The organism is Variovorax guangxiensis, assembly GCF_003952165.1.
Lineage (GTDB): Bacteria > Pseudomonadota > Gammaproteobacteria > Burkholderiales > Burkholderiaceae_C > Variovorax > Variovorax guangxiensis.
This window is the reverse complement of record NZ_RXFT01000002.1, coordinates 164072-221742: the sequence shown is the minus strand read 5'-3', so window position 1 is coordinate 221742 and position 57671 is coordinate 164072. Positions and strand designations below refer to the sequence as shown.

32 protein-coding genes and 1 pseudogene (2 of these 33 running past the window's edge) are annotated in these 57671 nt (G+C 71.0%); 18 read left to right on the top strand and 15 right to left on the bottom strand.

All coding sequences use genetic code 11. The features are described from left to right. A protein-coding gene (locus EJP67_RS06630; RefSeq protein WP_126020837.1) for a M20/M25/M40 family metallo-hydrolase crosses the window boundary here: on the bottom strand, positions 1–185 show its 5' end (the start). 1063 nt of this gene lie to the left of the window's left edge; only the first 185 of its 1248 coding nucleotides appear in the window; it begins with the start codon at positions 183–185; its stop codon lies beyond the left edge, outside the window. A gap of 5 nt (positions 186–190) precedes the next feature. Beyond that, positions 191–3139, bottom strand: coding sequence for an FAD-dependent oxidoreductase (locus tag EJP67_RS06625; protein ID WP_126020835.1), 2949 nt, complete (start codon positions 3137–3139; stop codon positions 191–193). Positions 3140–3247: 108 nt separating this feature from the next. Here EJP67_RS06625 and EJP67_RS06620 point away from each other — a divergent pair, with 108 nt between their 5' ends. The 5 genes from EJP67_RS06620 (at position 3248) to EJP67_RS06600 (ending at position 8050) form a co-directional block, all read left to right on the top strand. Then, the gene (locus tag EJP67_RS06620) at positions 3248–4144 is read left to right on the top strand and encodes a dihydrodipicolinate synthase family protein (protein ID WP_126020833.1); all 897 of its coding nucleotides are present in this window, start codon (positions 3248–3250) and stop codon (positions 4142–4144) included. Between the two features lie 69 nt (positions 4145–4213). Continuing rightward, on the top strand, positions 4214–5047 hold the full coding sequence (locus tag EJP67_RS06615) for an ABC transporter substrate-binding protein (protein ID WP_126020831.1): 834 nt from the start codon (positions 4214–4216) through the stop codon (positions 5045–5047). Between the two features lie 51 nt (positions 5048–5098). Next, positions 5099–5821, top strand: a complete 723-nt coding sequence (locus EJP67_RS06610; RefSeq protein ID WP_126020829.1) for an amino acid ABC transporter permease — start codon at positions 5099–5101, stop codon at positions 5819–5821. Positions 5822–5836: 15 nt separating this feature from the next. Then, a complete protein-coding gene (gene hydA, locus EJP67_RS06605; RefSeq protein ID WP_126020827.1) occupies positions 5837–7291 on the top strand; it encodes a dihydropyrimidinase in 1455 nt (484 codons plus the stop codon). A 72-nt stretch (positions 7292–7363) separates the two neighbouring features. Further along, positions 7364–8050: a GntR family transcriptional regulator gene (locus EJP67_RS06600; RefSeq protein WP_126020825.1), complete on the top strand. Its 687-nt coding sequence runs from the start codon at positions 7364–7366 to the stop codon at positions 8048–8050. 33 nt (positions 8051–8083) lie between these two features. Here the strand turns inward: EJP67_RS06600 and EJP67_RS06595 are convergent, their stop codons facing one another. Continuing rightward, a complete protein-coding gene (locus EJP67_RS06595) occupies positions 8084–8629 on the bottom strand; it encodes a hypothetical protein (protein WP_126020822.1) in 546 nt (181 codons plus the stop codon). Positions 8630–9363: 734 nt separating this feature from the next. Here EJP67_RS06595 and EJP67_RS06590 point away from each other — a divergent pair. The 8 genes and pseudogenes from EJP67_RS06590 (at position 9364) to EJP67_RS06555 (ending at position 43445) form a co-directional block, all read left to right on the top strand. After that, a complete protein-coding gene (locus EJP67_RS06590; RefSeq protein WP_126020820.1) occupies positions 9364–10794 on the top strand; it encodes an MFS transporter in 1431 nt (476 codons plus the stop codon). A gap of 11 nt (positions 10795–10805) precedes the next feature. After that, positions 10806–27005 (top strand): non-ribosomal peptide synthetase, encoded by a 16200-nt coding sequence (locus tag EJP67_RS06585; protein WP_206169462.1) that lies wholly within the window; start codon positions 10806–10808, stop codon positions 27003–27005. Then, on the top strand, positions 27002–30520 hold the full coding sequence (locus EJP67_RS06580; protein WP_126020816.1) for a non-ribosomal peptide synthetase: 3519 nt from the start codon (positions 27002–27004) through the stop codon (positions 30518–30520). The genes EJP67_RS06585 and EJP67_RS06580 overlap by 4 nt, the downstream gene beginning before the upstream one ends. A 254-nt stretch (positions 30521–30774) precedes the next feature. Continuing rightward, positions 30775–38859 (top strand): annotated as a pseudogene (locus tag EJP67_RS06575) (non-ribosomal peptide synthetase); the annotation flags it as partial. 38 nt (positions 38860–38897) lie between these two features. Next, positions 38898–39884, top strand: a complete 987-nt coding sequence (locus tag EJP67_RS06570; protein WP_126020812.1) for a TauD/TfdA family dioxygenase — start codon at positions 38898–38900, stop codon at positions 39882–39884. 33 nt (positions 39885–39917) lie between these two features. Continuing rightward, positions 39918–40832 carry a TauD/TfdA family dioxygenase gene (locus tag EJP67_RS06565; protein ID WP_126020810.1) on the top strand — a complete coding sequence of 305 codons (915 nt, stop codon included), beginning with the start codon at positions 39918–39920 and terminating at the stop codon, positions 40830–40832. Next, the gene (locus EJP67_RS06560; RefSeq protein WP_126020808.1) at positions 40829–42004 is read left to right on the top strand and encodes a hypothetical protein; all 1176 of its coding nucleotides are present in this window, start codon (positions 40829–40831) and stop codon (positions 42002–42004) included. The genes EJP67_RS06565 and EJP67_RS06560 overlap by 4 nt, the downstream gene beginning before the upstream one ends. A gap of 13 nt (positions 42005–42017) precedes the next feature. Next, on the top strand, positions 42018–43445 hold the full coding sequence (locus tag EJP67_RS06555; RefSeq protein WP_126020806.1) for an alpha/beta hydrolase family protein: 1428 nt from the start codon (positions 42018–42020) through the stop codon (positions 43443–43445). 3 nt (positions 43446–43448) lie between these two features. On the opposite strand, the gene EJP67_RS06550 is transcribed toward EJP67_RS06555, so the two are convergent. Next, the gene (locus EJP67_RS06550) at positions 43449–43748 is read right to left on the bottom strand and encodes a hypothetical protein (RefSeq protein ID WP_126020804.1); all 300 of its coding nucleotides are present in this window, start codon (positions 43746–43748) and stop codon (positions 43449–43451) included. 315 nt (positions 43749–44063) lie between these two features. On the opposite strand from EJP67_RS06550, the gene EJP67_RS06545 reads away from it, so the two are divergent. The 3 genes from EJP67_RS06545 (at position 44064) to EJP67_RS06535 (ending at position 46583) form a co-directional block, all read left to right on the top strand. Next, on the top strand, positions 44064–44585 hold the full coding sequence (locus EJP67_RS06545; protein WP_126020802.1) for a hypothetical protein: 522 nt from the start codon (positions 44064–44066) through the stop codon (positions 44583–44585). Between the two features lie 120 nt (positions 44586–44705). Next, complete coding sequence (locus EJP67_RS06540) at positions 44706–45200, top strand: hypothetical protein (RefSeq protein ID WP_126020800.1); 495 nt, start codon at positions 44706–44708, stop codon at positions 45198–45200. A 132-nt stretch (positions 45201–45332) separates the two neighbouring features. After that, positions 45333–46583: a metallophosphoesterase gene (locus EJP67_RS06535; protein WP_126020798.1), complete on the top strand. Its 1251-nt coding sequence runs from the start codon at positions 45333–45335 to the stop codon at positions 46581–46583. Between the two features lie 16 nt (positions 46584–46599). Here EJP67_RS06535 and EJP67_RS06530 read toward each other — a convergent pair whose 3' ends face one another. Continuing rightward, the gene (locus tag EJP67_RS06530) at positions 46600–47103 is read right to left on the bottom strand and encodes a polyhydroxyalkanoate granule-associated phasin (protein ID WP_126020796.1); all 504 of its coding nucleotides are present in this window, start codon (positions 47101–47103) and stop codon (positions 46600–46602) included. Positions 47104–47314: 211 nt separating this feature from the next. On the opposite strand from EJP67_RS06530, the gene EJP67_RS06525 reads away from it, so the two are divergent. Then, positions 47315–47893: an acyloxyacyl hydrolase gene (locus EJP67_RS06525; protein ID WP_126020794.1), complete on the top strand. Its 579-nt coding sequence runs from the start codon at positions 47315–47317 to the stop codon at positions 47891–47893. On the opposite strand, the gene EJP67_RS06520 is transcribed toward EJP67_RS06525, so the two are convergent. The 3 genes from EJP67_RS06520 to EJP67_RS06510 are packed head-to-tail and all read right to left on the bottom strand — an operon-like array spanning position 47894 to position 51019. Further along, the gene (locus tag EJP67_RS06520) at positions 47894–48862 is read right to left on the bottom strand and encodes a lysylphosphatidylglycerol synthase domain-containing protein (RefSeq protein ID WP_126020792.1); all 969 of its coding nucleotides are present in this window, start codon (positions 48860–48862) and stop codon (positions 47894–47896) included. Positions 48863–48902: 40 nt separating this feature from the next. Next, positions 48903–50192, bottom strand: coding sequence for a cardiolipin synthase ClsB (gene clsB, locus EJP67_RS06515; RefSeq protein ID WP_126021263.1), 1290 nt, complete (start codon positions 50190–50192; stop codon positions 48903–48905). 11 nt (positions 50193–50203) lie between these two features. Then, a complete protein-coding gene (locus EJP67_RS06510; protein ID WP_126021262.1) occupies positions 50204–51019 on the bottom strand; it encodes an endonuclease/exonuclease/phosphatase family protein in 816 nt (271 codons plus the stop codon). A 229-nt stretch (positions 51020–51248) separates the two neighbouring features. On the opposite strand from EJP67_RS06510, the gene EJP67_RS06505 reads away from it, so the two are divergent. Next, positions 51249–51680 carry a serine/threonine protein kinase gene (locus EJP67_RS06505; protein ID WP_126020790.1) on the top strand — a complete coding sequence of 144 codons (432 nt, stop codon included), beginning with the start codon at positions 51249–51251 and terminating at the stop codon, positions 51678–51680. A gap of 87 nt (positions 51681–51767) precedes the next feature. Here the strand turns inward: EJP67_RS06505 and EJP67_RS06500 are convergent, their stop codons facing one another. The 7 genes from EJP67_RS06500 to xrtQ all read right to left on the bottom strand — a co-directional run. Continuing rightward, the gene (locus EJP67_RS06500) at positions 51768–52337 is read right to left on the bottom strand and encodes a Spy/CpxP family protein refolding chaperone (RefSeq protein WP_126020788.1); all 570 of its coding nucleotides are present in this window, start codon (positions 52335–52337) and stop codon (positions 51768–51770) included. A gap of 166 nt (positions 52338–52503) precedes the next feature. Further along, on the bottom strand, positions 52504–53577 hold the full coding sequence (locus EJP67_RS06495) for a flavodoxin family protein (protein ID WP_126020786.1): 1074 nt from the start codon (positions 53575–53577) through the stop codon (positions 52504–52506). A gap of 81 nt (positions 53578–53658) precedes the next feature. Then, positions 53659–54555: a pirin family protein gene (locus EJP67_RS06490; protein WP_126020784.1), complete on the bottom strand. Its 897-nt coding sequence runs from the start codon at positions 54553–54555 to the stop codon at positions 53659–53661. A gap of 75 nt (positions 54556–54630) precedes the next feature. After that, positions 54631–55404: a GNAT family N-acetyltransferase gene (locus EJP67_RS06485; protein WP_126020782.1), complete on the bottom strand. Its 774-nt coding sequence runs from the start codon at positions 55402–55404 to the stop codon at positions 54631–54633. Next, the gene (locus EJP67_RS06480) at positions 55401–56669 is read right to left on the bottom strand and encodes a biosynthetic peptidoglycan transglycosylase (protein ID WP_126020780.1); all 1269 of its coding nucleotides are present in this window, start codon (positions 56667–56669) and stop codon (positions 55401–55403) included. Before EJP67_RS06480 ends, EJP67_RS06485 begins: the two co-directional genes overlap by 4 nt. Positions 56670–56680: 11 nt before the next feature. Further along, a complete protein-coding gene (locus tag EJP67_RS06475; RefSeq protein WP_126020778.1) occupies positions 56681–57253 on the bottom strand; it encodes a hypothetical protein in 573 nt (190 codons plus the stop codon). Then, positions 57234–57671, bottom strand: the end of a protein-coding gene (gene xrtQ / locus EJP67_RS06470) for an exosortase Q (RefSeq protein ID WP_126020776.1). 492 nt of this gene lie beyond the right edge of the window; 438 of the gene's 930 nt are visible here — the last part of the coding sequence; its start codon lies beyond the right edge, outside the window — the gene reads right to left on this strand; its stop codon occupies positions 57234–57236. The genes EJP67_RS06475 and xrtQ overlap by 20 nt, the downstream gene beginning before the upstream one ends.

Below are 57671 nucleotides of genomic sequence, written 5' to 3'. Positions count from 1 at the left end.
TGGCGCTCCACAGTGAAGCCCATGGCCTCGAGCAGCCGGGCGGTGAGCTCGGCGTGCGGGGCGCAGTCGCCGGGCGGGTTGTCGGAGGGGCAGCGCACGAGCTCGGCGAGGGTGCGGACCTGCTCGTCGAAGTGCGCGTCGATGTAGTCGCGCAGCGTGTCGCGCGCAGAAGCTTTTTCGGTCATGGCGGTCAGAGGAAGCGGTCGATGAGGAAGGGGCTGATGTCGATGTCGGTGCGGCCGCGCACGATGAGGTCGGTGACCAGCCGCGCGGTGACGGGGGCGAGCGTGTAGCCGTTGGAAGTGACGGCGTTGTAGAAGCCGGGGCGGCCGGGCACTTCGCCGAGGATGGGTGCGCCGTCGATGTTCACGTTCATGCCGGCCCAGCAGCGCACCATGTGCAGCCCGCGCACGGCTGGCAGCACGTGGCCGGCCACCCAGAGATTGCCTTCGATGCTCTCGCGCTCGGCGCGGTTCAGGCGCATGCCTTCGTTGAAGGCGGCCGTCCAGCCGCCACCGACGATGAGGCCGCCGCTGGCGGCCTGCTTCAGGCTCAGGTGCCGGTCGGCATGCGCAACGAGGTGGTTGACCAGCGGCGGCGCGGGCTCGGTCACGATCATCTGCAGCGGCGCGCCCTTGACGGGGATGTCGATGCTCAGCATGCGGCCGACGGCGCTCGACCAGGCACCGCTCGCGTTCACGACGCGCCCGGCGTGGATGCTGCCGCGCGAGGTGCGCACCATGAAGCCGGCGCCTTCGCCCGGCAGCGCCTCGATGGACTGCACGTCGCAGCCGCGCAGCATGCGCGCGCCCTGCTGCTGCGCGCGCCGGGCGACGGCGTAGGTTGCGCGCAGCGGGTTGATCTTGCCTTCCATGGGGCAGAGCTCCGCGCCCAGCAGCTGCCCGGAGAGCGCGGGCGAGAGTCGCCGCAGCTCGGCGCCGTCGATCACCTGCGCGTCGATGCCGTGGCTGCGCTCCAGCGCGGCCTTGGCTTCGAGAAAACGCATGCCGGCTTCGCTGTCGGCCACCATGAGGCCGCCGGTGATCTTGATCTCGAGGTCCTCCCCGCAGTCGGCCTCGATCTCCTGCCACAGGCGCACCGACATCGGCCCGAGCGGCAGCGTGGCCGCGGCCGGGCCACCGCCTTCCTGCGCCTTGGCACCGAAGTCGAACGAAAGAAGCTGCACGTGGAGGCTGCCGGCGTTGGCGCCGGAGGCCTGGAGGTTGATGTCGTCGCGGTCGACCACCGTCACGTCCTGGCCGGCCTTCGAGAGGTAGTAGCCCAGGCAGGAGCCGAGCACGCCGGCGCCGATCACCAGCACGTCGGTGCGCAGCGTGCCATCGAAGGGCGCCTGTTCCACCGGCCTCGCGAGGTTGGGCGTGATGGCGGGCTTGTGGCCGCCCCATTCGGGTTTCTCGAAGGCGAGCGCGCCGGCCGGCACCGGCTTGGCTGGCGGGCGGGGCGCGAAGTACTGTTCGACCTGCGGCGGCCGGCCCGTCATCTCGGTCAGCAGGCGGCCGGCGGTGACGCCGCAATAGCGCGCCTGACAGCGTCCCATGCCGAGGCGGGTGTTGCGCTTGAGCGCTGCCAGCGTGTCGCTGCCGGCGCGGATCTGCTCGCGTACCGAGCCGAAGGTGATCTCCTCGCAACGGCACAGCAGGGTTTCGTCGGGCACCGCTGCAAGGTCGACGGGCGGCGGCGCGTAGATCGACCACAGCGCCTGCTGGAAGCATTCGGCGCGGTGCAGCTTTGCAGCGGCCCCGTCGGGCTCGGGCGCCTTCAGGCCGAGGTTGCGTGCGACTGCAGCGCCCGCCAGCGTGCCGCGCGCGAGCGCGACACGGGAGCCGCCGAGGTCGGCGCCGTCGCCCACCACGTACACGCCGGGCAGGCTGGTGGCGCCGTCTTCCTGGGTGACGGTTGCCAGGTAGCCGAGATGGCGGGGCGCGAGGCGGTGCTCGCAGCCCAGCATGCGCGCGAGTTCGGTGGAGGGAATGAAGCCGTAGCCGAGGCAGAGCGTGTCTGCTTCGAGGCGGCGTTCCGTCGCGGGCATGGCCTGGCCCTGGGCGTCGATCTGCGCGACCTGCACAGCGTGCAAGCCGGCGGAGCCTTCGGCGGAGACGACGGCGTGCTCCCACAGCACGGGCACCTTGTGGGCGCGCAGTTTTCGCAGATAGCGCCAGCCGTCGAGCAGCAGGTCGGGGGCCGTGCGCGCCGCGGTCAGCAGATGGCGCCATTGCTTCGGCGACGGGCGCGGGGCTGATTCCAATACCGCGACGACCTCGGCACCGCCGGCGAGCAGCTCGGCGGCGAGCTGCAGGTTCAGCGGGCCGTTGCCGGCGATCACCACGCGGCGGCCGGGGGCCACGCGGTAGGCGCGCGCGAGCGTCTGGCCGGCGCCGGTGGTCATCACGCCGGGGAGGGTCCAGCCGGGGAAGGGCACCGGGCGCTCGTAGGCGCCGGGGGCGATGACGAGTTGGCGGCAAACGATGACGCAGGCTCGACCGTCGATGAGCGCGGCGACTTCGCGCGGGGAGAAGGCAGCCCAGACCTGCGCGCCCTGCGCGATGGCGACGCCTGCAGCGCGGACTTCCTTTTCCAGCGCAAGGCCCTGGGCGAACTGGCGGTCGGCCGGGGAGGGCGCCGCATGCGAAGGCGCGAGCGGCTTGTAGAACTGGCCGCCGGACTGAGGGCGCTCGTCGAGCACCAGCACGTCGGCACCGGCGCGGCGCGCGGCGAGCGCGGCGGAAAGGCCAGCCGGACCCGCGCCGACGACGAGCACGTCGACCTGCCGGCGCTCGGGTCCGGCGCCGGGCTGGGGGGTGAGCGGCTGCAGCGGATCGTCGGGCGTGCCGGCGGGCTGGGTCGAACGCACCTGCTGGCCATCGGCCACTTTGGTCAGGCAGGCGCGCTGGCTGGCCTGGCCGTCGACGGTGACGAGGCAGTCGAAGCACGCGCCCATGCCGCAATAGAGACCCCGGCGCTCGCCGCCGCGGGTGTGGCGCATCGCCTTGATGCCGCCGGCCGCCAGCGCCGCGGCGATGGTCTCGCCTCCCAGGCCCTCGACGGGCTGGCCGTCGTACCAGAAGCGCACGGGGCGCCCGGCCGGGGTGATGGAAGGGTGGGTCAGTCTGGCGCTCATGGTCAGTGCGATGGAAGAACGTCAACTTACGGTTGACGTGCCAAATTGTATACGTATACTCAACGTATACATATACCGAATCGCCCGAATTTTCCCCAAGGACTGCCCATGACAGCGTTCCGCGGCACCTATACGGTGCTCATCACCCCCATGACCGCCGACGGCAAGCACGTGGACGTGCCTGCGCTGAAGAAGCTGGTCGATTGGCAAATCGAGGAAGGCATCCACGGGCTGATTCCCCTGGGGAGCACCGGTGAGTTCCTCTCGCTGACGCCCGACGAGCGCCAGCTGGTGATCGAAACCTGCGTGAGCACTGCTGCAAAACGCGTGCCGGTATTGATCGGCACCGGCGCGGAGTGGACCGACGAGTGCGTGCGGCTGAGCCGCGAGGCCGAGAGCATGGGCGCCGACGGCGTCATGATCATTCCGCCCTTCTACAGCACGCCCACCGACGACGAGCTGTTCGAGCACTACCGCAAGGTGGGCGAGGCGATCGGCATTCCCATCATGGTCTACAACAACCCGGCCACCGCCAACGTCGACCTCAAGCCCGAGCTGGTGGCGCGCCTCTCGCGCATCGACAACTGCAAGTACATCAAGGAGTCGACGCTGGAGGTCACCCGCGTGCGCGACATCATCGAGCTGTGCGGCGACCGCATGACCGTGTTCGCGGGCATCCTCGGCTACGAGTCGTTCTGGCTCGGCGCACAGGGCTGGGTGGCCGTGTGCTCCAACCTCATTCCGAAGATGTCGGCGCGCCTTTTCGAGCTGGTGGCCGACGAGCGCGACATGCCCGCGGCCCTCGATCTCTACAAGAAGATGCTGCCGATCGTGCGCTGGGTCGGCGGCCATCGCTATGTGGCGGCCTCCAAGGACGGCCTGTCGATGATGGGCCTGCCCGTCGGTAAGCCCCGCGCGCCGCGCCTGCCGCTGCCCGATGCCGATGCGGCCGACCTGCGCCGCGAACTCGCGCGCCTCGAACTGCTGGACTCGATCCGCGCCTGACACGGCCAGCCCCGTTCCGCTTTCCCTTTCCCACCTCGTCGCCTCGATCCCTTCCTCAAGGACCACACCATGAAACTGCTCCCCGCTCTCGCGTCGGCAACGGCACTCTTCATCTCCTTCGCTGGCGCCGCGAACGCGCAGCAGGCCTGCAAGTCGCCGGTGCCCGACTCGGCCCTCGTCAAGAAGGGCACGCTGACCATGTCGGTCAACCCGACGCTGCCGCCGATGCAGTTCGTCGACCAGTCCGGCGCGCTCAAGGGCATGCGCGTGGAGCTGGGCGAGCAGATCGCCAAGCGCCTGTGCCTCACGCCCGAGTACGTGCGCATCGAGTTCTCGGCCATGATCCCCGGCCTGCAGGCCGGCCGCTGGGACGTGATCAACACCGGCATCTTCTTTACCGACGAGCGCGCCAAGCTGATGCAGATGCTGGTCTACGAAGACCAGGCCATCAGCATCAGCGCCGCCAAGGGCAACCCGCTGAAGATCGCCAAGCCGGAAGACCTCTCGGGCAAGAGCATCGGCGTGGAGATCGGCGGCTTCGAGGAGCGCAAGGCGCGCGAGCTCGACAAGCAGCTCACCGACAAGGGCATGAAGGGCATGACCATCCGCACCTTCGAGAACTTCGCGATGGCCTTCCAGGCGCTGCGCGCGGGGCAGGTGGAGGTGGCGCTGTCCATCGACTCAACCGGGGCCGAATACCAGAAGCGCGGCGACTTCGAGCGCGTGCTCAACGGCCTGTTCCCCACGCCGGTGGCGCTGGCCGCGCGCAACAAGGAGCTGGCCGCCGCGATGGCCAAGGTCATGAACGACATGAAGGCCGACGGCAGCTTCCAGAAGCTGTTCGACCAGTACGGCGTCAAGGCCGCCGACGGCGCCGTGACGGTCAAGGGCCCGGCGAGCTGAGGGCGCGCCGCCGTCCGCATCGCATAGAGCAAGCAAGCGAAGGAAACTTCCATGGGACAAGGCTGGAGCTGGTCGGGCTTCTTCGACTACCTGTTCAATCCGTACATCCTCAGCGGCGCGGTGACCACGCTGTGGCTCACGCTCGCGGCGATCGCGGGCGGGCTGGTGGTGGGCTGCGCGCTGGCCCTGGCCCGCCTGTCCAGCCACCGCTGGCTGTCGGCGCCGGCGCACTTCTACATCTGGGTGTTCCGCGGCACGCCGCTGCTGGTGCAGCTCATCATCATCTTCACCGGGCTGCCGCAGCTCGGGCTGAAGCTCTCGGTGATCGAGTCGGCGCTGCTGGGGCTGATCCTCAACGAGGCGGCCTATCTGGCGGAGATCGTGCGCGGCGGCATCCAGTCGATTCCCGCCGGGCAGACCAACGCCGCGCGCGCCGTCGGCTTCAGCAGCGCGCAGACCATGCGCTACATCGTGCTGCCGCAGGCCATGCGCCTGATCGTGCCCACGCTGGGCAACAGCATCAACGGCCTGCTCAAGACCACGTCGATCACCTCGGTGATCTCGATGGAGGAGCTGCTGCGCCGCACGCAGGTGCTGATCCAGGAGAAGTTCATGGTGCTGGAGCTCTTCATCGTTGCCGCCATCTACTACCTGCTCATGACCACCGCCTGGGACTTCATCCAGCGCCGCATCGAGCGCCACTACGGCCGCGCCTACGGCAGTGCCGCCGATGCGCCGGTCGTGCCCGCGGAGCCCGCGCTCGAGCAGCGCTAGAAGGAACCCGAGCCCATGAACACCTACGACCTGATCCTGCGCAACGCGGACATCGCCACCGCCGGCGACCGCTACACCGCCGACATCGGCGTGCGCGACGGGCGCATCTGCGCCATCGCGCAGGGGCTCGACGCCAGCGCCGCGCGCGAGATCGACGCGCGCGGCCGGCTGGTCACGCCCGGCGGCGTCGACGGCCACTGCCACTTCGACCAGCCCACCAGCGACGGCTCGCGCTTCGCGGACGATTTCCTGTCCGGCACACGCTCGGCCGCATGCGGCGGCACCACCACCGTGCTGCCCTTCGCCGCGCAGCAGAAGGGCCGCAGCGTGCAGGAGGCGGTGGACGACTACCACCGCCGCGCCGAGGGCAAGGCGGTGATCGACTACGCCTTCCACCTCATCGTGGCCGACGCCACGCGCGACGTGACGCAGCGCGAGCTGCCCGCCTTGATCGAGAAGGGCTACACCTCCTTCAAGATCTACATGACCTACGACGACCTGAAGCTGGACGACCGCCAGATCATCGAGGTGCTGGCCACCGCGCGCCGCCACGGCGCGATGACGATGATCCACGCCGAGAACAGCGACTGCATCGCCTGGCTCACCGAGCAGCTGCTCGACGCCGGCCTCACCGCGCCGCGCTACCACTCCAGTTCGCGGCCGATGGCAGTAGAGCGCGAAGCGACGCACCGCGCCATCGCGCTGGCGGAACTGGTCGACACGCCGATCCTGATCGTCCACGTCTCGGGCCGCGAGGCGGTCGAGCAGATCCACTGGGCGCGCGGGCGCGGGCTGCCCATCCATGCCGAGACCTGCCCGCAGTACCTGTTCCTGAGCGCCGAGGACCTGGGCATCGACCCCGACGACCCTATGCACGGCGCGCGCTGCATCTGCAGCCCGCCGCCGCGCGACAAGGCGAACCAGCAGTTCATCTGGAACGGCCTGTCGAGCGGGCTCTTCACCATCTTCTCGTCCGATCACGCGCCCTTCAACATGAACGGCAGCGACGGCAAGCGCGTGGCCGGCGACGACGCCTCCTTCGACCGCATCCCCAACGGCATTCCCGGCGTGGAAACCCGCCTGCCGCTGCTCATGAGCGAAGGCGTGCTCAAGGGGCGCATCGACATCCACCGCTTCGTCGAGCTCACCGCCACCAACCCGGCGCGCCTGTACGGCCTGTACCCGCGCAAGGGCACCATCGCCGTGGGCAGCGACGCCGACTTCGTGGTGTGGGACATGTTCCCCGAGGGGCAGGAGAAGCTGCTTGCCAACGACATGCTCCACCACGACGCCGACTACACGCCCTACGAGGGCATGCGCCTGCGCGCCTGGCCCGGCCTCACCGTCTCGCGCGGGCGCGTGGTGTGGCAGGACGGCGTGTTCCAGGCCGAGCCCGGCTCCGGCCAGTTCCTGCCGTGCCTGCGTCCTCGTGCGCCCAACGACGGCAATCCGCTGGACAAGTGGCTCTGAAAGAATGGCTCTGAGCGCGCCTGGCCGCCCCTGCTAAGCTCACCCGCCCTCGTGGCTTTCGCCCATCCCCGCATGCCCAGCCTTCCCAGCCCCACGCAGCCCGCCACCATCACGATCGCTCCGCTGGAGGTGCGCTCCGCCAGCCTGGCCGAACAGGCCTACGACCGGCTGCGCACCCTGATCCTCGATCGGCAGATCTCGGCCGGCAGCCCGCTGCAGGAAGCGCGGCTGGCGGAAGACCTGCGCATCTCGCGCACGCCCATGCGCGAAGCGCTGGTGAGGCTGGCGGGCGAGGGGCTGCTGGTGCGGCGCGACGCGCGCTCCTACGCCGTGCGTGCGCTCGGCACCAAGGAGTACTTCGACTGCATGCGCGCGCGCGAGGTCATCGAGTGCGAGGCCATCGCGCTGGCGGTGGGCAAGATCACCGACGCCGAGATCGACGCCCTGGAGGCCGACATCGCCACGCTGGGCGGCGGCGAGCACAGCGAAACCGAGCACTGGCACTTCGACGACCGCTTCCACCTGCTGATCGCCAAGGCCAGCGGCAATGTCGTGTTCCCCCGGCTGGTGGAGGAGCTTCGCGTCAACGCACGGCTCTTCCGCCTGCACAGCCCGCTGCACAGGCATTCGGAGAACCACGACGAGCACGGCGAGATCATCAGCGCCCTGCGCGCGCGCGACGCCGAACGCGCGCGCGTGGCCATGCGCGACCACCTGCGCAGCCTGCAGGAAGACGTCAAGCGCGCGCTGATCGAGTAGCCGGATAGCGGCGGGCGCGCGCAGCTTCGTCGATCAATCGCCCTCGAGCTGCGTCTCCAGCTTCTTCGCGACGCCGCTGTAGTGCCGCGCCGAGGCCGCGTTCTTCTGTCCGGCATAGTGCGCGCTGACAGCGCGTGCCGCGCGCAGCGCCGTCTCGAAGCCGTCGTGCCGCTCCTGCCATTCGGTGTCGCGCGTGCCGATGTCGCCCCGCACGAACCTGCCCACCTGGAAACCGCCATCGAGGTCGACGGTGCCGATCACCGGAACGCCTTCGCGCAGTTCGCCGTAGAACGCGTGGCCCGCGGTGGTGCCGACGCGCGTGCGGAGCATGCCGAGGCCGGCGGCCTTGCCGCTGGAGCAGGCGCCAATCCAGTAGGTCGGCGCCGTGCCCAGCGAGGAGGGCGCCACGAAGCGGCATCCCGTAGCGGGGTCCTGCGACCACTTCATGCCGCCGCCGCTTTCCTGCCCGACCGTCAGCATCGGGGCCGATGAGAGAACCAGCGCCACGAGCATGGCGGCACCCGGTGCGGTACCTGGAGAACTCTTCTTCTTGCGCGAAATGCGGCATTCCAGTTGCATGACATCGTTCCTGTAGAAGCCCGTTGGCCGACCCGCCTGCGGTATGTGGCGGCCCCGAACAGCCGGGGATTCTCCTATGGCTGCGGGCGTCCGGCGCCTCTCTCGGCCCCGCACGGTGCCGTCCCCGGAATTCGGGCCGATCCATTTAAAAACTGCCAACGAATTCATTAATAAAAAGGCCTCGGGCATTGCCGGAGGCCTTTTTCTTTTTCCCCTACCCGCAGTGCGGCAATCCCTTTGCCGTGGTTGCCTGCCTGATTTTTTCGAGCGCCCGGTTCAAAAACTCCCAACGCTTTCTTTTTTCTACAAATGAATTTCTAAACAGAATTACTACGCCGGCCCGGCCGATTTCCGGGCCCGACGCGCCAACCTGTCCTCCACCTGAACACCTCAGGGGAGACAAGGTGTTGCACTTCGGATTTGACTCTCTGTGCCCTTTAGGGTCTGCGCCACAGCCTTTCCGGGTCGTCCGATGCCATTCGCATTGCCCCGTTCGCCTGCAAACGGAACAGATCTTCGTAATTCCAAATACGCTTCAATTCCGAAGTTCTCGTGCTTCCACGTCAACAAATTTAACTGATGCGTCATTTGTGCGAGCACCCCAATTACAGTGCTGCAGCGCGGAATAATCGTGCAACGCCCGCGGCCCGGCCGCGCAAATATTCATCCCGCCACCCGAAGTACCTGCGCTTTTTTATTAATTGACAGAGCGCGGACCCTGGAGAGCGCACGTTATGCAGGAAGTGACCGTGGAAGCCGCTGCGACTCCAACCCGTGACAACCCGGCCAGGCCGCCGCCCCTGCAACAACAGGAGCAGCAACAGGCCCGGGGCACCCGCTCCACTTTCGCCCTGCTGTGGCTCAGCGAGACCGCCTTCGACCTCGGCACCACGCTGGTCAGCTTCGCGGTGGGCGTCTGGATCTTCTCGCGCACCGGCTCCGCGCAGGACTACTCCTTCTCGGTGCTCGCCGCCGCGCTCGCGGCGATGCTGGCCACGCCCTTCGCCGGCGTGCTGGCCGACCGGCACGACCGGCGCCGGGTGGTGCTGTGCTGCGACCTCGCCGCCGTCGCCGGCACCTTAGCGATCGTGCTGGCGCTGACCTCGGGCCGGCTCGGCATCGGCGCGCTCTACGCCTATGCCGCGATCGCGGCCGCCGTCGGCGCGCTGCGGCGGCCGTCGATCCGGGTGGCCGTCAGCCGTTTCGTGCCCAAGGACCGCTTCGCCCAGGTCGGCGGGCTGACCGGCATCTCCCGCGCGCTGGTGCAGGTCGGCGCGCCCGCCACGGCCGGCTTCCTGATGGCGCACGCGGGCGGCCTGCAGGGCGTGATGGCGACGCAGCTGTGCCTGCTGCTGGCCGCCGCCGCGCTGGTGTTCGCCGCGCTGACCCGCGCCGGCGCGGACGTACGCGGTGGCGCGGACGTCCGCAGTGGCGATGTGCCCGCGCAAGGCGGCGCGCTTTGGCGCGGCGCTGGCGCCAGCCTTTCCGGCGCGCTCGCCTACCTGCGCGAGCAGCCGCTGATGCGCGCGCTGCTCGGCTACGGCGCGCTGGTGCAGTGCCTCATGGTGCTGGCCACGGCCATGGTGACGCCGATGGTGCTGTCCACGCACTCCAGCGGCGTGCTGGGCCTGGTGATGTCCGTCGGCATCGTCGGCGGCCTGCTCGGCTCGATCCTGGTCGCCACCGCGCGGCTGCGGCACGGGCTGATGCGATGGGTGCTGGCCTGCGACGCGCTGCAGTGCGCGGCGGTGCTGGCCGCCGGCTGCGCGACCACGCCGGCGCTGTGGTGCGCCGCGGCCTTCGTCTGCCTGTTCTGCGGCAGCACCTCGGTCGCGTGCTCGCATGCGCTGTGGATGCGCAAGGCGCCCGTCGGCCGGCAGGGCAGCGTCTTCGCGCTGATCGCCGCGTCCAACATGCTCGTGATGTGCGCCGTGCTGCTGGCCGGAGGCTGGCTCGCCGACGCGGTGCTCGAGCCCGCGCTGCGCCCCGGCGGCGCGCTCGACGGCACGCCGGTGGGCAGCCTCTTCGGCACGGGGCCGGGCCGCGGCATCGGCTTCCTGTTCTTCGCGAGCGGCGCGGCCGGCCTCGCGCTGACCGTTTTCGCGCTCTTCCACCCGCGCCTGCGCCGGCTGGAAACACTGGTCCCGGACGGCAGCCAATCGTGAGCGGCCCGCACGTGCAACCCCTGAGTTCGCCCCAGCAGGCCGTCTGGCTCGAGCAGTCGCTGGCGCCCGATATGCCCTGCCACAACATCGGCGTGACGGCCAGCCTCGACGGGCCCACCGACGTCGACCGGCTGGAAGCGGCGATCCGCGCCGTCGTCTCGCGCCACCAGGCGCTGCGCACCGTGCTCGAGCGCGGCGGCAACAACGGCGACAACAACGGCGAAGCCATGCAGCGCTTCGCCGCGCCCGACGACGATGCCGCCGGCGCGCCGCTGCAGCGCTTCGATTTCACCGGCGAAGCCGACCCTGAGGCGAGCGCATGGGCACACCTGCGCGCCGCCTTCCTCGCCCCCTTCGCGCTCTACGGCCAGCGGCTGTGGCGCATGCAGTGGCTGCAGGTCGCGCCCCGGCGCGGCTACTGGCTGGTGTGCTTCCACCATCTCGTCGCGGACGGGTGGGCGGTCTCGCTGATCGGCAATGCCGTCGCCGATGCCTACAACCGGCTCGGGCGCGGCGAGGCAGCGCTCGGGGAAGAAGAAAAAGACGAAGGCGGCGACTATGCCGGCTTCATCCGCCTCGATGCCGAGTACCAGGCCTCCCCGCGCTACGCCCGCGACCGCGCCTTCTGGCTGCAGCGCCACGCACGCCTGGCCGCGCCGCTGTTCGAAGACGCCCCTGCGCGGCGCAGCCAGGCGGCCCGCCGCAAGGTGGAGCAGGCCGTCTGGCACCTGGACCGCGCCGACCACGACCGCCTGACCGAAGTGGCTGCCGCGCAGGGCGCGTCGAGCACGCACTTCCTCGCCGCGCTGCTGGCGGTGTACTTCGCGCGCCTTCATCAGGAACGCGAAGCTGGCGACGAAGTCGTGATCGGCATGCCGGTGCACAACCGCACCAGCGCCGCGCACAGGCGCATGCCCGGCATGTTCTCGGGCGCGATCCCGGTCGGCATCGCGGTCGATCCGCGGCAGAGCTTCGCGCAGACCCTGCGCGGCGTCGCGGCCGAACTGAAGCAGTGCTACCGCCACCAGCGCTATCCCCTGGCCGAGCTGCACCGCGAGCTGCTGGCCGGCACGGGCGAGCGCCGCGGCCTGTTCGACATCTCCCTGTCGATCGAAAGCTTCCAGGGCGACCTGCGGCTCGAAGGCATCCGCAGCACGGTGTTCCCGCTGCACAACGGCCACGAGCGCCAGCCGCTCGCGGTCTACGTGCGCGACTACGAGCCCGGGCGGCCGGTGCACGTCGAGTTCAACCACGACCCGGCGCTGTTCTCCGCGCCGCAGATGGCCATGCACCTGCGGCGACTGCAGGCGCTGATGCGCGCCGCAACCGATGCGCCGCATACACCCGTGCGCGACCTGCCGCTGATGGACGAAGCCGAGCGCGACCTGGTCGTGCACGGCTTCAACCGGCCGCTGCTCGACACCGGCGCCCCTTCGCTGATCCACGCGCTGTTCGAGCAGCAGGCCGCGCGCGACCCGGACGCCATCGCCGTGCAGTTCGAAGACCAGCGGCTGAGCTACGGCGAACTCGACCGGCGCGCCAACCAGCTGGCCCACCACCTGCGCGGGCGGGGCGTGGGCCCCGACGCGCTCGTCGCGATCTGCCTGGAGCGCGGGCCCGGCATGGTGATCGCGATCCTCGCCACGCTCAAGGCCGGTGGCGCCTACGTCCCGCTGGACCCGGTGCAGCCCGACGAACGCCTGGCCCACATGCTGCGCGACAGCACGCCGGTGGCGCTGATCGGCGACCGCGCCTCGCTCGATCGCCTGCCCGCGCTGCCCTCGTGCCAACGGCTGCGCCTCGACCAGCCATGGGAAGAAGCACCGTGGTGCGACGCACCCATCGGCAATCCGCAAATCGAGGGCCTCGCGCCCTCGCACCTGGCCTATGTGATCTACACCTCCGGCTCCACCGGCCTGCCCAAGGGCGTGATGGTCGAGCACGCGCAGGTCGGCCGCCTCTTCGCCGCGACGCGCGGCTGGTTCGGCTTCGGCCGCGACGACGTGTGGACGCTCTTCCACTCCTTCGCCTTCGACTTCTCGGTGTGGGAGCTGTGGGGCGCGCTGCTCCACGGCGGCCGGCTGGTGATCGTGCCGCACGCGGTCAGCCGCTCGCCGGCGGAGTTCCACCGCCTGGTGTGCGAGCAGGGCGTGACCGTGCTCAACCAGACGCCGAGCGCATTCCGCCAGTTCGCCGCCGCATGCCGGTCTGCCCCGAAGGAGCTGCCGGCGCATGCGCTTCGCCACGTGATCCTCGGCGGCGAGGCTCTGGAAACGGCCACGCTCGCACCCTGGTACGCGCAGGCGCACAACCGGCGCGCGCAGCTGGTCAACATGTACGGCATCACCGAGACCACCGTGCACGTCAGCTGCCGGGTACTCGGCCCCGACGATGCCCATCGCGCCGGCGCGAGCCCGATCGGCACGCGCATTCCCGACCTGAGCCTGTACGTGCTCGATGCGCAGGGCCGGCCGCTGCCGGTGGGCTGCGCGGGCGAGATCTGCGTCGGCGGCGCCGGCGTGGCCCGCGGCTACCTGCGCCGGCCCGAGCTGGACGCGCAGCGCTTCGTGCCCGATCCGTTCGGCGGCGTGCCGGGCGCGCGCATGTACCGCAGCGGCGACATGGGCCGCCTGCTCGCCGACGGCAGCCTGGAGTACCTCGGACGCAACGACCAGCAGCTCAAGATCCGCGGCTTCCGCATCGAGCCCGGCGAAATCGAGGCCCGGCTGTTGCGGCTCGACGGCGTGGCCGACGCGGTGGCGATCGCGCGGGAGGACCAGCCGGGCGATACGCGCCTCGTCGCGTACCTCGTGTTCGCCGACGCAGATGCCGAGGCCAGGGCGGCCTTCGATCCCGCCGCCGCGCGCATCGCCTTGGGCAGGCACCTGCCCGACTACATGATCCCGGCCGCGTACGTGCCGCTGGACGTCCTGCCGCTGACCCCCAACGGCAAGCTCGACCGCAAGGCGCTGCCCCCGCCGGAGCCTCGCGCATGGCACGGGCAGCGCGAGCATGAGCCGCCGCAGGGTGCCACCGAGCAGGCAATGGCGAGGCTGTGGTCCGAAGTGCTCGGCATCGAGCGGGTGGGGCGCGGCGACAACTTCTTCGAGCTCGGCGGGCATTCCATCCTCGCGGTGCGGCTGGTCGAGCGCATGCAGCGCGAAGGGATGGAGGCCGATATCCGCCAGCTCTTCACCGAGCCGACACTGGGCGCGCTCGCAGCCCGCGTGGCGGCGCAGGACAAGGCCGCGACACCTGCACCTGTGCCGCCGAACGCGATCCCCGCGCAATGCGGGCGCATCACGCCGCGGATGCTTCCGCTCGCGAGCCTGACGCAGGCGCAGATCGACCTGATCGCCGCCGCCGTGCCGGGCGGCATGCGCAACATCCAGGACATCTACCCGCTCGCGCCGCTGCAGGAAGGCATCCTCTTCCACCACCTGCTGCAGGGCAAAAGCAGGGGCGAAAGCAGGGGCGGGGGCGACGCCTATGTGCTGCCGGCACTGCTGCGCTTCGACGATCGCGCGCGGCTCGACCGGTTCGTGGCCGCGCTACGGCAGGTCGTCGCCCGCCACGACATCCTGCGCACCGCCGTGCAGTGGGAAGGGCTGGACACGCCCGTGCAGGTCGTCTGGCGCAGCGCCGGCCTTGCGCTGCGGGAGCACCGCTTCGACCCGGCCGATGGCGACGTACAGGCGCAGCTGCAGGCCCGTGCCGATGCGCGCACGGTGCGCCTGGACCTGCGCCGCGCGCCGATGCTGCAGGCCCACGCGGCCTTCGACCCCGTTTCGCAATGCTGGCTGCTGCAGCTGCTGCATCACCACCTGACGCTGGACCACACCACCACCGAGCTGATCCTGCACGAGGTGGTGGCGCTGCTGCAGGGGCGCGGAGACAGCCTGCCCGCGCCCGTACCGTTCCGGGATTTCGTGGCCCGCTCGCGCCAGGGCACGAGCGAGGCGGAGCACGAAGCCTTCTTCGGCGCGATGCTCGGCGACGTGGACGAGCCGACGGCGCCATTCGGCCTTCTCGACGTGCAGGGCGATGGCTCGCAGGTCGAGCAGGCGAGGGCGACGCTGCCCCCGGCCTTGTCGCTGCGGCTGCGCGCGCTCGCCATGCGCCACGGCGTGAGCACGGCCAGCCTGTTCCATCTGGCCTGGGCGCGTGTGCTGGCTTCATGCAGCGGACGTGACGACGTGGTCTTCGGCACGGTGCTGTTCGGCCGCATGCAGGGCGGCCCGGGCATCGAGCGTGCCATGGGCATGTTCATCAACACGCTGCCGGTGCGCATCGCGCTGGGCGGGCGCGGAACGCTGCAGGGGCTGCGCGAGACCCACGCGGCGTTGAGCGAGCTGCTGCGCCACGAGCATGCATCGCTCACGCTGGCGCAACGCTGCAGCGGCCTTGGGCCGGGCGTGCCGGTCTTCCCGGCGCTGCTCAACTACCGGCACAGCCGAAGCGAGAGTTTCTCCGCGGAGGGCGGGATCGCGATCGCCGATGGCATGCACTACCTCGGCGGACGCGACCTCACCAACTATCCGTTCAGCCTGTACGTCGACGACCTGGGAGAAGGTTTCGTGCTCAGCGCCGAGATTCACGACTCGGTGCCCGCGCGGCGCGTGTGCGGGTTCGTGGTGCGGGCATTGCAGGCTGTTGCCGAGGCGCTGGAAGAGGAGCCTGGCCGCGCGCTGATGGCGCTCGAAGTCTTGCCGGCGGAAGAGCTTCAGCGCGTGCTGCACGGCTTCAACGATACGCATGGTGCGTACGGCACGGCGGCGCTGGCGCACGAGGCCTTCGAGCAGCAGGCGGCGCAGCACCCGGAACGCATCGCGCTCGAACTCGATGGCGCCCAGCTGAGCTATCGCGAGCTCAACGAGCAGGCCAACCGGCTTGCACGGCATCTTCATGGACTCGGAGTCGGGCCGGACACCCGTGTCGCGATCCGTGCCGGGCGCAGTTTCGCGATGGTGATCGCGATCCTGGCCACGCTCAAGGCCGGCGGTGCCTGCGTGCCGCTGGATCCGGCATATCCACGCGAGCGCCTGGGCCACATGCTGCGCGACAGCGGGGCAGCGGTCGTCCTGGGGCAGATGGAAGGGCTCACGCCCGACGTGGCAACGGTCCCGCTCGATGAAGCAGGCGCGGCCTGGGCCGAAGCCTGCGCCGACGACCTGCAAGTCGAAGGGCTCGCCGCATCGCACCTGGCTTACGTGATCTACACCTCCGGCTCCACCGGCGAGCCCAAGGGCGTGGCGATGCCGCATCGCGGGCTCGTCAATCTGCTCGCATGGCAGCGGGAGCAATTGCCCGAACCCGCGCGCACCCTGCAGTTCGCGGCGCTCGGCTTCGATGTCGCCTTCCAGGAGATCTTCTCGACGCTGGCCAGCGGCGGCACGCTGGTGCTGCTGCGCGAGGGCTTGCGCCAGGACCTGCCGGCCTTGGCCGAATGGCTCGCCGAAGAATCGGTCGAACGGCTGTTCCTGCCTTGCATCGCGCTGCAGAACCTGTGCGAGCTGTGGTCGCAGCGCAGTGCACTGCTGCCGATGCTGCGGGACGTGATCACGGCAGGCGAGCAATTGCGCATCACGCCCGCGATCCGGCTCATGTTCGGCAAGCATCCGCAGGCCAGGCTGCACAACCACTACGGCCCGACCGAGACGCACGTGGTCAGCACGCACACGCTGGGCGGCGCGCCCGGGCAATGGGAAGACCTGCCGCCCATCGGGAAGTCCGTTGGCAACAGCCGCATCTACGTGCTGGATGCGCAGCGCAATCCGGCTCCCGAGGGAGTCGTGGGCGAGCTGTATCTGGGCGGCGAACAGGTCGCCCGGGGATATCTCTCGCAGCCCGATCTCACCGAAGCACGCTTCCTGCCCGATCCGTTCGGCGGCCCGGGCGCACGCATGTACCGAAGCGGCGATCTCGGCCGCTGGCGCGCCGACGGCAGCATCGAGTACCTGGGGCGCAACGACCATCAGGTGAAGCTGCGCGGCTACCGCGTCGAATTGGGCGAGATCGAAGCGCAGCTCGCCCGCATCGAAGGCGTACGCGAAGCTGCAGTGATCGCCCGCGAAGACCAGCCGGGCGACAAGCGATTGGTCGCCTACCTGGTCCGCGCCGGTGCCCTCGATCCATCCGCACTGCGCGCCGCCTTGCGCGAACGCCTGCCGGACTACATGGTCCCCTCGGCCTTCGTCGCACTCGACGCGCTGCCGCTGACCCCCAATGGCAAGCTCGACCGCAAGGCACTGCCCGCACCCGGGGCCCATGGCCACGGCACCTCCTCGCCACCACAGGGCGAAGTCGAACAGGCCCTCGCCGGCATCTGGTCCCGGCTCCTCGGCATCCGCCAGATCGGCCGCGACGACGACTTCTTCGAGCTCGGTGGCCATTCCCTGCTGGCCATCCGGTTGCTCGAACAGCTGCGCCGGCGCGGCTGGTCCACCGACATCCGGTCGCTCTTCACGCACCCGAGGCTGCATGCATTCGCCTCCACGATCCGGCGCGACGAAGAGACTGCATCGGTGCCGCCCAACCTGATCCCGCCGGGCTGCGAAGCCATCGAGCCCGCGATGCTGACGCTCGCCAGGCTCGACGCGGCCGATATCGCGCGAATCGTGCAGGCCACGCCGGGCGGCGCGGCCAACATCCAGGACATCTATCCGCTCGCGCCGCTGCAGCAGGGCATCCTGTTCCACCACCTGCTGCAGCGCGAAAGCAAGGGCGAGGGCGACGCCTACGTGCTGCCGACGCTGCTCGAGTTCGACAGCAGGCCGCGCATGGAGAGCTTCGCCGCGGCGCTCTCCCAGGTGATCGGGCGCCACGACATCCTGCGCACCGCGATCCACTGGGAGGGCCTGGCCGAGCCCGTGCAGGTGGTGTGGCGAAACGCCGGATTCGCGCCCGAGACATTGACGCTGGCACCGGGCGAGAGCCCCGCGCAGCAGCGCCTGCGCGAGCATCCGCGCGTGCGGGGCCTTCGCATCGACGTGCGGCGCGCGCCCATGCTGCAGGGCTTCGCGGCCCGTGACGACGCGAGCGGGCGCTGGCTGCTGCAGCTGTCCTATCACCACCTCGTGATGGACCACACCGCGCTGGAGCTGCTGGTGGAGGAGATCGCGGCCATCGAGCGCGGCGACGCGGGCAGCCTGCCCGCGCCGGTGCCGTTCCGGGATTTCGTGGCCCGCTCGCGCCAGGGCACGAGCGAAGCGGAGCACGCGGCCTTCTTCGGCGCGATGCTCGGCGACGTGGACGAGCCGACGGCTGCGTTCGGCCTGCTCGATGTGCAGGGCGATGGCTCGCGCATCGGGCAGGCGAAGTCGATGCTGCCTGCGGCCTTGTCGTCGCAGCTGCGCGCCCTCGCCATGCGGCATGGCGTGAGCACCGCGAGCCTTTTCCATCTGGCCTGGGCCCGCGTACTGGCCTCGTGCAGCGGACGCGAGGACGTGGTGTTCGGCACGGTGCTGTTCGGCCGCATGCAGGGCGGCCCGGGCATCGAACGCGCCATGGGCATGTTCATCAACACGCTGCCGGTGCGCATCGCGCTGGGCGGGCGCGGAACGCTGCAGGGGCTGCATGAGACCCATGCGGCGTTGAGCGAGCTGCTGCGCCACGAGCACGCCTCGCTGGTGCAAGCGCAGCGCTGCAGCGCGATGCCCACACATGTGCCCCTGTTCTCTGCGCTGCTCAACTACAGGCACGGCCAGTTCGCGCGCGCCGAGGTGCTCGACGGCGTGCGCCTGCTCGACGTGCGCGACCGCACCAACTACCCCTTCGGCCTGCATGTGGACGACGACGGCAGCGGCTTCGGGCTGACGGTGCAGGTCGATGCCTCGGTGGGCGCGGAACGCGTTGCCGGGTTCGTGCGGCAGGCGCTGCAATCTGTTTCGCGGGCTCTGGAAGAAGAACCGGGGCGGCCGCTGATGACGCTCGATGTGCTGCCTGAGCAGGAACGTTGGCGTGTGCTCCATGGTTTCAACGACACGCATCGCGCGCATGACCCGACAGCCCTGGTCCACGAAGCCTTCGAACGGCAGGTGGCGGTGCACCCCGAGCGCATCGCGCTCGAACTCGATGGCGCGCAGCTGAGCTATCGCGCGCTCGGTGAGCAGGCCAACCGGCTTGCCCGGCATCTGCGCGGCCTCGGCGTGGGGCCCGATACCCGCGTCGCCATCTGCGCCGGGCGCGGCTTCGCGATGGTGGTGGCGATCCTGGCCACGCTCAAGGCCGGCGGCGCGTGCGTGCCGCTGGACCCTGCGTATCCGCGGGAGCGGTTGGTCCGCATGCTGCGCGACAGCGCGGCGACTGTCGTGCTGGGCCAGCAAGCCCTGATCGAACGGCTTGCGCCGGACGTGGCAACGGTCCCGCTCGATGAAGCAGGCGCGGCCTGGGCCGAAGCCTGCGCCGACAACCTGCAAGTCGAAGGGCTCGCCGCATCGCATCTGGCCTATGTGATCTACACCTCCGGCTCCACGGGCGAACCCAAGGGCGTGGCGATGCCGCATCGCGGGCTGGCCAACCTGCTGGAGTGGCAACGGGAGCAGCTGCCCGAGCCCGCGCGCACCCTGCAGTTCGCAGCGCCCGGCTTCGATGTCGCCTTCCAGGAGATCTTCTCGACACTGGCCTGTGGCGGCACGCTGGTGCTGCTGCGCGAAGGGCTGCGTCAGGATCTTCCGGCGTTGGCCGAGTGGTTGGCGCGGGAGTCCGTCGAGCGCCTGTTCCTGCCCTACATCGCGCTGCAGAACCTCTGCGAACTGTGGTCGCGGCGCGCCGAGCCCTTGCCGATGCTGCGCGATGTGATCACTGCCGGCGAGCAGTTGCGCATCACGCCGGCGATCCGCCGCATGTTCGCGCGGCATCCGCAGGCAAGGCTGCACAACCACTACGGCCCGACCGAGACGCACGTGGTCAGCACGCACACGCTGAGCGGCCTCCCCGAAAAATGGAAAGACCTGCCGCCGATCGGAAAGCCCGTCGGCAACAGCCGCATCCATGTGCTCGACGCGCAACGCAATCCGGTGCCGGTGGGTGTCGCCGGCGAGCTGTACCTGGCCGGCGCCCAGGTCGCCCGCGGCTACCTGTCGCAGCCCGAACTGAGCGCGGACCGATTCGTGCCCGACCCGTTCAGCCGCGGCGGCGCGCGCATGTACCGAAGCGGCGACCTCGGCCGCTGGCGCGCCGACGGCAGCATCGAGTACCTGGGGCGCAACGACCATCAGGTGAAGCTGCGCGGCTACCGCGTCGAGCCCGGTGAGATCGAAGCGCAGCTGGCGAGGCTCGACGGCGTCAGGGAAGCAGCGGTGATCGCGCGAGAAGACCAGCCGGGCGAAAAACGGCTGGTCGCGTATCTCGTCCTCACCGAGGCCGCAGATCCGGGCGCACTGCGCACCGCCTTGCTCGACCGCCTGCCGGACTACATGGTCCCCTCGGCCTTCGTCGCACTCGACGCGCTGCCGCTGACCCCCAACGGCAAGCTCGACCGCAAGGCACTGCCCGCCACCGAAGCCCGCGGCCGGCGCACCGACGACCCACCGCGAGGCGAAGTCGAGCAATGCCTCGCCGGCATCTGGTCCCAGCTGCTGGACATCCCGCGGGTCGGCCGCAACGACGACTTCTTCGAGCTCGGCGGCCATTCCCTGCTGGCCATCAGGCTCATCTCGCAGATCCGCGAGCGCCTCGGCGCGGAACTTCCGCTTGCCACGCTCTTCGCCCGCCCACGCCTTGCCGCGCTCGCCGATGCCATCTCCGAGGCCATCTCCGAGGCAGGTCCGGGCGCACCGGACGCGATCACGCCCGCCGACCGCAGCCGGCCTCTGCCCCTGTCCCCGGCACAGCAGCGCCTGTGGTTCATCTCCGGTGTCGATGCCAAGGCCAGCGTCGCGTATCACATCACCGGCGCCCTGCGCCTGCGCGGCGCGCTCGACGGCACGGCCCTGCGTGCCGCGCTGGACCACGTCGTGGCCCGGCACGAGGCCCTGCGCACGCGCTTCGTCGAAGCGGATGGGCAGCCATGGCAGCACATCGACCCGCCGCGCGGCTTCGAGCTGCGCGAGCAAGGCGTCAGCGCCGCGGACGCCGCGGACCCCGCGCACATCGAGGCGCTGTGCCGCGAAGCCGCCGCCGAGCCCTTCGACCTCGCGGCCGGCCCGCCGATCCGTGGCCGACTGCTGCGCGTCGCGGCGCAGGACCACGTGCTCGTGGTCTCGATGCACCACATCGTCTCCGACGGCTGGTCGCTGGGCGTGCTGATGCGCGAGTTCGCCGCCGCCTACAGCGCGCTGCGCGAGGGGCGCGAGCCTCGCCTGCCGGCGCTGGCCGTCCAGTACGCCGACCATGCAGCGTGGCTGCACCGCCACCTGCAGGGCCCCGCCGCACAGGCCCGGCTGCGGGAGTGGGCCGGGCATCTGCAAGGCGCACCGGCGCTGGTCGAGCTGCCGCACGACCGCCCGAGGCCCGCGCTGCAGGACTATCGCGGCGCGAGCATCGAGGTCGGCGTCGATGCCGAAACCACGCGGGCCCTGCGAGCGCTCGCCCGGCGGCACGGCGCGACGCTGTACATGGTCGTGCTGGCGACGTGGGCCGCGGTGGTGGCGCGCTACGGCGGCCAGCGGCAGGTGGTGATCGGCAGTTCGCATGCCGGCCGCGGCCGCGCCGAGGTCGAGCCGCTGATCGGCTGCTTCATCAACACGCAGGCGATGAGGATCGCGCTGGACGGCAACCCGAGCGTGGCCGGCCTGCTCGCGCAGGTGCGCGAGACCGCGCTGCAGGCGCAGGCCCGGCAGGACGTGCCCTTCGAGCGCCTGGTCGAGACGCTGAACCCGCCGCGTTCCATGGCCCACCACCCGGTGTTCCAGCTGATGCTGGCCTGGCACAACACGCCGCCGATCGCGCTGGAGCTCGCGGGCCTCGCCGTCGAGCGGGTCGAGAGCCTGCCGGGCAGCGCGCAGTTCGACATGGCGCTGGACCTGCAGGAAGCCCAGGAAGAGGGCGGACGCATCGTCGGCAAGCTCAACTACGCCACGGCGCTTTTCGACGAGGCCACGGTCCGCCGCCACTGGCAGGCGCTGGTGGCGATGCTGCGCGGCATGGCGCAGAGCGACGAAGGCCTGCCGGTCGAGCGCATCGCGCTGCTCGAGGACACGGAACGCGATCGCCTGCTGCACGTCTTCGCCCAGGGCGCATCCGCAGTTCCCGCGCACCCGTTCGCGCACGCGGCGTTCGAACGGCAGGCCGCGCTGCGGCCGCAGGCGGTCGCGCTGGAGCACGATGGCGAACGCCTCGGCTATGCCGAGCTCGACCAGCGGGCCAACCGGCTCGCACACCACCTGCGCGGCCTGGGCGCCGGGGCCGGCGAGCGGGTCGCGCTGTGCCTCGAACGCGGGTTCGACCTCGTCGTCGCTGTGCTGGGCACGCTCAAGGCCGGGGCCGCGTATGTGCCGCTCGATCCCTCCCACCCCGACCAGCGGCTGGCCTGGCAACTGGAAGATTGCGCGCCGGCCGTGCTGCTGACGCATTCCGCGCTGAGCCCGCGCCTGCATCCGCCGCCGCGCTGCACGACGATCGCGCTCGACAGGCACGAGCCGCTGGCGAACGAGCCCGCGCACACGCCCGATGCAGGCGGCCTGCCCGGCGACGGCTCGCACCTGGCCTACGTGATCTACACCTCCGGCTCCACCGGCACGCCCAAGGGCGTGATGGTCGAGCACCGGCAGCTCTCCCACCAGGTCGCGGCGCTGCAGGCGCTCTACGGCTTCGGTGCGCAGGACAGGGTGCTGCAGTTCTCCGGCCTGAGCTTCGACGTGGCGGGAGAGGAGATCTTCGGCGCGCTCAGCCATGGCGCGACGCTGGTGCTGCGCACCGACGAATGGCTCGCCGAGCCCGCGCGTTGGTGTGCGCTGTGCGGCGAGCACCGGCTCAGCGTGGCCAATCTGCCGACGCTGTTCTGGCAGCGGCTCGCGCTGTCGCCTGAAGCGGTGTTTCCGCCGTCGCTGCGCCAGATCGTGATCGGTGGCGACACGGTCGGCGCGGCCGCGCTAGACGCGTGGTGGCGGCGCGGGGGGCATCGCCCGGCGCTGGCCAATGCCTACGGGCCGACGGAAACCACCATCAACGCCACCGTCGCGCGCTGCCGTGCCGGAGATTCGTCGCTGGACATCGGACGGCCGGTCACCAATGCGCGCGTCTATCTGCTCGACGCGCATCGAGAGCCGGTGCCGGTCGGCGCCATCGGCGAAATCTGGATCGGCGGCGCGGGCGTGGCGCGCGGCTACCTGCATCGCCCCGAGCTGACGGCGCAGCGCTTCGCGGCCGATCCGTTCGTGACCGCTCCCGCCGATGCATCGCAGCCGCGCATGTACCGCAGCGGCGACCTCGGCCGCTGGCGCGCCGACGGTTCCATCGAATTCCTGGGCCGCGACGACCGGCAGCTGAAGATCCGCGGCTTCCGCATCGAGCCGGGCGAGATCGAAGCCGAGCTGATGCGCCTGGGCGGCATCCGCGAAGCGGCGGTGATCGCCAGCGAAGGGCAGGACGAAGACAGGCGCCTGCTGGCCTACGTGGTGGCCGCCGACCCGACCAGCCCGCCGCCCGAACCGGCGCAAATGCGCGCACGCCTGGCCGTGCGCCTGCCCGAGCACATGCTGCCGGCCGCCTTCGTGCCGCTCGATGCATTGCCGCTCAACGCCAACGGCAAGCTCGACCGCGCCGCGCTGCCCGCGCCGGACGACGAAGCCCATGCGCGGCGCGGCTACCGGGCGCCCGAAGGCGAGCACGAAAGGGCGCTGGCACAGACATGGGAATCGCTGCTCGGCATCGAGCGCGTCGGCCGCGACGACGGCTTCTTCGAGCTGGGCGGCCATTCGCTGCTGGCCGTGCGCATGATCTCGCAGCTGCGCCAGCGCTTCGGCGTCGAGCTGGCGCTGACGACGGTGTTCGCGCGGCCCCGGCTGGCGCAGCTCGCGCAGGAGATAGCACGCGAGGCGCCCGGAGCGGCAGACCCGATCGTCGCGGCGGATCGGGCAGCGCTGGATCGCGGCACGTGGCCGCTGTCGCACTCGCAGCAGCGCCTTTGGTACGTGACGCGCATCGACGCACAGGCCGGCGCGGCCTACCACCTGCCCGCCGCCCTGCGCCTGCGCGGCGTGCTCGACCGCGTCGCGCTGCAGCGCGCGCTCGAGCGGATCGTCGCGCGGCACGAGTCGCTGCGCGCGCGCTTCGTCATGGTCGACGGCCAGCCGCGCCAGCGCATCGAGGCGGCGCAGGGCGTCGCGCTGGAGCTGCAGGAAATCGACGGCCTCTTCAGCGGACCCGGCGGACCCGACGAGCTCGGCCACAGCACCCTGCGCGCGCTGTGCCAGGCCGAGGCCGCCGCGCCCTTCGACCTGGAGCGCGAGCCGCCGCTGCGCGTGCGCCTGCTGCGCCTCGCGGCCGACGAGCATGTGCTGCTGCTCACGATGCACCACATCGTGTGCGACGGCTGGTCGCTGGCGGTGCTGGCGCACGAGTTCTCTGCGCTGTACGCGGCCTTCGGCCGTGGCGAGCCCGACCCGCTGCCGGCGCTGCCGGTGCAGTACGGCGACTACGTCGCGTGGCAGCGGCGGCGCCTGCAGGGCGAGGGCGCGCAGGCGCGGCTGGGCTACTGGGTGGAGCGGCTGCGCGACGCGCCGCCGCTGATCGGCCTGGCCACCGACAGGCCTCGCCCGCCGCAGCAGGACTATCGCGGCGCCAGCATCGAAGTCGGCATCGACGAGGCGTTGACGCGCGAGCTCGGCGCGCTGGCGCGGCGCCATGGCGTCACCGTCTACATGGTGGTGCTCGGGGCATGGGCGGCGGTGCTCGCGCGCCTGAGCGGCCAGACGCACGTGGTGCTCGGCAGCGCCGTCGCCGGGCGCGACCGGGCCGAGCTCGAGCCGCTGATCGGCTTCTTCGTCAACGCGCAGGCTCTGCGCTTCGACATCGGCGAGGGCCTGGACGCCGAAGGCCTCCTGAAGCAGGCGCGGCAGGTGGCGCTCGAAGCGCAGCAGCACCGCGACGTGCCTTTCGAGCAGGTGGTGGAAGCGCTGAACCCGCCGCGCTCCAGCGCCTTCAACCCGGTCTACCAGGTCCGGCTGGCATGGCAGAACACGCCGCCGGCCCGGCTGGAGCTGGAAGGACTTGCCTTCGACAACCTCGCCAGCCACGCGGGCAGCGCGCAGTTCGATCTCTCGCTGGACCTGGAGCCGGCCGGCGAGCGCATCGCGGGCCAGTTCAACTACGCCACCGCCCTCTACGACGAGGCCACGGTGCGGCGCCACTGGCACGCACTGGTGGCAATGCTGCGCGGCATGGCGGCCGATGCCGCCGCGCCGGTGGACCGCATCGCGCTGATGGCGCCACGCGAGCGCGAGCTGGTGCTGCGCGGCTTCAACGACGGCGGCGAGGCCGGCGGGGGCAATGGCCTGCTGCACCGCCTCTTCGAGGCGCAGGCCGCAAGACGGCCGGGGACGCTGGCACTGGCCTGCGAGGGCGAATCGCTGGACTACGCGGGGCTCAACGCCCGCGCCAACCGCATCGCGCATCACCTGCGCGGCCTGGGCCTGCGCCCCGACGACCGCGTCGCGCTGTGCCTGGAACGCAGCGTGGACCTCGGCGTGGCGCTCATGGCCACGCTCAAGGCCGGCGGCGCCTGCGTGCCGCTGGACCCGGTGCACCCCGACGACCGCCTCGCCCACATGCTGGGCGACAGCGCCCCGGTGGCGGTGCTGACGCAGGCCCGCCTGCTGGAGCGCCTCGCGGTGCCCGAAGGATGCGTGGTGCTGGTGCTGGACGGCGATTCGCCGCCGCCATGGGCCGGTGCGCCCTCGCACGACCCCGACCCCGAAGCCGTGGGGCTGACCCCCGCGCACCTGGCCTACGTGATCTACACCTCGGGCTCGACCGGCGTGCCCAAGGGCGTGATGGTCGAACACCGCAACGTGCTGAACTTCCTGCGCGGAATGGAGCGGCGCATCCATGGCCAGGCGCCGGACTGCAGCCGCGTGGCCTGGAACTCCTCCTTCGGCTTCGACATGGCGGTGAAGGCATGGGGCCAGCTCGCCTTCGGCCGCAGCGTGTTCCTGCTGCCGGAGCGCACACGCCTCGATGCGCAAGCGCTGCTCGACTTCCTGGAGCGCCATGCCATCGAGGCGATGGAGTGCACGCCCTCGCACCTGCGCATGCTGCGCGCGGCCGGCTTTCCGCAGCGGCGCGGCACCTCGCTCCGAAAGCTGCTGCTGGGCGGCGAGGCGCTCGACGCCGACACCTGGCAGGGCCTCGCGGAGAACGGCACGGAGCTCCGGTTCCACAACATGTACGGCCCGACCGAATGCAGCGTGGACGCCACCTGCGGCCCCATCGCGGGCGCGGTGCCGAACATCGGCCGGCCGATGCCGGGCGCGCGTGTCTACCTGCTCGACGCGCATGGCGAGCCGGTGCCCATCGGCGTTGCCGGCGAGATCCACATCGGCGGCGCCGGCGTCGCGCGGGGCTACCTGGGGCAGCCTGCGCTCACCGCCGGGCGCTTCCTGCCCGATCCCTTCGCGGCCGAAGCCGGCGCGCGCATGTACAGGACCGGCGACCTCGGCCGCTGGCGCGCCGACGGCAGCATCGAATACCTGGGCCGCAACGACCATCAGGTGAAGATCCGCGGCTACCGCATCGAGCTGGGCGAGATCGAGACCAGGCTCGCGCGGCTGGACGGCGTGCGCGAGGCCATCGTGGTGGCCGATGGCAGCCAGCCCGGCGAGCCCCGCCTGGTCGCCTACCTGCTCGCGCAGCAGGGCGCGGCGCCGGAGCCTTCCGCGCTGCGCGCGCAGCTCGGCGCGCAGCTGCCCGACTACATGCTGCCCGCCGCGTGCGTGGTGCTCGCGGCCTGGCCGCTCAACGCCAACGGCAAGCTCGACCGCATGGCGCTGCCGCCACCCGGCGACAGCGGCCTCGCCCGCCGCACCTACGCCGCGCCGCGGACCGACATCGAGGCCCGGCTGGCCGCCCTCTGGGGCGAACTGCTCGGCGTGGCGCAGGTCGGCCGTCACGACAACTTCTTCGAGCTCGGCGGGCATTCGGCGCTCGCGATACAGCTGATCCACGCCATGGGCGAGCAGCAGCTGCAGGTCGACGTGCAGATGGTGTTCAACGCGGCGACGCTGGCCGAGCTCGCGGCGGCCACCGTGCAGCTGGAGGAGATCGTCCTGTGAGCAACTTCGACGCGACGCCCTTGCAGCTGCTCGAGGCGCTGGCCTCGCGCGGCCTCGCGCTGCGGCTGGACGGCGAGCGGCTCGCGCTGCAGGGCGATGCGCGGCTGCTGGCCGACCCGGCGTTGGTGCGGGCACTGCGCGAGCGCAAGGCCGAGCTGATCGCGCTGCTGCGCGAGGGCCAGGGTGCCGATGCGCTGCCGGCGCTGGAGCAGGGCGCCATCGACCGCCTCGCGGCGAAGGTGCCCGGCGGCCTGCGCAACGTGCAGGACATCTATCCGCTCGCGCCGCTGCAGGAGGGCATCCTGTTCCATCACCGCCTTCATCGCGAGAGCGAGGATGGAGGCGACGCCTACGTGATGCCGACCCTGCTGCGCTTCGACAGCCGCGAACGGCTGGAGGGCTTCGTGCAGGCGCTGCGCGAGGTGATCGCGCGCCACGACATCCTGCGCACCAGCGTGCACTGGCAGGAGCTGGAGCAGCCGGTGCAGGTTGTGCAGCGCGAGGCAGACCTGGAGATCGCGATGCTGGCCGCCGCGCCCGCAGAAGAAGCACTGCAGCGGCTGCGCGCGCTGGCCGACCCACGCAGCTGCCGCCTCGACGTGCGCCGCGCGCCGATGCTGCGCGGCCATGCCATCGGGGAAGAGGGCAGCGGGCGCTGGCTGCTGCAGCTGCTGCACCACCACCTGATCCTCGACCACACGGCCTCGCAGCTGCTGGTGCACGAGGTCATGCTGATCCTGCAGGGCCGGCGCGATGAATTGCCAGTACCGGTGCCGTTCCGGCGCTTCGTGGCGCAGGCGCGCCGCGGCGGGTCGGAAGCAGGGCATGAAGCCTATTTCCGCCGCGTGCTGGGCGACGTGGAGCAGGCCACCGTGCCCTTCGGGCTGGACGAGGTGCGCGGCGACGGCAGCGGCGTGCTGCAGTCGCGCGGCGAACTGGAGCCCGGGCTGGCGCGGCGCCTGCGCGAACAGGCGCGGCTGCACGGGGTGGGCGCGGCCAGCGTGTTCCACCTGGCCTGGGCGCTGGTGCTGGCGCGCTGCTGCGGCGCAAGCCGTGACGTGGTCTTCGGCACGGTGCTCTTCGGCCGGCTGCAGGCGGGCGCCGAGGCGACGCGCGCGATGGGCATGTTCCTCAACACGCTGCCGCTGCGCGTGCGCATCGACGACGGCGCCGAAACGGCGCTGCGCCGCGTGCACGCCGATCTCGCGGAGCTGATGCGCCACGAGCACGCCTCGCTGAGCCTGGCGCGGCGCTGCAGCGGGCTGCCGGCCGAGGCGCCGCTCTTCACCAGCCTGCTCAACTACCGCCACAGCCATCGCGAGGGCAGGGGGGGCGCCGCGAGCATGGCGGGCATCGAATCGCTGGGCGGGCACGACCGCACCAACTATCCCTTCGTGCTGCACGTGGACGACCATGGCGACGGCTTCGGCATCACCGCCGAGATCGACCGCCGCATCGATGCTCGGCGCATCCGCGGCTTCGTCGAGCAGGCCCTGCGTTCGCTCGCAGATGCGCTGGAGGCCGAGCCCGGTCGGCCGCTTCACCGCATCGAGGTGCTGCCGGAAAGCGAACGCCTGCGGGTGCTGAGCGGCTTCAATGCCACCGCCGCCGACTATCCGCGCGGCCTGCTCCTGCACCAGCTCTTCGAGCGCCAGGCCGCGCAACGCCCCGACGCGACCGCCGTGGTGTTCGAAGGCCGCAGTCTCAGCTATGCCGGCCTCGACGCGCACGCGAACCGGCTGGCGCGGCGGCTGCGCGCGCTCGGCGTGGCGCCCGACGCGCGCGTGGGCATCTTCATGCAGCGCAGCGAGATGCTGGTGGTGGCGCTGCTCGCGGTGCTGAAGGCCGGCGGCGCATACCTGCCGCTCGACCCCTCGCATCCGCCGCAGCGGCTGCGGGAAATGATCGACGAGGCCGGCCCTGTGGCGGTGCTGGCCGACACCGGGCTCGCGGCGGACCTGCCGGCGATGGTGCCCACGCTCGCGCTGGATCGCGGCGCCCTCACGGATGCGCCCACCGAACCGGACGAACGCGGCCCCGAAGTCCGCGAAAGCCACCTGGCCTATGTGATCTACACCTCCGGCTCCACCGGCCGCCCCAAGGGCGTGATGAACGAGCACCGGGGCATCGTCAACCGCCTGCACTGGATGCAGCAGGCCTACGCGCTGGCACCCGACGACGTGGTGCTGCAGAAGACGCCGCTGGGCTTCGACGTGTCGGTGTGGGAGTTCTTCTGGCCGCTGATGGCGGGCGCGCGGCTGGTGCTGGCGCGCCCCGAGGGGCACAAGGACCCCGCCTATCTGTGCGAACTGATCCGCGAGAGCGGGGTGACGACGCTGCACTTCGTGCCTTCGATGCTGCGGCTTTTCCTGGCGCGGCTCGACGGCGATGCCGATGGCGCCGCCGCCTGCGCCGGCCTGCGGCGCGTGGTCTGCAGCGGCGAGGCGCTTTCCGCCGGCCTGGCGAGCCGCTGCCGCGAGCGCCTGCCGCATGCGCGCCTGCACAACCTGTACGGGCCGACCGAAGCGGCGGTGGACGTGAGCGCCTGGACCTGCGGCGATGGCGACGGCGATGGCGACGGCGAGTACGTGCCCATCGGCAGGCCGGTCGCCAACACCCGGCTCTACCTGCTCGACGGCGCGCTGCGCCCGGTGCCGGCCGGCGTCGCGGGCGAGCTCTACATCGGCGGCGTGCAGGTGGCGCGCGGCTACCTGGGCCGGCCGGAGCTGACGGCGCAGCGCTTCATCGCCGACCCCTTCGGCGGGAACGGCCGGCTCTACCGCACCGGCGACCTCGGCCGCTGGCGCGCCGACGGCGCCATCGAGTACCTGGGCCGCACCGACTTCCAGGTCAAGCTGCGCGGGCAGCGCATCGAGCCGGGCGAGATCGAGGCGCGGCTGCGCGCCGTCGATGGCATCGCCGATGCCGTGGTGCTGGCGCGCGAGGACCGTTCCGGCACACCGGCGCTGGTGGCCTACGTGGTGCCGGGCTCGGCCGGCGACGCGCCGGAGCCCGCCCGGTTGCGCGGCCGGCTCGCCGAGCACCTGCCCGAACACATGCTGCCAGCCGCCTACGTGCGCCTCGCCGCGCTGCCGCTGGGCGCCAACGGCAAGCTGGACCGCAAGGCGTTGCCCGCGCCCGGCGACGAGGCCTTCGGCCGCCGCGCCTTCGAGCCGCCGCAGGGCGAGGTCGAGGAGGCGCTGGCGTCGATCTGGTCGCGGCTGCTCGGGGTGGAGCGCATCGGCCGCCACGACAGCTTCTTGGCGCTCGGCGGGCATTCGCTGCTGGCGGTGCAGATGCTGGAGCAGTTGCGCGGACGCGGCTGGGGCATCGACGTGCGCGCGGTCTTCGACCGGCCGGGGCTGGCCGCGATGGCTGCGGCCGTGCGCACCGCGCCGGGCGCGCACGAGGTGCAGGTACCGCACAACGCCATTCCGGCGCATTTCGCCCACCAAGAGCCCGAAGCGGAAGCCGGGTGTGACACCGAATCGGAAACCGAGGAGTTCAGACTGTGAATCTGGAAGCAGCGAACACGCAATCCATGGACGCGCCGGCGCTGATCGGCCTGCTCGAGCAGCGCCGGGTCCTGGCGCGCATCGAGCAGGGCGAGCTGGTGCTCAAGGCGCCGCGCGGCGTGCTGACGCCGGGCGTGATGGCCTCGCTGAAACTGCACAAGCAGGCGCTGCTGAGCTGGGCTGCCGCGAAGGGCGACGCAGCTGCGCGGGAACAGCAGCCGCACGAGCCCCGCACCACACCCCGCACCACACCCCGCATCACGCCCCTCATGCTGCCGCTGGTGCGGCTGGAGCAGGCGCAGATCGACCGCATCGTGGCCGCCACGCCGGGCGGCGCGGGCAACGTGCAGGACATCTATCCGCTCGCGCCGCTGCAGGAGGGCATCCTGTTCCATCACCTGCTGCTGCAGCAGGGCGACGCCTACCTGACCCGGCTGCTGATGGCCTTCGACAGCCGCGAGCTGCTGGACGGCTTCGTCGCCGCGATGGACGAAACCATCGCGCGCCACGACGTGCTGCGCACCGCGGTGCAATGGGATGGCTTGCCCGAGCCGGTGCAGGTGGTGTGGCGGCGTGCCCGGCTGGAAATCGAAATGCTGGAAGCCGGTGACGGCGGCAGCGAGAGCGATGTGCGGACGCGGCTGCAGGCCCATGCCGACCCGGCGCGCTACCGCCTCGACGTGCGGCGCGCGCCGATGATGCGCGGCTTCGCGGCGTTCGACGCACCTCGCGGACGCTGGCTGCTGCAGATGCTGCATCACCACCTCGCGATGGACCACGTCACGCTGGAGCTGCTGGCGCAGGAAGTCGGCCTGGTGATGCAGGGCCGCCGCGCGGAACTGCCGCCGCCCGTGCCTTTCCGAAACTTCGTCGCGCAGGCGCGGCTGGGCGCGCGCGAGGCGGAGCACGAGCAGTTCTTCCGCGCGATGCTGGGCGATGTGGAGCAGCCGACCGCGCCCTTCGACCTGCTCGACGTGCAGGGCAATGGCAGCGACGCGGTGCAGGCGAGGCTGCGGCTGGAACCCGCGCTGTGCGCGGACCTGCGCCGCGCGGCGCGGGCGCGCGGCACCAGCGCGGCCAGCGTGTTCCACCTGGCCTGGGCGCAGCTGCTCGCGCGATGCAGCGGCAACGGCGGCGGCGACGTGGTGTTCGGCACCGTGCTGCTGGGCCGCCTGCAGGGCGGCGCGGGCGCCGACCGCGCCATGGGCATGTTCATCAACACGCTGCCGCTGCGCGTGCGGCTGGAGGGGCGCGGCGCGGGCGAGGCGCTGGACGAAACTGCCGCGGCTCTTGCCGAACTGCTGCGCCACGAGCACGCATCGCTGACGCTCGCGCAGCGCTGCAGCGGCCTGCCCGCGAACACGCCGCTGTTCTCGGCGCTGCTGAACTACCGCCACAGCCGCGAACAAGCGGCGCAAGGCGGGCAGGGCATCGCCGGCATCCATCACCTGGAAAGCCGCGACCGCACCAACTACCCCTTCGTGCTGCACGTGGACGACCATGGCGAGGACTTTTCCATCACCGCCGAGATCGTCGAGCGCGTGGACGCCGCGCGCATCGCCGGCTGGATGCGCGAAACCCTCGGCAACCTGGTGCGCGCGCTCGACCGGGCACCCGACACGCCGATGCACCGCATCGAGACCCTGCCGCCGGCCGAGCTCGAACAGGTGCTGCGCGGCTTCAACGGCACACGCCGCGACCACGCTGCCGAAGGCGAACTGGTGCACGCGCTGTTCGAGCGCCGGGCCGACGGCGATCCGTCCACACCGGCGCTGGAATCCGCCGCCGGGCGGCTGACCTATGGCGAACTCGAAGCGCGGGCGAACCAGCTGGCCCGGCATCTGCGCACGCTGGGCGTGGTGCCCGACCAGCGCGTGGCGATCTGCCTGGACGGCGGCGCGGCGGCGGCGATCGCCATCGTGGCCACGCTCAAGGCCGGCGGCGCCTACGTGCCGCTGGACCCCACGCTGCCCGACGGGCGCCTGGCGCACATGCTCGCCGACTGCGCGCCGCGCGTGCTGCTCACGCAGCAGCGGCTGTTGCACCGCCTCGCCGCTGCGCCGGCCTGCGAACGCGTGCTGCTCGACGACATCGCCGGGGCGCCATGGGCGCAGGCCGCCGCGCCGCGCCCCGACGCGCATGCGATGGGCCTGCGCGGCGACCACCTGGCGTATGTGATCTACACCTCCGGCTCCACCGGCGTGCCCAAGGGCGTGGCGATGCCGCACCGTGCGCTGGCCAACCTGCTGGCCTGGCAGCGCGAGCAGCTGCCGGACGCGGCGCGCACCCTGCAGTTCGCGGCGCCGGGCTTCGACGTCGCGTTCCAGGAAATCTTCTCGACGCTGGCCACGGGCGGCACGCTGGTGCCGGTGCCCGAGGAGCTGCGCCGCGACCTGCCCGCGCTGGCCGGCTGGCTGGCCGGGCAGGGGATCGAGCGGCTCTTTTTGCCCTGCATCGCGCTCCATGCGCTGGGCGAGCTGTGGTCGCAGCAGGGGGAAGCGCTGCCGCCGGCGCTGCGCGACCTGATCGTCGCGGGCGAGCAGCTGCGCATCACGCCGGCGATACGGCGGCTGTTCGACGGCGGTGGCGCGGCGCGGCTGCACAACCACTACGGCCCGACCGAAAGCCACGTGGTCACGACCCACACGCTGGCGGGCCCGGCCCGGGACTGGGACGACCTGCCGCCCATCGGCACGCCGGTCGACAACTGCCGGCTGTACCTGCTCGACGCGCTGGGCCGGCCGGTGCCGCGCGGCGTGGCGGGTGAAATCCACATCGCCGGCGCGCAGGTGGCGCGCGGCTACCTGAACCAGCCCGCGCCTGGCGCCGAGCGCTTCCTGCGCGATCCGTTCCCGGACGCCGAAGGCGCGCGCATGTACCGCAGCGGCGACCTGGGCCGCTGGCGCGAGGACGGCACGATCGAATACCTCGGGCGCAACGACTTCCAGCTCAAGATCCGCGGCCACCGCGTGGAGCCGGGCGAGATCGAGGCGCGCCTGGGCGAACTGCCCGGCGTGCGCGAGGCGGCCGTGGTCGCGCGCGAGGATGTGCCCGGCGAGAAACGCCTGGTCGCCTACATCGTCGTCGCGGACGGCGCGCCGACCGAAGACTCCCTCGACCCCATCGACCCCGCCGAACTGCGCCGGCAACTGGCCGCGCGCCTGCCCGAGCACATGCTGCCCGGCGCCTTCGTACCGCTCGCCGCGCTGCCGCTCACGCCCAACGGCAAGCTCGACCGCAAGGCGCTGCCGGCGCCGGAGAGCCTGGCCTTCGCCCACCGCAGCTACGAGGCGACGACGGGCGAGATCGAGGACACCCTGGCGCGCATCTGGTGCGAGCTGCTCGGCATGGAGCGCGTGGGGCGCGACGACGACTTCTTCGAGCTCGGCGGCCATTCGCTGCTCGCCATGCGGCTGGTCTCGCAGCTGCGCGAGCGGCTCGGGGTGGAGCTGCCGCTGCCGGTGCTCTTCACCCACCCGCGGCTCGCCGACCTGGCGCGGGAGGTGGCCGAGGCAAGCCAGAACACGCTGGGCGCGATCGCGCGCGCCGACCGCTCGGCGCCGCTGCCGATGTCCTTCGCGCAGCAGCGGCTGTGGTTCATCGCGCGGGTCGATCCCGAGGCGAGCAAGGCCTATCACGTGCCCGACGCGGTGCGGCTGCGCGGCCCGCTGGACAGGGAAGCTCTGCAGGCCGCCTTCGACCGCATCGTCGAGCGCCACGAGGTGCTGCGCACCCGCTTCGTGGGCATGGCGGGCGAGGCGCGGCAGGTCATCGACGCGCCGCGCGGCTTCGCGCTTCTGCATGAAGACCGGCGCGGCATCGACGACGAGGCGCTGGAACGCATCGTGCGAGAGGAGGCGCTGCGGCCCTTCGACCTGGCGCTGGGCCCGCTGATCCGCGGCCGGCTGCTCGCGCTGGGCCCCGACGACCACGCGCTGCTGGTGACCATGCACCACATCGTGTCCGACGGCTGGTCTGGCGGGGTGCTGGCGAAGGAGTTCTCGGCCCTGTACGGCGCCTTCCGCGAAGGCCGCCCCGATCCGCTGCCGCCGCTGGCCATCCAGTACGCCGATTTCGGCATGTGGCAGCGCCAGTGGCTGCAGGGGCCGCTGCTGCAACAGCAGCTGCAGCAATGGGTGCGGCAGCTGCGCGGCGTGCCGGCGTTGCTCGACCTGCCGACCGACCGGCCGCGCCCGCCGGTGCAGGACTACCGCGGCGCCAACATCGCGGTCGAGCTCGACGCGGCGCTCGGCCAGGGCCTGCGCGCGCTGGGCCAGCGCCACGGCACCACGCTCTACATGACGCTGCTCGCGGCATGGGCTGTGGTGCTGGGCAGGCTCGCCGGGCAGGAGCAGGTGGTGATCGGCAGTTCGCACGCCGGGCGCAACCGGGTGGAGGTGGAACCGCTGATCGGCTTCTTCGTCAACACGCAGGCGCTGAAGATCGACATCTCGGGCGGCCCGAGCGTGGGCGCGCTGCTGGCGCAGGCGCGGCAGACGGCGGTGCAGGCGCAGAGCCTGCAGGACGTGCCCTTCGAGCGGCTGGTGGAGGCGCTGAACCCGCCGCGCTCGCTGGCCCATCACCCGGTGTTCCAGGTGATGCTGTCGTGGCACAACACGCCCGGGGCCGCGCTCGAGCTGCCCGGCCTGCAGGCGCAGAGCCTGGGAGGCGGCGCCGACAGCGCGCAGTTCGAACTGTCGCTGGAGCTGCGCGAGAACGGCGAAGGCATCGCCGGCCAGCTCAACTACGCCAGCGCGCTGTTCGACGAGGCCACGGTGCGCCGCCACTGGCGTTGCCTGGAGGCGGTGCTGCGCGCCATGGTCGCCGACGACGGCCAGCCGGTCGACCGCATCGACCTGCTGGATGCCGACGAACGCGCGGCGATCGTGGAAGGCTTCAACGAAAGCCATGCCGCGGCGGCCGAACCGGTGCTGGTGCATGCGCTCATCGAGCAGCAGGCGGCGCGCCAGCCCGACGCGCAGGCGATCGAATACGCGGGCGAAAGCCTGGGTTATGGCGAGCTCAACGCGCGCGCCAACCGCCTCGCCCACCATCTGCGCGCGCTCGGCGTGAAGCCCGACGACCGCGTGGCGATCTGCGCCGAACGCAGCCTCGAACTGGTGGTGGCGATGCTGGCCACGCTCAAGGCCGGCGGCGCGTACGTGCCGCTCGATCCGGTGCATCCGGACGAGCGCCTCGCGCAGATGCTGGAAGACAGCGGCGCGGCCGTGCTGCTGACGCAGCGGCGCCTCGACGCACGGCTGCAGGCGCCGCAACGATGCGCGCGCGTGCTGCTCGATGCCGAACTGCCCAAGTGGGCCTCGGCGCCATCCGCCAACCTGGACCCGGCCGCAGTCGGCCTCACGCCCTCGCACCTGGCCTACGTGATCTACACCTCCGGCTCGACCGGCGAGCCCAAGGGCGTGATGGTGGAGCACCGCAACGTGGCCTTCTTCCTGCGGGCGATGGAAGCCTGCGTGCACGGCACGGCGCCCGATTGCCGGCGCGTGGCGTGGAACTCCTCCTTCGGTTTCGACATGGCGGTGAAGGCATGGGGCCAGCTGGCTTTCGGCCGCAGCGTGTTCCTGCTGCCCGAAACGGACCGGCTCGGCGCGCACGAGCTGCTCGGCTTTCTCGAAACCCATCGCATCGAGGCGATGGAGTGCACGCCCTCGCACCTGCGGCTGCTGCAGGGCGCGGGCCTCCTGCAAGGCCGTGCACCGAGTCTGCGAAAGCTGCTGCTCGGCGGCGAGGCGATCGACGCGGCCACCTGGGGCGCGCTGGCCGCGGTAGACGACCGCCTTTTCTTCAACATGTACGGGCCCACCGAGTGCAGCGTGGACGCGAGCTGCGGCGTGATCGACGGGCGCCGCCCCCACATCGGGCAGGTGATGCCGGGCGCGCGCATCTACGTGCTCGACGCGGCGGGGCAGCCGGTGCCGGTGGGCGTGGCCGGAGAGATCCACATCGGCGGCGCCGGTGTCGCGCGCGGCTACCTGGGCCGGCCCGAGCTCACGGCCCAGCGATTCCTGCGCGACCCCTTCGTTGCCGAAGATGCGCCGGCGCGCATGTACCGCACCGGCGACCTCGGCCGCTGGCGCGATGACGGCACGCTCGAATACCTGGGCCGCAACGACCAGCAGATCAAGCTGCGCGGCTTCCGCATCGAGCCCGGCGAAATCGAGGCGCGGCTGGCGCGGCTGCCAGGCGTGCGCGATGCGGCGGTGGTCGCGCGCGAGGACGTTCCCGGCGACAGGCGGCTTGTCGCGTATGTGGTGGCCGGTGCGGAAGCGCCCGATCCGGCACTGCTGCGCGCGGGCCTCGCCGCGCAGCTGCCCGAATACATGCTGCCCTCGGCCTTCGTGCCCCTCGACGCGCTGCCGCTCACGCCCAACGGCAAGCTCGACCGCAAGGCGCTGCCCGCGCCCGACGCGCAGGGCCTGGCGCTGGGCCGCTACGAGCCGCCGCAGGGCGAGGCGGAGCGCGCCATCGCCGCGCTGTGGTCGGAGTTGCTCGGCATCGAGCGCATCGGCCGCCACGACAACTTCTTCGACCTGGGCGGCTATTCGCTGATGGTGTTCCAGGTCATCGAGGGGCTGAAGCGCAAGGGCTACGAGGTGGCGCTGCAGGACGTGCTGCTGGCGCAGCAGCTCGGCGCGCTGGCGGCGCTGATCGGCAAGCCGCGCGAGGACGTGGCGGACGGGAACGCGGGTGCGAACGCGCAGTGGGTGACCATCCGCAAGGGCGGCGGCACACGGCGCGCGCTGGTGTTCGTGCACGAACCCAGCGGCGAGGTGCTGTCGTACGAGCGGCTGGCGCGGCATGTCGATCCGGAAATCGGCCTCTATGGCATTCGCGCCGACCGCGCGGCGGTGCATGGCGAAAGCCGCTACGAGGACCTGGCCGCCGGCTACGCGCGCCTGATCCGCGAGGCGTTGCCGCAGGGGCCCTACCGGCTCGCGGGCTGGTCGGCCGGCGGCGTGCTGGCCTTCGAGGTCGCACGGCAGCTGATCGCGGCGGGCGGGCAGGTCGAGTTTCTCGGCCTCATCGACAGCTGGCACCGTGGCGAGGGCGAGCGCGGTGTGTCCGAGCTGGGTGAGCAGGACCGCAAGCTGCTGCTGGTGGCCTTCGCCGAGTACTACGGACGCAAGCTGGAGGCGAGCGAGATCGAGCGCATCCTCGCCGCCGACGGGCTGCCCGCCGCGATCGCGCTGGCGCGCGCCGAGGGGTGGCTGAAGAAGGACATGAGCCCGGCGGAGTTCGACGCGCGCGCGGGGCTGTGGTTCGATCTGCGCGCGGCGGCGCACCGCTATCACGCGCGGCCGCTGGAGATCGATGCGCACCTGTTCTCGGCACTCCCCGGGGACGCTGGCGATCCGGCCAACGGCTGGAGCGCGGTGCTGGGCAACCGGCTGCAGGTGCATCACGTCGGCGGCGACCACTGGAGCATCATGATGGACGCCGGGCATGCGGCGCGTGTCGGCGGGGCGATCGATTCGATCCTCGCGCGGCTCGATGGCGCACAGGCGAAGCCGGCCATGGCCATGGCCAGCCGCCAGCCGGCGCCCGGCGCGGTGGTGACCATCAGGAGCGGCAGCGGCGCACAGGCACGCAAGGTGTTCTGCCTGCCGGGTGCCGGCGCCAACGCGACCACCTTCCTCGACTTCGCGTCGCGCAGCCCGGGCGACGCAAGCTTCATCGGCCTGGAGGCGCCCGCGCTGCTGGGTCGCGAGGGCGAGCCGCCGACGCTGCAGGAGGCGGCGCGGCGGCATGTGGATGCGATACGCGCGCTGCAACCGCAGGGGCCCTATCACCTGATCGGCCATTCCTTCGGCGGCTGGGTGGCGCTGGAGGCGGCGCGGCAACTCGCCGGAGCCGGTGCGACGGTCGCGCCGGTGGTGCTGGTCGACACCGATGCGCCGCGCGCCGAAGGCTTCGGCGACCGCGCCCACGCGCTGCGCGAGTACCTGGCGCTGATCCGGCTGCAGGGCGGAAAGGAGCACGGGCTCGACGCCGGCACGCTGGCCGCGCTGCCGGCCGGCGAGCAGACGGCATCGGTCTTCGAGGCCATGCGGCGCGCCCGCCTCCTGCCGCCCAGCGCGCGGCGCGCGGACTTCTCGCCGGTGCTGGAGATGTTCTGCCGCCAGTGCGCGATCGGCTACCGACCCGAGGGCGAGTTCGCGGGCCTCGCGTTGCTGCTGCGCGCGGTTTCAGGCGACGGGACGGAGGCCGTCGGCCTCGATGCCTGGCGCCGCCACGAGCCCCGGCTGCGCAGCTTCGATGTGCCCGGCAGCGATCACCTGTCGATCCTTCGGCCGCCGCACGTCGATCGCGTGATCGAAATCGTGGGTCGCCACTGGTACCTGGGGCAGCGGCCATGAGCGCGGCGATGGCAGGCACCGTGGCCGCGGAGGCGCGCGAGGCCGAAGACTTCGATGACGGCTTTCCGCACCGCATCCATGCCGACGCCGAACTGGCTTCAGGCGGCGCGGCCGACGCGCAAGGCTGGTTCGGCGAGGCGATGCCGCGGCTGGAGCCGGTGCTGCTGCGCGCCGGCGCGCTGCTGTTTCGCGGTTTTCCGCTGCGCGAGGCGGCGGACTTCCGGCGCGCGGTCGCGGCGATGGCGCCGCTGCAGCTGCGCGACTACGCGGGCGGCACCTCGCCGCGCAGCAAGGTGGACGAGGGCGTCTACACCTCGACCGAGTACCCGAGGCAGCTGGAGATCCCGCTGCACAACGAGATGTCGTACAGCCTGCGCTGGCCGGGGCGCCTGTATTTCTTCTGCGCGACCGCGCCGCAGGCGGGCGGCGAGACGCCGCTGGCCGACTCGCGGCGCGTGCTGCAGGCGATGCCGGCTTCCATCGTCGAGGAGTTCGAGCGCCGCGGGCTGATGTACGTGCGCAATCTCGCGCCGGCGCACGCGCCCTACAACGCCTGGAGCAAGGCCTTCGAGACCGCCGACCGCGGGCAGGTCGAGGCGCATTGCCGCGAGATGGACATCGGCTGCGAATGGCAGCCCGGCGGCGGCCTGCGCATCCACGAGCGGCGGCCGGCCACGCGCGTGCATCCGCTGAGCGGCGAGCGCGTCTGGTTCAACCAGGCGCACCTGTTCCACGCCTCCAACACGCCGATGGGCGCCAGGGTCGATGCGCGCATCGAGGCCGGGCTGCCGATGGCGGCGTACTACGGCGACGGCGGGCGCATCGACAACGACACGCTGGCCGGCGTGCGCGAGGTGCTGCGCGCGCAGCGCCGCAGCTTCGCCTGGCGCCAGGGCGACCTGCTGGTGGTGGACAACCTCCTCGCCGCGCACGGGCGGCTGCCCTTCGAGGGGCCGCGCCGCATCCTGGTGGCCATGGCCTGACGAGATCGAAGAACCCAAGGTGTGAAACAACCCATGCAGATCACTTCCCCTTCCCACGAGCCGCTCGCGCCCTGGATCCGCCGGCACCGCGAGCGCATCGACGAGGCCCTGTGGAGCGACGGCCACGTGCTGTTCCGAGGCTTCGACGTCGGCGGCCTCGCCGGCTTCGAGGACTGCGCGGGCTCGGCCTGCGACGCGCTCTACCGCCACTACGGCGACCTGCCGCTGGCCAGCGCGGGCGACAACGTCTATTTCGCCACGCCGTATCCGAAGCACCTGGAGATCCGCTTCCACAACGAGGCCTCGCACACGCGCAGCTGGCCTTCGCGCCAGCTGTTCTTCTGCCTGGAGCCGGCCTCCGAGGGTGGCGAGTGGACGCTCTCGGACGGGCGCCAGGTGATCGAGCGGCTGCCGGCGCAGATGCTCGAGCGCTTCCGCGAGCTGGGCCTGATGTACCGGCGCCGCTTCATCCGCGGGCTGGACACTTCCTGGCAGCAGTTCTTCAAGGTCGAAAGCCTGGGCGAGCTGCGCGAGAAGATCGGCGCCAGCGGGCACGGGATCGACGCGATCTCCGAGAACGACCTCACCGTGTCGTACCGCACCCATGCGGTGCTGCGGATTCCCGAGCGCGGCACCGAGGCGTGGTTCAACCAGATCCTGCTGCACCACCCCGACGCGCTGCCGGCCGAGGTCGATGCGATGCTGGGCAGGCACTTCCGCCGCGACCAGTTTCCGCGCACCGTGTTCTTCGGCGACGGCAGCCCCATTCCGGCCGAATGGGTGCGCACCATCGACCGGGTGCTGGTGGAGTGCTCGGTCCGCATACCCACCGAGGCCCACGACGTGCTGCTGGTCAACAACCTGCTGATGGCACACGGGCGGCTGCCCTACAGCGGCAACCGCCAGGTGCGCGTGGCGCTGGGCGACATGCGCGAGGTGGCCGCGTGATCCGCCGCCAGCACGTCGCCGCAGACTTCTTCCCGGAGGCCGAGGCGATGCGCGCGGCCTACGACGAGAAGGTGGGCAACGCCTACCGGCAGGCCATCGAGTGGCAGTACTTCTGCGACCCGCGCATGTACACCTACCTGCGCACGGCGCCGCAGCAGGTGTTTGCGCAGCCGCTGTGGCGGCGCTTCGACCGGCACCTGCGGCAGTGGTGCATGGAGCACGCCGGCCTGGTGCCGACGGGCGAGCCCAACCTGCACCTGATGGTCAATGGCTGCACGCTGGGCCTGCACAGCGACTTCCAGAACGGCACGCTGGGCTTCGTCTACTCGCTCACGCGGTGGGAGTCGCGCAAGTTCGCCGGCGGCGAGACGCTGCTGATGCGCGACGGCGTGCCCAGCTACAGGAAGCACCACGTACAGGGCGAGGTGCTGTACGAACTGGTGCCGGCGCGGTTCAACCAGCTGCTGCTGTTCGACGACCGCATCGTCCACGGCACGCCGACCATCCAGGGCAGCATGGACCCGCTGGAAGGGCGCATCGCGCTGGTGGGGCACCTGCGCGCCGCCTCGCCGGTGGTGACCGCGGGGCCGCTGGACGAAGCGGCCGCGCGCGAGGTGATCGCCGGATTCCATCGCTCGCTCGCGCAGCCGCTGAAACCGTTCAAGGAAGTGCAGGGCGTGACGAGCCTGCGCCTCGCGGTGGCGGCGGACGGCCGGGTGGAGTCGGTGGAGGTGCTGACCGACAACTTCGTCACCGCGCAAAGCGGCTACGAGGCGGACGACGATGTCGCGGCGGCGCGCGCGCTGGTGCTCGACGCGGCGGCGAAGCTGCGCTTTCCGGGCGCGGGCGGGCCGTCGAAACTCATCGCGCCGGTGCTGCTGCCGCTGCCGGATTTGCGGCCGGTGGAGATCGTCGTTGCGCATGCCGGCCAGGCGGCGGTGCTGCGCGAGGCGCTCAAGGCGCAGCTGAAGGAGGTCGAGGCGCTGGGCTTCCGGGTCGAGGTGCAGGGCGACAGCTTCGCGGTGTGCGAGCCGCTGGCGGGCACGATCCGCATCGAGAGCCATCGCATCGTCGCCTTCTTCGACGCTCCGATGTGGGTGCCCTCGCAGCGCGAGCATTTCCAGGCCGCGCTGGCCGAGAAGCTGGGCATGCTGGCCAGGTACGCGGGCTGAGGGAGCCCAGGCCGTGTCGGTGCTCGATGGCGCGATCGTGCTGGTCGCGGTCGGTCTTGCGTTGGCCGCCGCGGTGACGAGGCGGGTGGGCGCGCGCGTGGTCTCCGGCGTGTCGGCGATGCTTCTGGCCGCCTGTGCCTTCCAGTTCTGGCGCGAGGGCTTCTACTGGCAGTTCCTTCCCGTCTATTCGTTGCTGGCGGGGCTGCTGGCGCTGGGCTGGAGGCGCGGCCGGCCAGCACCATCACCGCTGCCGCCGCGCGCGCTCGCCTGGCTCGGCCGTGGCGGCGTGGCGGGTCTGGCCCTGGCGGCGCTGCTGGCGTGGAGCTTCCTGCCTGTGCCGGAGCTGCCCGCGCCGCACGGCCCCTACGCGGTCGGAACCCAGGTGTTCCGCTGGGTCGACAGCGAGCGCGCCGAGGACGCGACCGCCGACCCGGACGACCGGCGCAGCGTGGTGGTGCAGGCCTGGTATCCGGCGGCGGCCGGGGAGGGCGCCGCGGGGCCGTCGCGCTACATCGACGGCCTCGAGAGGCTGCCGGACTTCGTCTCGCTGATACCCGGACTGGTGATGCGGCGCTACGACCGCATCGACACCCACGCGCGCCTCGACGCGCCGGTGGCGGCGCAGCGGGAACGCTGGCCGGTGGTGCTGTTCTCGCCGGGTTACGGTGCCTCGCGCGCTTTCTATTCCGGCCTTCTTGCCGACCTGGCCAGCCGCGGCTTCGTGGTGCTCGCGCTGGACCATGCCTACGAGGCGCCGGTGGTGGAGCTGGCCGACGGCCGGCTCGCGACGCCGGTCGTGCGCTTCCTGCCCGACGACCCCGACCGCCTGCGCTACATGGGCGCCAGGCAGGCTGTGCGGGCGGCGGACCTTCGCTTCGTGGCCGGCCGCGTCGGTCAGCCCGGGGCCTTCGGCCCGCGCCTGTCGCAGCGGCTCGATCCGCGGCGCATCGCGGCGATCGGCCATTCCTTCGGTGGCGCCAGCGCGGTGGAGGCGGCGATGGAGGACGCGCGCATCCGTGCCGTCGCCAACATCGACGGCACGCTGTACGGCCACGCGGCCACCGGCGCGCTGCCGGTGCCCTTCCTCCTGCTGGAGAGCGACCACCGCGAGACGCGGCATTCGCGGCACTACCTGGACGGCAATCTCGCCCTGGTGCGGCATGCGCGGGCAGGCGGCTACCGCTACCAGATCGCCGAGGCGAACCACTACGGCTTCACCGACGTGCCGCTGTATCTTTCGGCGCCGGCGCGCTTCGCTGCCGCAGTGCTGATCGGCGGGTCGCGCGGCCCCGCGCGGACGCAGGCGGCCGCCAACGACGTGCTGGCGGCTTTTCTGGCGGGGCTGTCGATGGATGCGCCCGGCGATGGCGTCGCCGCCGCGGCGGCGCGGCATGCCGGGGTGAGCGGGGGACCGGTGGGCATGCGTGCCGGCGGCCCCTGAATGTCACTTCACATTGGTGCCGTGGCCCGTGGCGTTGCGGGGACAGCCGAGGTTGAACTGCTTCTCGAGCGTGTGCTGCAGCTGCCGCGTCAGCTTCGAGATGCCGCCGGTGCCGCTGGCGGCGCGGCCGATCAGCGCGCCACCCGCCGCGCCCGCCGCGAGGCGCGCCACGAGCGAGCGGCTGCGGCCCGCGGCGAGCAGCAGCAGCACGCCCACGCCCAGCACCACCAGGTGCTCGCCGGGGTAGTCCTCGCGCTGCGCGTCCACTCGCCTGAATTCGTTGATCGTCGATTCCCAAGACATGGCTGAATGCTCCTTCGTTGCGGTTTGCAGCCGTCGTTCTTAGCCCGCCCGGGCGTGCACCGCTGTAGGCGTTCGCCATGCACTGTTGCCGAACGCACTCCCGGATGCGCTCGATGGAGCGGATCAGGGTTTCCGTGAGGTTTGTGAACAGAAGTAGCGCGGGGCCACGTCACACGGCCGTCATCAGCTATGAAAACAATAGCATTCAATTCCGATCCGCAGATCGTTCCTCGTAAACGCTATATCTAGCCCGACTCTTGCTAAGCAAAATCCCCGACGGATTTCACGTCACGCAAGTTCGAGGACCACACAGCAATGAACCCTAAGCGTCTCCGCCGGCCCCTGGCCGCGCTGGTATTGGGCGGCACAGCAGCATTCCTCGGGGCCGTGAGCACGGCCCATGCGTTCACCAACCCGCCCATCCAGGTGGCGCAGGGCATCGAATACATGTGCGGCGGCGCCGCCAGGGACGAGGCCGCGTTCATGGAAATGGTCTCGCCGCGCTGGGCCGCGACCATCGAGCTGGGCATCAGCGACGGCAAGGGCGCGCTGAAACCCGGCTTCCCGGCCAAGGCCGCGGTGGAAATCCACCAGAAATACACCGGCCAGACGGTGATGAGCGTGGAATCGCAAAGCCCCTACATGCTCGCGCGCCTGAATCCGGGCGCCTACGACGTGAACGTGACGCTCGGCGGCCTGACGCTGACGCAGACGCTGGTGGTGATCGCTGGCGTGCCGGCGCGCGCTTCCTTCGTGTGGCCGTCGAACTTCGACATGGCCTCGGTGATGCCGCCGCAGACGCAGACGCTCGCGCAGTCGTCCGCCACGGCGCGCTGAGCCAGCGAGCGCCCGCCCGCCGCCGCGGGCATCCACAGGTCAGACTTTCCTAAGCCGCGCACAGCACAGTGGCGGCGTGGCTTCTCGCCACGACGACCAAGGAAAGAAAGGACTCTGACCATGACCCCCCGTTTTCCATCCTCGCTGCGCGCAATGCGGCCGCTGGCGGCCGCGATGTTCTGCGGCGCCGTCCTGCTCGGCGCCGTGACGTCGGCCCAGGCCACGGTGAACCCGCCTATCTACATGTCGCACGGCGTCGAATACATGAGCGGCGGCATCGGCAGCGACGAGGCCCAGCTGATGGAGACGGTGTCGCCGCGCTGGCCCGCCACCTTCGAATTCGCGATCAAGGACCACAAGGGCGCGGACTTCGCGGCCAACGTGCACGTGACAGTGCGCGACGGCAGCGGCACCGCGCTGCTCGACAACGTGGTGTCGGGCGGCCCCTTCATGGTGGCACGGCTGGACCCGGGCAACTACACGGTCGAGGCGCGCATCGGCAGCCAGGTGCTCAAGCAGGAGCTGCGCGTGCCGCAGGGCGCGCCGGCCAAGGCGACCTTCGTCTGGCCGGCCGGCACCGACATGGCCTCGGCCGGCACGCGCACGGTGCAGTAGCGCTGCGCAAGTGAGCGCCGGCATGCATCCGGCTGGCGCACAATCCGGGGTTGGGCCATGCCACAAGGCTTGCTATCCGGGCGCCGTACGCTATAGAAAAAATAGCGACCGATGCGCCTCGCGGTGTCTTGAATGCGCGGCATGCGCCTTGCAGATGGCCTGTCCCGGGCCGCGCCCGACCCCTTTGCCCCGATGCCGATCCGTCCCCTGAGCGCACTGACCGCGCTGTTGCACGTCTATATCGCGCTGCGCCTGCTGCCCGCGCTCGCCGTGCTCACGCCCGCGTGGCCGCTGGCGCTGGTCGCGCTGGCGGTGTCGGCGGCGACGATTCCCCTGCCTTTCGTGTCGCGCCGCGGCACCCGCGAGCGCTCCGGAAACGGCAGCGTGCTCAAGTGGACCGGCCTGATCAGCATGGGCTGGTTCTCCTCGATGTTCGTGCTGACGCTGGTGCGCGACGCCGGCCTGCTGCTGGCCTGGCTCGCGGGCGCCGTCGGCGGCGTGCAGGTGCAATGGGCCACGCTGCTGCCGTGGAGCGCGCTGGCGGTGCTGGCGATGGCCACGGCCACCTCGGCCGTCGGCTTCCTGAACGCGCGCCGCACGGCCGGCGTGAAGCGGGTGGAGGTGCCGATCCGCGGCCTGCCGCAGGCGCTGGAAGGCTTCAGCATCGCGCAGCTCAGCGACATCCACGTGGGGCCGACGATCCGCAACAGCTACATCCAGCGCATCGTCGACGCGGTGAACCGCCTGGGCGCGGACGCCATCGCGATCACCGGCGACCTGGTCGACGGCAGCGTGCCCGAGCTGCGCGAGCACATCGCGCCGCTGGCCGGGCTGCGCGCGAGGCACGGCACCTTCGTGGTCACGGGCAACCACGAGTACTACGCGGGCGCGCATGCCTGGATCGACGAGCTGCGCCGGCTGGGCCTGAAGGTGCTGCTCAACGAGCACGTGGTGCTGCAGACGCGCAACGTGCGCGGCGCGCAGACCGACGAAGAGCTCTTCGAAAGCGCGCTGGTGCTGGCCGGCGTGACCGACTTCACCGCCGGACATTTCGACGCGGCGCACGCCAGCGACCCGCACCTGGCGCTGCACGACGCGCCGCCGCTGGTGCACACGCGCGTGCTGCTGGCGCACCAGCCGCGCAGTGCGCCGCTGGCGGCTGCGGCCGGCTACCAGCTGCAGCTGTCGGGCCACACGCACGGCGGCCAGTTCTTTCCGTGGAATCTTTTCGTGCCGATGCAGCAGCCCTTCACGGCCGGCCTGCACCGCCTGCACGACATGTGGGTCTACGTGAGCCGGGGCACCGGCTACTGGGGTCCGCCCAAGCGCTTCGGCGCGCCTTCGGAGATCACGCTGCTGACGCTGGTGCCGGCGAAGGCCTGAACCTGAAGGAAGAGGCTCAGGACTCCTCGAGCCCCGACAGCCGGCGCGCGTTCGACGTGGCGGCGGCGTGGATGGGCGTGAGGCCCTGGCGCGCGATGCGCGCCGCGATCTCGGGCAACTCGCCCGCCGCATCGACCGTATCCGCCGCCGATTGCACGAAGGCGTCGCCGTGCGCGGCCGCCTGCGCGGGCGTGACGCTGCCCGCGAGCGAGAAGAAGGCCGTCGTGCTCCGCAGCCATTGCTGCAGCACCCGGTTGGCCAGAGAGAAGTGGCTGCTGTGCCACTGCCGGGCCATCGCGAAGCCCGACTCGCTCGCGGCATCGAGCTTTTCCTGTCCCATGAGCTGGAACTCGGCAAGGTCGTCCGCGCTGGGCGCGAGCCCCGCGCGGGCCATGCGCTCGGTGCGCATGCCGATCACGAGGCCGGAGGACAGCAGCATCTCGTGGGTCTTGAGCGCCAGGTCGAACCATTGCTGCATGAGCGGGCCCGAGAGGCGGGCGACTGAACTGGAAGACGACATGTGGGAGGCCGCGCCAGAGCGCGTGGAATGGGGTCGGGCCACTATAGGCGCGGCCGGCCGCGGAGGTTTGCTCACAACGGAATCGGACCTGCATTTTTGTTGATCAAGTCCTACTTTCCGATGTGGAAATTACGTGCCCGGCGAATGCCGGATGCGGCGGAAATTGAAGATGAGCTCCTCATTTCCACCTAGTGCATTGGCGAGTCGCATCATGAGATTCAACACCTGCGCGTCCCTTGCCGGATCGGCCCTCTTGGCGGGCCTTCTGGGCCTGTCGGGCACCGCCGCCCACGCATTCGAAGACAGCGCGCGCGGTTTCTATGTCGAAGGGGGCCGTGCCCCGCATGGCGAAATGGGCAGCACCGATTCGGCCACCTTGGGCATGACCATTCCGTGGTCGCCGCGCGAGCCAGTGCACGAAGGGGCGCTCACCACCTACTGGGACATCTTCCTGAGCAACTGGCACGCACCCGCGCTGGGCGAAGGCCCGCACGACTACGCGCAGATCGGCGCCATCTACACCTGGCGCTACCGCTTCGACCACGGCGGTTCGCCCTGGTTTGCCGAAGGCGGCGTCGGCGGCAGCGTGATGGACCACGTCTACAGGACGCCCGACCGCAGCTTCAGCACCGCCTTCCAGTTCACCGAGGTGATCGGCATCGGGCGCAGCTTCGGCGAGCACGGCGCGCACGAGCTGACGCTGCGGCTGCAGCACTTCTCCAACGGCGGCATCAAGAAGCCCAACCCGGGCGAGAATTTCGTGCGGCTGCGCTACACGTATCACTTCTAGCTAGCGCCGGCCACGCAGCGCGGGCGCGCGCAGCCGCCTGGCCCGCGCCTCGGTGAGCAGGTAGCCCAGCGCGGCCACCGCCAGAGGCAGCAGGTAGTAAAGCCCCCTGTACGCCAGCAGCGCGCCGAGCAGCTGCGCCTGCGGCACCTCGTGCGAGAGTAGCGCGACGAACACCGCCTCCAGCACGCCGAGTCCCGCCGGCACGTGCGTGAGGACGCCGGCCACCGCCGCCACGAGCAGCACCGCGAGCACCTGCGCATAGGCCACCTGCCCCTGCAGCAGGAACCAGATCACGCCGCCGATCAGCGACCAGTTGGCGCACGACATCGCGAGCTGCAGCAGCGCCATGCCGAACCCTGGCACCTTGAGCCCGAACCCGCGCACGCGCCACACGTGGCCGCGCGCCAGGGCGCACATCACCAGGTAGGCCAGCACGACCACCAGCAGCGTCGCGCCGAGGACGCGCAGGCCCTCGCTGCCGATCTTCCATTCGGGCGGCAGCGTCATCGGCCAGAAGCAGAAGGCGGCGCCGGCCACCACGAGGTAGCCCAGCCAGTTGGTCAGCATGCTGAAGCCGAGCACGCGCGTGATGGTGTCGTTGGAAAGCCCCAGCCGCGAATAGAGCCGGTAGCGGAAGGCCACGCCGCCCACCAGCGAGCCGAGGTTGAGGTTGAAGGCGTAGCTGATGAAGGTCACGCCCATCACCGTGCCCGTGCCCAGGCGGTGCCGCGTGATGTGCCGGCCCAGCAGGTCGTAGGTGCTGTAGAGGGCGAAGCTGCAGGCCGCCAGGGCGCCCCCCGCGAGCAGGGAAACCGCGGGCAGCGCACGGATCGCGTCGAGCACGTCCTCCCAGTCGATGACGAGCGCCTGCCGCACCAGCAGCCACGCGATCAGCGCGAAGAAGCCCCACACCGCCGCGCGGCGGGCCCAGGGCCACCAGCTGTGGCGCGAAAGGGCCAGGGTGCTCATCGGAAGGCGCTCCTGTTGCGGTTCGGGCGGTCCGGGCCGTTCAGGCCGCTTCCGTCTGCGTGGCGCCGCCCGTCGGGTTGCTGCGCCCGGTGTCGCGCCGGCTCGCGAGGTCGGTGGCTTCGGCCGGCGTCAGGCGCGGGACGTGGCGTGGCAGTCGTCCCAGCAGGGCCGGGTACCAGCGCAGGATGTGGAACACGAAGAAGCTGCGCACCAGCCGCCAGCCGCTCCATTCGCTGGCGAGGTCGGCCGCCTGCACCTGCTTGCAGCTGTGCTGCATCAACCTCTCCATGCGCTCGGCCAGCACGTTGTTGAAGGCCTCGTCGCGCACGACCACGTTGGCCTCGAGGTTGAGCGAGAGGCTCAGCGGATCGAGATTGCTCGAGCCCACGGTGCTCCACCTGCCGTCCATGAGCGCGACCTTGCCGTGCAGCGGGCGGTCGCAGTATTCGTAGATGCGCACGCCCGCGTGCAGCAGGTGGTGGTAGAGCATGCTGGCCGCGGTCTTCACGATCGGCATGTCGGGCTCGCCCTGCAGGATGAGCCGCACGTCCACGCCGCGCCGCGCCGCGCGCCGCAGTTCCTTGATGAGCCGATAGCCCGGAAAGAAATATGCGTTGGCGATCACGATGCGCTCGCGCGCGGCGCGGATCGCGGCGCGGTACTGCCGCTCGATGTCGTTGGTGTGGCGCCGGTTGTCGCGCGTGACGAACATCGCGTCGGCCGTGCCGGCGGACTGCGCATGCCTCGCATCGGGCAGCTGGCGCAGCCTGCGGCGGAACCAGCCCGCACCCTTGCCGCCGAGTGCGATGGCGCGAAGCACGAACTGGTGGATCTCGCCCACGATCGGGCCTTCGAGTTCCACCGCGTAGTCCTGCTTGGCCATGGGGCCGAAGTCGAGCAGATGGTCGGCCGAGTAGTTGATGCCGCCGACGAATGCGCGCTCGCCGTCGATCACCACGATCTTGCGGTGCATGCGGCGGAACACGTTGAGCCGCTGGCCCATGAAGCGGCGGCCCGGGTCGAACACGCGCACCTTCACGCCGGCCGAGGTCAGCCCCTCGATGAATTCGCGCGAAAGGTCGGGCGAGCCGAAGCCGTCGATCATCAGGTCGACCTTCACGCCGCGCAGCGCTGCCTCGCGCATGGCGGCGTGCAGCTGCAGGCCGACCTTGTCCTCGAACAGGATGAAGGTCTCGACGATGGCCTCGCGCCGCGCCCGGCGAATGGCCTCGAACACGCGCGGAAAGAACTCCTCGCCGTTTTCCAGCAGGCCGATGCGGTTGCCGGCGATCCAATGGTTGCCGTTGATGTTGTTGCTGCCTTCGTTCATGGTCGCGGTGCTCACAGGTCGATGTCCGCCACCAGCGGCGCGTGGTCCGAAAGATGCGACCATGGCCTTCGCGGCAGCACCACCGGCGCATGCGCGCCGGCGTTGCGCACGTAGATGCGGTCCAGCGAGAGCACCGGAAAGCGCGCCGGAAAGGTCCGGGCCGCACGGCCGGTGGCGTGCACGAACACCTCGCGCAACGAAGCGCCTTTTTCGAGGATGTCGTGCGCGCGGCCGCGCCAGTCGTTGAAGTCGCCGGCCACGATCAGCGGCGCGTCGGAAGGCACCTCGTCGCGCACGATGTGGCACAGCAGCTCCAGCTGCTGCTGCCGGTGCGCCTCGGCCAAGCCGAGGTGGGTGCAGATCACATGCACGTCGACCACGCGGCCCGGCAGCCGCAGCACGCAGTGCAGCAGGCCGCGCTTCTCGGGGCCGCTCACCGACACGTCGTGGTTGCGGAAATGCACGATGGGAAATTTGGAGAGCACCGCGTTGCCGTGGTGGCCTTTCGGATACACCGCGTTGCGGCCGTAGGCGAACTGCGGCCACATGGTGTCGGCCAGGAATTCGTAGTGCGGCGCCTCGGGCCAGTTGTTCACCCTGCGCGAATGGCGCGAGTGCGTGCCCAGCACCTCCTGCAGGAACACCACGTCGGCCCCCACGGTGCGAACCGCGTCGCGCAGTTCGGGCAGGATGAACCTGCGGTTGAGCGCGGTGAAGCCCTTGTGGGTGTTCACCGTCATGACCTTGAGCGAGGTCGGCGTGACCGGCGCTGCCGCTTCGGCACTGGCGACATCGGTGGCGTCGGGAATGATGGGCGAGGAAGACATCGTCATGCCGGTTGTACGTGGCCGCGCCCTTCCTGACTGTAGGAACGCGCCAACTTCTTCCCGCCGCCATCCCGCCGCCGCCTTCGTCCGCCTTCGTGCCTGGACGGCCGGTTCCTACAGGCATGCCTGCCGCACCCTCACACGGACGGAAATCCGGGGCTCCTACGGTGGATTCACGGTTCGGAAAAAGGCAGCCCGCCTTTCAAGGAACAAGCCACAAGGAGTACCCATGAAACACCAGACCGCTTTCCACGCCACCGTTCTTGCCACGCTGCTGGGCGCGGCGGGCATCGCCATGGCGCAGACCACGTCCATTCCCGCCCAGCCCGATCCCTCCGTGGGCGGCGAAGCGAGCACCATGACGCCGGCCGGCGTCGCCAACCCGCCGCAGCGCCCCGACAACTCGATGCCGCTGTCGCGCGAGTCGGTGAAGGCCGAGGCCCGCGCGCACAACCGCAACAACGCCAACAACCCGGTGCCCAAGGGCGAGGTGACGACCACGGTGAACCACCAGCCCAACGCCATGCCGCAGCCGACAGGCGAGATGTCGCGCGCCGAGGTCAGCCAGAGCGGGCGCAAGGTGACGCCGCGCTTCGGCCAGAAGGGCGAGCGCCCGGACGTTGTGACGAACCCGACGGACAAGACGGGGACGCCGAAGTAGGCACGAAGGCCGATCCCGTGCGCCCATGAAAAAGCCCGCAGCGCTTTCGCGTTGCGGGCTTTTTATGTGCCGCAGTGCGGCGATCGATCAGCTCTTGGCGGGAGCCGGGGGCGCGCCGCGGCGGCCGCCGTCAGGGCCGTGGTGACCGCGCGGGCCGCCGAAGTGAGCGGTTTCGGCGTCGAAGGTCTTCTGCTGGTCAGGCGTGAGCGTGGCATAGAAGGTCTTCGTGGCGTCGGCGCGCTTGGCGAACATCGCGCTGCGTTCGGCCTGGCGGGCCTGCATGCGTTCCAGGCGTTCGGGCGTGGTCAGCTTGGCGAACTCGGCACGGTCCATGTGCGGACGCGGACCGGCGGGCGGCTGCGTCGCGCTGGTGAAGGTGCTCCATGCGCCTTCCTGGGCCGAGGTGAGCTTGAGCTTTTCCTTCAGGGCGGCGAGACGCTTGGCGCGGTGTTCCTTCATGCGCTCCATGCGCTGGGCCGGATCCATGCGCTTGTGCTGCGCCTTGGGCGCGGCGGCGTTGTCGGCCTGGGCCACCGCGGCGGTGGGCGCGGTTGCGGAGGGAACGGCAGCCGGCGCTTGAGCGAAGGCGCCCGAGGAGGCGAGGGCGGCCGAACCGAGCAGGCTGGCCCAGACGATGCGTTGGCGAAGAGAAATCATGAGAAGTGCTTCCTTTCGAAGAAGCCCGCCGCCGATGGGCAGCAGGTGAGAGGAAGTGTGGAAGAGCTCTGTATCGCATCCGTTAGCCCGGCGTGAGCTTGCGTAAAGAATGATGAACAGGGCCCGTGGAAGCCGCCTCCTGCGTGATTTATCGACTCTTTTCCTCCTACTTGGGCCGAGGCCGCTTCAGTCCGCGGTCGGGAGGCTGCAGCCTGCCCGCGCGCAGTTCGGCGACCGCCTTGACCATGGAGCGGGCCACCTGGCGCACTTCCTCCTGCACGTCGGCATCGGCGTCGAGCGCCTCATGGCTGGTGGCGTAGGGCTCGTAGTAGCCGATGTAGCGGTCCAGCCGCGATTGCGTGCCGGCCTCGATGAGGCCCATCCAGTCGAGCCAGTCGCAGAGATTGCGGCGCACGCTCTCCACGCCGGCCACGTCGCCGTGCACCACCACGCCGTAGGCGCGGCCGTCGAGGTGCCTGGGATAGCCCCAGCCCTCCAGCTCCAGCGCCTTGGCCTCATCGGGCTTCTTGCCGTGGGTGCTGGTGGGGTCGGGGTTGCCTCCGTCCGCGCACACCAGCCGGTCGATCATGAGCTTCAGCGGGCTCGCGGCCTGGTACCAGTGCGTGGGCGTGAGCAGGATCACGCCGTGCGCGGACACCCAGCGCTCGTAGATCTCGTTCATCCAGTCGCCGGTCTGGCGCAGCGAGTGGTTCGGATAGCAGCTGCAGGGCCAGTGGCACAAGGGCATGGCGGTGGAGACGCAGCCCTTGCACGGGTGGATCTGCCGGCCGTATTCGGAAGTCAGCAGGCTCAGGTCGAGCAGGTCGGTCTCGATGCCGCTGCCGTCCAGCACCTCGCGCGCGATCTGCGCCAGCCGCCAGGTCTTGGAAACCTCGCCGGGGCAGGTACCGTCGTTGCGCGGCGAGCCGATCACCAGCAGCACTCGTGACGCCGTCTGCGGCTGGCTCCAGGCCGACTGCGCGGCGTCGATGCGCGCCTTGGCCTCGAGCCAGTCGACCGAAAGTTCGTACTCGGGGTCGGCATAGCCGGGCCCGGCCTTGCGGGTAACGGGCGCCTTGCGCCCTTCCTCGTAGGCCTCCCAGGCGATGAGTTCGATACGCCGCAGCGAATCGGCCTCGGCGCGGAAGGCCGGGTCTTGAAAGGGCTGCATGAAACGTTCATGGAACTCGGCGCGCTGCAGCGTCTTCGGCGCCTGTCCTTTCCGGATCGTGGGAGGCATGGTCGCAATCTAGGCTGCCCGCGCGGCAACCGGAGCCCGTGCCCGATGCCGTCTTCCGGTAGGCGGGCGACTACAGCAGCCTCAGCCCAGCTTCCCGTTCTGGAAGTCGTGCACCGCCTGCCGGATCTGCTCGGGCGTGTTCATCACGAAGGGGCCGTACTGCGCGATGGGTTCGTTGAGCGGCCTGCCGGCAATGAGCAGCGCGCGCGCCGGGCTGTGGTTGGTCGCGCCGGCGCGCAGCACCACGCCGTCGCTGCCCGGGTCGTTGGCGAGGATGGCCATGCGCCGCGTCGGGATCTCGCTGCCCGCGATCCACAGCGATTCGCGGAACACGTAGACCAGGGCGTTGTGGTCCTGCGGCAGCGGCTGCGCGAATTCGGCGTTTGGCGGCAACTCGATGTCCAGGTAGAGCGGCTCGGTGTGCTCGCGCCGCACGGCGCCTTCGATGCCGTGGCTCGCGCCCGCGATCACGCGCACGCGCGCGCCGCCGGTGGTGGTGAATTCGGGAATCTCCGCGCTCTGGATGTCGCGATACCAGGGCTCGCGCATCTTGTCTTTCGCGGGCAGGTTCAGCCAGAGCTGGAAGCCTTCCATCAGCCCTTCTTCCTGCTCGGGCAGTTCGCTGTGCACGAGGCCGCGGCCGGCGGTCATCCACTGCACGCCGCCGTTTTCCAGCAGTCCTTCGTGGCCCGCGCTGTCGCGGTGGCGCATGCGCCCGGCGATCATGTACGTGACGGTCTCGAAGCCGCGGTGCGGATGGTTGGGAAAGCCGCCGATGTAGTCGCCCGGGTTGTCGCTGCCGAAGGCGTCGAGCATGAGATACGGGTCGAGCCGCTTCTGCAGGGGCTGCTGCAGCACGCGGGTGAGCTTCACGCCGTCGCCATCGCTGGTGGAAACACCGGCCACGATGTGGTCGATGCCGCGCGGCGTGGCGACGGGATCGGTGGGGTGATTGGCGTGGTGGTTGGCGTTCGTCATGCGTCCATGGTGGCACTAACGCCCGCGCCGCGCCACCCGCGCGCTGTCAGCCGACGGCTCGTGCGGCCTGCAGCTTCAGGGCCATTGCTGGCGCTGCCAGTAGCTGTATTTCCACTGTGTCCCGAAGCCGGCGCGGCGGTACAGCGACAGCGCCGCCTGGTTGTTCGCATCGACCTGCAGGAACACGCGCTCGAAGCCCCGTTCCGACGCGGCCTGCGCCAGCCCGGCCAGCACGCGCCCCGCGAGGCCCCGGCCGCGCTGCGCCTGGTCGGTGCGCATGCCGTGCACACTGGCCCAGCCGTGGCCGAAGGCCATCGCGCCAGCGGCCACGGTGCGGCCGCCCTCGCGCACGCTGGCGTAGAGCGTGCCCTTGGCGCGCGAGAGCATGCGCACGCGATGAGCGCCGTCCACGGGGTCGAATCCCTCGCCGAGGAACAGGGCCGACCAGGCGTTGTCGGGCGCGCGGTCGACGTCGGCCAATGCGCCGCCCGGCGCGGCCACCTGCCGCATGCGCTGCACCGAGCCGATCTGCACGCAGGTGGGGCTGTCGGCCATGTAGTGCCTGCGCTCCAGCTCGGCGCGCAGGCTGTCGAAGCAGGATGCGTCGGCAAGCCGCAGCGCGGGCGCGGCCTTGCGGCTGTCGTAGCGGTCCTCGATGCGGTCGAGCGTGGCGGCCTCGACCGCGCCGCGATGCAGCGGCACGGCCGACTTGGCGCGCTTGACGGTGCCGCTGGCGAAAGGCAGCAGCCAGCCGTCGATTTCCTCGGTCAGGTCGGGCGACACCGCCGCGATGGTGGCGCGTTCGATGGCTTCGATATCGGTGGCGCCCAGCACGGCTGTGTTCGTCATTGCGTTGCGGCCTCCGGCGCCATGAATTTCGCCGCGGCCACGCTCTTGAGCAGGGCCTCGCGCTGGTTGCGGCTGATTCCGCGGATGCCTTCGGCGATCCATTTGACGCGGTCGGCGTCGATCTGGCCGTCGCGGCGCCATTGCTCGAGCACGGCCTGCGGCTTGTGCAGCATGGCGGCGAGCCACACGGCCTGTGCCGGCTCCAGCGTGCGCGCGCTGCGCCTGAAGTAGCGCCTGGCCGCAGCCTCGGCGCCGCAGAGGTTGCCGCCCCAGGGTGCGTTGTCCAGGTACAGCTGCAGGATGCGGGCCTTGCCCAGCGTCTGCTCCATCTCGACCGCGTAAAGCAGCTCGCGCAGCTTGCGCTCGGCCGTGCGGTCGCTGCCCGTCACCAGCAGTTTGGCGAGCTGTTGCGTGAGCGTGCTGCCGCCGCGCCGCGTCTGGCCGGGCTTCTGGTTGTTGTCGATGGAGGCGAGGATTTCCGTCAGGTCGTAGCCGCCGTGGGTGAAGAAGCGCTGGTCTTCGGCGGCGATGACGGCGCGCGCCAGCCAGCTGTCGTTGGCCAGCTTCGCCGAGGGGCCGCAGCTGGTGCGCGCGCCCAGCATGGCCTCGGTGCCCAGCCCTTCCACGGTGAACTGGCTGATGGTCGGCTGCACCGCGAAGGTGGCTTCGGGCAGCACGAGCTGGCCGCGCAGCGCCAGCGTGCCGCCGATGCGCGCGCGCTGCAGCTCCGGCAGGGCGGGCACCAGCACCGCGTACCAGCGGGCGATGGGCGCGTCCTGCACGCTGGCGTTGAGGTGGATGTTCTTCGGCATAAGCCTGCCGTCCCAGTGGCCTTGGAGCTGGCTCGCGTCGTTGCTCTGCGGCGTGGCCTCGAAGGTGCCGTTGAGCGTGTTGCCGTCGCGCTTCACCGTGGCGACCAGGCGATCGACGCGGATCGGCTGGGTGCCCAGCGCCGGCACCTCGGCGCTGCAGGGCGCGCACTGCATTTCCAGCAGTTCGCCGGCCGGCTTCCAGGCGAAGCGCACGGTGCCGAATCGGGTGTCGAACGAGCGGCCGTCGAGATACGGCGCGAACCATGTCGAGGTGGCCACGCGCACCGCCGTCGGCACGCCGATCTCGAAATTCAGCGGCCCTGCCTTCACCGTGGTGCTCCATTCGCCGGCAGCCGGCGCGAGCGCCAGCTTGACTATCAAAAAGATAGCTACACAGGCCGTAATGACCAAGGCCAGCAGGCCATAGAGCACGAATCGCAGGGTCTTCTTCACAGGCAGTTTTCTCAGATCGGTCTCGCTACGGTGACAGCTTGCCACGGCCCATGCGATTGGCCGCTGGCTGCTGCCCAGTACCAGCTTGAAGTGTCAGTGAAAGCCGTGCCCCGGGCGTCGACGATGCGCTCGCAGACGCGGATTTTTTGCGCTCCGTGCCGTTGAGCAACAAAACAGCGCCACATGCGCTCGCGCGCGTCGCGCTCCAGCCGCGCCTGCTCGATGCGGTAGCCCAGCGCGCGGTAGCAGTCGGCGGCCGGGTGCAGCATGCGCGTGGGCTGGCTGACCTCGCGCATCACCAGCGTCCGGGTGCCGTCGGTCATGCGGCCGATGGCGCCGGGGAAGCGGTCGGCAAAACGCTGCTCCACGTCGCTCAGGGCCAGCGGGCGCAGCGCGGCGCCGTCCCATTCGCTGGGCCATTCGTGCGACGCGACGGCGGGTGCCATCGGTTCGGCCGGCGTGCGCAGGGCCGCCGTGGCCGACCACAGCATGCACATCAGCATCGCCAGCGCGAAAGCCGTCTTGTGTCCGATGCGGTTGATGAAATGGTTCGCGAACCAGCGCTCAAAGAACGGTGTCGACATGGCGGCCTCCGTGGGTGGTGATCAGGCCCGGAATGGGCAGTTCGGCGGCTTCGGGCTCGGCGCGTGCGGGCACCATCAGCCGGGCGATGGAGCCGCAGACCACCGCCAGCACCACGAGGCCCAGCGTGTTGTGCGCCCACGGGGCGAGCGGATGGCCGGCGCCCTCGAAGGCGATCAGCACGCTGTTGCGCACGATGTTCCCGGCAAGCACCAGCAGGCCGACCATCGGCAGCCGCGCCATGAAGTCCCGGCCGCTGCGCGAAGCCCACAGCGCGACCGCGCAGGCCGTGAAGTAGCCCAGCCACACCATCTGCACGCCGGAGCAGGGCGCATCGACGATCACCATCCGGCCATCGACCGCCAGGCTCGCGCCTTCGCGCGCCACCTCGAAGCCCGGCGACAGCAGCCAGCGGCTGAC

Excerpts from the sequence above, each read along its gene's own strand:
- clsB (WP_126021263.1), bottom strand. The coding sequence starts at position 50,192 with ATGAACGAAGGCAGCAACAACATCAACGGCAACCATTGGATCGCCGGC.
- EJP67_RS06500 (WP_126020788.1), bottom strand. The coding sequence starts at position 52,337 with ATGATTTCTCTTCGCCAACGCATCGTCTGGGCCAGCCTGCTCGGTTCG.
- EJP67_RS06525 (WP_126020794.1), top strand. The coding sequence starts at position 47,315 with ATGAGATTCAACACCTGCGCGTCCCTTGCCGGATCGGCCCTCTTGGCG.
- EJP67_RS06565 (WP_126020810.1), top strand. The coding sequence starts at position 39,918 with ATGCAGATCACTTCCCCTTCCCACGAGCCGCTCGCGCCCTGGATCCGC.
- EJP67_RS06530 (WP_126020796.1), bottom strand. The coding sequence starts at position 47,103 with ATGTCGTCTTCCAGTTCAGTCGCCCGCCTCTCGGGCCCGCTCATGCAG.
- EJP67_RS06600 (WP_126020825.1), top strand. The coding sequence starts at position 7,364 with ATGCCCAGCCTTCCCAGCCCCACGCAGCCCGCCACCATCACGATCGCT.
- EJP67_RS06485 (WP_126020782.1), bottom strand. The coding sequence starts at position 55,404 with ATGACGAACACAGCCGTGCTGGGCGCCACCGATATCGAAGCCATCGAA.
- EJP67_RS06520 (WP_126020792.1), bottom strand. The coding sequence starts at position 48,862 with ATGAGCACCCTGGCCCTTTCGCGCCACAGCTGGTGGCCCTGGGCCCGC.
- EJP67_RS06475 (WP_126020778.1), bottom strand. The coding sequence starts at position 57,253 with ATGTCGACACCGTTCTTTGAGCGCTGGTTCGCGAACCATTTCATCAAC.
- EJP67_RS06625 (WP_126020835.1), bottom strand. The coding sequence starts at position 3,139 with ATGAGCGCCAGACTGACCCACCCTTCCATCACCCCGGCCGGGCGCCCC.
- EJP67_RS06590 (WP_126020820.1), top strand. The coding sequence starts at position 9,364 with ATGCAGGAAGTGACCGTGGAAGCCGCTGCGACTCCAACCCGTGACAAC.
- EJP67_RS06535 (WP_126020798.1), top strand. The coding sequence starts at position 45,333 with ATGCGCGGCATGCGCCTTGCAGATGGCCTGTCCCGGGCCGCGCCCGAC.
- EJP67_RS06595 (WP_126020822.1), bottom strand. The coding sequence starts at position 8,629 with ATGCAACTGGAATGCCGCATTTCGCGCAAGAAGAAGAGTTCTCCAGGT.
- EJP67_RS06505 (WP_126020790.1), top strand. The coding sequence starts at position 51,249 with ATGAAACACCAGACCGCTTTCCACGCCACCGTTCTTGCCACGCTGCTG.
- EJP67_RS06570 (WP_126020812.1), top strand. The coding sequence starts at position 38,898 with ATGAGCGCGGCGATGGCAGGCACCGTGGCCGCGGAGGCGCGCGAGGCC.
- EJP67_RS06550 (WP_126020804.1), bottom strand. The coding sequence starts at position 43,748 with ATGTCTTGGGAATCGACGATCAACGAATTCAGGCGAGTGGACGCGCAG.
- EJP67_RS06490 (WP_126020784.1), bottom strand. The coding sequence starts at position 54,555 with ATGACGAACGCCAACCACCACGCCAATCACCCCACCGATCCCGTCGCC.
- EJP67_RS06620 (WP_126020833.1), top strand. The coding sequence starts at position 3,248 with ATGACAGCGTTCCGCGGCACCTATACGGTGCTCATCACCCCCATGACC.
- EJP67_RS06540 (WP_126020800.1), top strand. The coding sequence starts at position 44,706 with ATGACCCCCCGTTTTCCATCCTCGCTGCGCGCAATGCGGCCGCTGGCG.
- EJP67_RS06615 (WP_126020831.1), top strand. The coding sequence starts at position 4,214 with ATGAAACTGCTCCCCGCTCTCGCGTCGGCAACGGCACTCTTCATCTCC.
- EJP67_RS06610 (WP_126020829.1), top strand. The coding sequence starts at position 5,099 with ATGGGACAAGGCTGGAGCTGGTCGGGCTTCTTCGACTACCTGTTCAAT.
- hydA (WP_126020827.1), top strand. The coding sequence starts at position 5,837 with ATGAACACCTACGACCTGATCCTGCGCAACGCGGACATCGCCACCGCC.
- EJP67_RS06495 (WP_126020786.1), bottom strand. The coding sequence starts at position 53,577 with ATGCCTCCCACGATCCGGAAAGGACAGGCGCCGAAGACGCTGCAGCGC.
- EJP67_RS06545 (WP_126020802.1), top strand. The coding sequence starts at position 44,064 with ATGAACCCTAAGCGTCTCCGCCGGCCCCTGGCCGCGCTGGTATTGGGC.
- EJP67_RS06510 (WP_126021262.1), bottom strand. The coding sequence starts at position 51,019 with ATGTCTTCCTCGCCCATCATTCCCGACGCCACCGATGTCGCCAGTGCC.